At 68.6% G+C, this 55712-nt stretch carries 56 protein-coding genes and 2 pseudogenes (2 of these 58 cut by a window edge); 37 read left to right on the forward strand and 21 right to left on the reverse strand.

All coding sequences use genetic code 11. The features are described from left to right. The 5 genes from AC5592_RS12635 to AC5592_RS12655 form a co-directional block, all read left to right on the forward strand. Positions 1-1410, forward strand: the 3' portion of a protein-coding gene (locus tag AC5592_RS12635) for a type I polyketide synthase (RefSeq protein WP_084506602.1). The gene continues 5034 nt to the left of window position 1, outside the view; 1410 of the gene's 6444 nt are visible here — the last part of the coding sequence; its start codon lies beyond the left edge, outside the window; the stop codon is at positions 1408-1410. Between the two features lie 31 nt (positions 1411-1441). After that, positions 1442-2863: a condensation domain-containing protein gene (locus AC5592_RS12640; protein ID WP_232329328.1), complete on the forward strand. Its 1422-nt coding sequence runs from the start codon at positions 1442-1444 to the stop codon at positions 2861-2863. A 15-nt stretch (positions 2864-2878) separates the two neighbouring features. Continuing rightward, positions 2879-3580 (forward strand): hypothetical protein, encoded by a 702-nt coding sequence (locus AC5592_RS12645; RefSeq protein ID WP_232329329.1) that lies wholly within the window; start codon positions 2879-2881, stop codon positions 3578-3580. Next, positions 3577-5037 (forward strand): MFS transporter, encoded by a 1461-nt coding sequence (locus AC5592_RS12650; RefSeq protein ID WP_084506604.1) that lies wholly within the window; start codon positions 3577-3579, stop codon positions 5035-5037. Before AC5592_RS12645 ends, AC5592_RS12650 begins: the two co-directional genes overlap by 4 nt. Positions 5038-5146: 109 nt before the next feature. Then, positions 5147-6091 (forward strand): ADP-ribosylglycohydrolase family protein, encoded by a 945-nt coding sequence (locus AC5592_RS12655; protein WP_063064278.1) that lies wholly within the window; start codon positions 5147-5149, stop codon positions 6089-6091. Here AC5592_RS12655 and AC5592_RS12660 read toward each other — a convergent pair. Continuing rightward, positions 6026-7366: an MFS transporter gene (locus AC5592_RS12660; protein WP_063920294.1), complete on the reverse strand. Its 1341-nt coding sequence runs from the start codon at positions 7364-7366 to the stop codon at positions 6026-6028. The two genes, AC5592_RS12655 and AC5592_RS12660, sit on opposite strands and share 66 nt — an antisense overlap. A 1472-nt stretch (positions 7367-8838) precedes the next feature. Here AC5592_RS12660 and AC5592_RS12665 point away from each other — a divergent pair. From AC5592_RS12665 to AC5592_RS12685, 5 genes are all read left to right on the forward strand, one after another. Continuing rightward, complete coding sequence (locus AC5592_RS12665; RefSeq protein WP_063064279.1) at positions 8839-10029, forward strand: lipase family protein; 1191 nt, start codon at positions 8839-8841, stop codon at positions 10027-10029. Between the two features lie 98 nt (positions 10030-10127). Further along, complete coding sequence (locus AC5592_RS12670; protein WP_063064280.1) at positions 10128-11312, forward strand: NAD(P)/FAD-dependent oxidoreductase; 1185 nt, start codon at positions 10128-10130, stop codon at positions 11310-11312. Between the two features lie 336 nt (positions 11313-11648). Then, positions 11649-12473 (forward strand): DUF1684 domain-containing protein, encoded by an 825-nt coding sequence (locus tag AC5592_RS12675; protein ID WP_063064281.1) that lies wholly within the window; start codon positions 11649-11651, stop codon positions 12471-12473. After that, complete coding sequence (locus AC5592_RS12680) at positions 12470-13492, forward strand: LLM class flavin-dependent oxidoreductase (protein ID WP_063064282.1); 1023 nt, start codon at positions 12470-12472, stop codon at positions 13490-13492. The genes AC5592_RS12675 and AC5592_RS12680 overlap by 4 nt, the downstream gene beginning before the upstream one ends. A gap of 306 nt (positions 13493-13798) precedes the next feature. Then, a complete protein-coding gene (locus tag AC5592_RS12685; protein ID WP_157121800.1) occupies positions 13799-14209 on the forward strand; it encodes a hypothetical protein in 411 nt (136 codons plus the stop codon). Here AC5592_RS12685 and AC5592_RS12690 read toward each other — a convergent pair. Beyond that, on the reverse strand, positions 14196-15512 hold the full coding sequence (locus AC5592_RS12690; RefSeq protein ID WP_084506608.1) for an MATE family efflux transporter: 1317 nt from the start codon (positions 15510-15512) through the stop codon (positions 14196-14198). The two genes, AC5592_RS12685 and AC5592_RS12690, sit on opposite strands and share 14 nt — an antisense overlap. A 239-nt stretch (positions 15513-15751) precedes the next feature. Between AC5592_RS12690 and AC5592_RS12695 the strand changes: the two genes are divergently transcribed. After that, positions 15752-16180, forward strand: coding sequence for a GtrA family protein (locus AC5592_RS12695; protein WP_051025625.1), 429 nt, complete (start codon positions 15752-15754; stop codon positions 16178-16180). A 59-nt stretch (positions 16181-16239) separates the two neighbouring features. Here AC5592_RS12695 and mug read toward each other — a convergent pair whose 3' ends face one another. Then, a complete protein-coding gene (mug, locus tag AC5592_RS12700; protein WP_063064285.1) occupies positions 16240-16803 on the reverse strand; it encodes a G/U mismatch-specific DNA glycosylase in 564 nt (187 codons plus the stop codon). Positions 16804-17096: 293 nt separating this feature from the next. Here mug and AC5592_RS12705 point away from each other — a divergent pair, with 293 nt between their 5' ends. The 7 genes from AC5592_RS12705 to AC5592_RS12735 all read left to right on the forward strand — a co-directional run bounded on the left by AC5592_RS12705 (position 17097) and on the right by AC5592_RS12735 (position 24307). Further along, positions 17097-18023, forward strand: coding sequence for an alpha/beta hydrolase (locus AC5592_RS12705; protein ID WP_063064286.1), 927 nt, complete (start codon positions 17097-17099; stop codon positions 18021-18023). 161 nt (positions 18024-18184) lie between these two features. Further along, entirely contained in the window at positions 18185-19531 is a 1347-nt protein-coding gene (locus AC5592_RS12710) for a family 1 glycosylhydrolase (RefSeq protein ID WP_063064287.1), read from the forward strand. A 111-nt stretch (positions 19532-19642) separates the two neighbouring features. Next, complete coding sequence (locus AC5592_RS12715) at positions 19643-20212, forward strand: dihydrofolate reductase family protein (protein ID WP_036510691.1); 570 nt, start codon at positions 19643-19645, stop codon at positions 20210-20212. After that, positions 20209-20583 carry a YciI family protein gene (locus AC5592_RS12720; RefSeq protein ID WP_232329331.1) on the forward strand — a complete coding sequence of 125 codons (375 nt, stop codon included), beginning with the start codon at positions 20209-20211 and terminating at the stop codon, positions 20581-20583. Before AC5592_RS12715 ends, AC5592_RS12720 begins: the two co-directional genes overlap by 4 nt. Positions 20584-20587: 4 nt before the next feature. Further along, positions 20588-21886 carry an RNA polymerase sigma factor gene (locus AC5592_RS12725; RefSeq protein WP_063064288.1) on the forward strand — a complete coding sequence of 433 codons (1299 nt, stop codon included), beginning with the start codon at positions 20588-20590 and terminating at the stop codon, positions 21884-21886. A 256-nt stretch (positions 21887-22142) separates the two neighbouring features. Next, the gene (locus tag AC5592_RS12730) at positions 22143-23351 is read left to right on the forward strand and encodes a Cmx/CmrA family chloramphenicol efflux MFS transporter (protein ID WP_063920295.1); all 1209 of its coding nucleotides are present in this window, start codon (positions 22143-22145) and stop codon (positions 23349-23351) included. A gap of 107 nt (positions 23352-23458) precedes the next feature. Then, positions 23459-24307, forward strand: a complete 849-nt coding sequence (locus AC5592_RS12735) for a 3-hydroxybutyryl-CoA dehydrogenase (protein ID WP_036510909.1) — start codon at positions 23459-23461, stop codon at positions 24305-24307. A gap of 143 nt (positions 24308-24450) precedes the next feature. Here the strand turns inward: AC5592_RS12735 and AC5592_RS12740 are convergent, their stop codons facing one another. Continuing rightward, positions 24451-24606 (reverse strand): hypothetical protein, encoded by a 156-nt coding sequence (locus AC5592_RS12740; RefSeq protein WP_157121802.1) that lies wholly within the window; start codon positions 24604-24606, stop codon positions 24451-24453. Positions 24607-24988: 382 nt separating this feature from the next. Here AC5592_RS12740 and AC5592_RS12745 point away from each other — a divergent pair, with 382 nt between their 5' ends. Then, positions 24989-25906, forward strand: a complete 918-nt coding sequence (locus AC5592_RS12745; RefSeq protein WP_036510698.1) for a cutinase family protein — start codon at positions 24989-24991, stop codon at positions 25904-25906. Positions 25907-25913: 7 nt separating this feature from the next. Then, on the forward strand, positions 25914-26348 hold the full coding sequence (locus tag AC5592_RS12750; RefSeq protein ID WP_157121804.1) for a hypothetical protein: 435 nt from the start codon (positions 25914-25916) through the stop codon (positions 26346-26348). Here the strand turns inward: AC5592_RS12750 and AC5592_RS12755 are convergent. Then, on the reverse strand, positions 26345-27991 hold the full coding sequence (locus tag AC5592_RS12755) for an acyl-CoA synthetase (protein ID WP_232329332.1): 1647 nt from the start codon (positions 27989-27991) through the stop codon (positions 26345-26347). The genes AC5592_RS12750 and AC5592_RS12755 overlap by 4 nt on opposite strands. A gap of 177 nt (positions 27992-28168) precedes the next feature. Here AC5592_RS12755 and AC5592_RS12760 point away from each other — a divergent pair, with 177 nt between their 5' ends. Further along, positions 28169-29029, forward strand: a complete 861-nt coding sequence (locus AC5592_RS12760; protein ID WP_084506612.1) for an oxygenase MpaB family protein — start codon at positions 28169-28171, stop codon at positions 29027-29029. 53 nt (positions 29030-29082) lie between these two features. Then, entirely contained in the window at positions 29083-29256 is a 174-nt protein-coding gene (locus AC5592_RS12765) for a hypothetical protein (RefSeq protein WP_157104199.1), read from the forward strand. Between the two features lie 55 nt (positions 29257-29311). Here the strand turns inward: AC5592_RS12765 and AC5592_RS12770 are convergent, their stop codons facing one another. Both AC5592_RS12770 and AC5592_RS12775 read right to left on the reverse strand, forming a co-directional pair. Continuing rightward, positions 29312-29872: an NUDIX hydrolase gene (locus AC5592_RS12770; RefSeq protein ID WP_036510707.1), complete on the reverse strand. Its 561-nt coding sequence runs from the start codon at positions 29870-29872 to the stop codon at positions 29312-29314. 50 nt (positions 29873-29922) lie between these two features. After that, positions 29923-30882: an endonuclease/exonuclease/phosphatase family protein gene (locus AC5592_RS12775; RefSeq protein ID WP_063920302.1), complete on the reverse strand. Its 960-nt coding sequence runs from the start codon at positions 30880-30882 to the stop codon at positions 29923-29925. Between the two features lie 227 nt (positions 30883-31109). Between AC5592_RS12775 and AC5592_RS12780 the strand changes: the two genes are divergently transcribed. The 6 genes and pseudogenes from AC5592_RS12780 to AC5592_RS12805 all read left to right on the forward strand — a co-directional run bounded on the left by AC5592_RS12780 (position 31110) and on the right by AC5592_RS12805 (position 36652). After that, positions 31110-32273 (forward strand): PucR family transcriptional regulator, encoded by a 1164-nt coding sequence (locus AC5592_RS12780; RefSeq protein ID WP_063064289.1) that lies wholly within the window; start codon positions 31110-31112, stop codon positions 32271-32273. A gap of 83 nt (positions 32274-32356) precedes the next feature. Beyond that, positions 32357-32907: pseudogene (locus tag AC5592_RS12785) on the forward strand (nuclear transport factor 2 family protein). Positions 32908-32944: 37 nt separating this feature from the next. Further along, positions 32945-34624: a steroid-22-oyl-CoA synthetase gene (gene casI / locus AC5592_RS12790; RefSeq protein ID WP_063064388.1), complete on the forward strand. Its 1680-nt coding sequence runs from the start codon at positions 32945-32947 to the stop codon at positions 34622-34624. 227 nt (positions 34625-34851) lie between these two features. After that, positions 34852-35466 (forward strand): DUF4203 domain-containing protein, encoded by a 615-nt coding sequence (locus AC5592_RS12795; protein ID WP_063064290.1) that lies wholly within the window; start codon positions 34852-34854, stop codon positions 35464-35466. Between the two features lie 96 nt (positions 35467-35562). Continuing rightward, a complete protein-coding gene (locus AC5592_RS12800; RefSeq protein ID WP_063064291.1) occupies positions 35563-35985 on the forward strand; it encodes a DUF7144 family membrane protein in 423 nt (140 codons plus the stop codon). 7 nt (positions 35986-35992) lie between these two features. Further along, on the forward strand, positions 35993-36652 hold the full coding sequence (locus AC5592_RS12805; protein ID WP_063064292.1) for a GAP family protein: 660 nt from the start codon (positions 35993-35995) through the stop codon (positions 36650-36652). A gap of 4 nt (positions 36653-36656) precedes the next feature. On the opposite strand, the gene AC5592_RS12810 is transcribed toward AC5592_RS12805, so the two are convergent. Next, positions 36657-36881: a lipopolysaccharide assembly protein LapA domain-containing protein gene (locus tag AC5592_RS12810; protein WP_051025629.1), complete on the reverse strand. Its 225-nt coding sequence runs from the start codon at positions 36879-36881 to the stop codon at positions 36657-36659. Between the two features lie 194 nt (positions 36882-37075). On the opposite strand from AC5592_RS12810, the gene AC5592_RS12815 reads away from it, so the two are divergent. Beyond that, positions 37076-38971: an alkyl/aryl-sulfatase gene (locus AC5592_RS12815; RefSeq protein ID WP_084506615.1), complete on the forward strand. Its 1896-nt coding sequence runs from the start codon at positions 37076-37078 to the stop codon at positions 38969-38971. Positions 38972-39004: 33 nt separating this feature from the next. Here AC5592_RS12815 and AC5592_RS12820 read toward each other — a convergent pair whose 3' ends face one another. From AC5592_RS12820 to AC5592_RS12855, 8 genes are all read right to left on the reverse strand, one after another. After that, the gene (locus AC5592_RS12820; RefSeq protein ID WP_063064293.1) at positions 39005-40471 is read right to left on the reverse strand and encodes an FAD-dependent oxidoreductase; all 1467 of its coding nucleotides are present in this window, start codon (positions 40469-40471) and stop codon (positions 39005-39007) included. A 37-nt stretch (positions 40472-40508) separates the two neighbouring features. After that, entirely contained in the window at positions 40509-40631 is a 123-nt protein-coding gene (locus tag AC5592_RS12825) for a hypothetical protein (RefSeq protein ID WP_262985082.1), read from the reverse strand. Between the two features lie 9 nt (positions 40632-40640). Then, entirely contained in the window at positions 40641-40901 is a 261-nt protein-coding gene (locus tag AC5592_RS12830) for a ferredoxin (protein WP_063064294.1), read from the reverse strand. Continuing rightward, positions 40898-42136 carry an NADH-ubiquinone oxidoreductase-F iron-sulfur binding region domain-containing protein gene (locus tag AC5592_RS12835; RefSeq protein WP_084506617.1) on the reverse strand — a complete coding sequence of 413 codons (1239 nt, stop codon included), beginning with the start codon at positions 42134-42136 and terminating at the stop codon, positions 40898-40900. Before AC5592_RS12835 ends, AC5592_RS12830 begins: the two co-directional genes overlap by 4 nt. Then, the gene (locus tag AC5592_RS12840; RefSeq protein ID WP_063064295.1) at positions 42133-42705 is read right to left on the reverse strand and encodes a ferric reductase-like transmembrane domain-containing protein; all 573 of its coding nucleotides are present in this window, start codon (positions 42703-42705) and stop codon (positions 42133-42135) included. Before AC5592_RS12840 ends, AC5592_RS12835 begins: the two co-directional genes overlap by 4 nt. Then, the gene (locus tag AC5592_RS12845; RefSeq protein ID WP_063064296.1) at positions 42702-43628 is read right to left on the reverse strand and encodes an FAD:protein FMN transferase; all 927 of its coding nucleotides are present in this window, start codon (positions 43626-43628) and stop codon (positions 42702-42704) included. Before AC5592_RS12845 ends, AC5592_RS12840 begins: the two co-directional genes overlap by 4 nt. Beyond that, on the reverse strand, positions 43625-43891 hold the full coding sequence (locus AC5592_RS12850) for a hypothetical protein (protein ID WP_157121806.1): 267 nt from the start codon (positions 43889-43891) through the stop codon (positions 43625-43627). The genes AC5592_RS12845 and AC5592_RS12850 overlap by 4 nt, the downstream gene beginning before the upstream one ends. A gap of 132 nt (positions 43892-44023) precedes the next feature. Next, positions 44024-44962, reverse strand: a complete 939-nt coding sequence (locus tag AC5592_RS12855) for a GlxA family transcriptional regulator (RefSeq protein ID WP_063064298.1) — start codon at positions 44960-44962, stop codon at positions 44024-44026. A 201-nt stretch (positions 44963-45163) separates the two neighbouring features. Here AC5592_RS12855 and AC5592_RS12860 point away from each other — a divergent pair, with 201 nt between their 5' ends. The 5 genes from AC5592_RS12860 to AC5592_RS12880 all read left to right on the forward strand — a co-directional run bounded on the left by AC5592_RS12860 (position 45164) and on the right by AC5592_RS12880 (position 49391). Then, positions 45164-45856 carry a DJ-1/PfpI family protein gene (locus AC5592_RS12860; RefSeq protein WP_063064299.1) on the forward strand — a complete coding sequence of 231 codons (693 nt, stop codon included), beginning with the start codon at positions 45164-45166 and terminating at the stop codon, positions 45854-45856. A 61-nt stretch (positions 45857-45917) separates the two neighbouring features. After that, entirely contained in the window at positions 45918-46235 is a 318-nt protein-coding gene (locus AC5592_RS12865; RefSeq protein ID WP_036510741.1) for a hypothetical protein, read from the forward strand. After that, complete coding sequence (locus AC5592_RS12870; RefSeq protein WP_063064300.1) at positions 46232-46681, forward strand: hypothetical protein; 450 nt, start codon at positions 46232-46234, stop codon at positions 46679-46681. Before AC5592_RS12865 ends, AC5592_RS12870 begins: the two co-directional genes overlap by 4 nt. Positions 46682-46763: 82 nt before the next feature. Beyond that, positions 46764-47246, forward strand: a complete 483-nt coding sequence (locus tag AC5592_RS12875; RefSeq protein WP_063064301.1) for a hypothetical protein — start codon at positions 46764-46766, stop codon at positions 47244-47246. A gap of 57 nt (positions 47247-47303) precedes the next feature. Next, positions 47304-49391 carry an ArnT family glycosyltransferase gene (locus tag AC5592_RS12880; protein WP_063064302.1) on the forward strand — a complete coding sequence of 696 codons (2088 nt, stop codon included), beginning with the start codon at positions 47304-47306 and terminating at the stop codon, positions 49389-49391. A gap of 73 nt (positions 49392-49464) precedes the next feature. Here the strand turns inward: AC5592_RS12880 and AC5592_RS12885 are convergent, their stop codons facing one another. Further along, positions 49465-50343 (reverse strand): SAM-dependent methyltransferase, encoded by an 879-nt coding sequence (locus tag AC5592_RS12885; protein WP_063064303.1) that lies wholly within the window; start codon positions 50341-50343, stop codon positions 49465-49467. A 214-nt stretch (positions 50344-50557) separates the two neighbouring features. Further along, positions 50558-51490 carry an SDR family NAD(P)-dependent oxidoreductase gene (locus AC5592_RS12890; protein ID WP_063064304.1) on the reverse strand — a complete coding sequence of 311 codons (933 nt, stop codon included), beginning with the start codon at positions 51488-51490 and terminating at the stop codon, positions 50558-50560. 103 nt (positions 51491-51593) lie between these two features. Between AC5592_RS12890 and AC5592_RS12895 the strand changes: the two genes are divergently transcribed. Beyond that, complete coding sequence (locus AC5592_RS12895; protein WP_036510755.1) at positions 51594-52439, forward strand: helix-turn-helix transcriptional regulator; 846 nt, start codon at positions 51594-51596, stop codon at positions 52437-52439. A gap of 25 nt (positions 52440-52464) precedes the next feature. Here AC5592_RS12895 and arsB read toward each other — a convergent pair. The 3 genes and pseudogenes from arsB to AC5592_RS12910 all read right to left on the reverse strand — a co-directional run bounded on the left by arsB (position 52465) and on the right by AC5592_RS12910 (position 54988). Further along, positions 52465-53981 (reverse strand): annotated as a pseudogene (gene arsB / locus AC5592_RS12900) (ACR3 family arsenite efflux transporter). Beyond that, entirely contained in the window at positions 53978-54358 is a 381-nt protein-coding gene (locus AC5592_RS12905; RefSeq protein ID WP_051025620.1) for an ArsR/SmtB family transcription factor, read from the reverse strand. Before AC5592_RS12905 ends, arsB begins: the two are co-directional and overlap by 4 nt. A 75-nt stretch (positions 54359-54433) precedes the next feature. Next, positions 54434-54988 carry an ArsI/CadI family heavy metal resistance metalloenzyme gene (locus AC5592_RS12910; RefSeq protein ID WP_036510767.1) on the reverse strand — a complete coding sequence of 185 codons (555 nt, stop codon included), beginning with the start codon at positions 54986-54988 and terminating at the stop codon, positions 54434-54436. Between the two features lie 97 nt (positions 54989-55085). Here AC5592_RS12910 and AC5592_RS12915 point away from each other — a divergent pair, with 97 nt between their 5' ends. Both AC5592_RS12915 and AC5592_RS12920 read left to right on the forward strand, forming a co-directional pair. Beyond that, the gene (locus tag AC5592_RS12915) at positions 55086-55445 is read left to right on the forward strand and encodes an Rv2640c family ArsR-like transcriptional regulator (protein ID WP_063064307.1); all 360 of its coding nucleotides are present in this window, start codon (positions 55086-55088) and stop codon (positions 55443-55445) included. 141 nt (positions 55446-55586) lie between these two features. Further along, positions 55587-55712, forward strand: the start of a protein-coding gene (locus AC5592_RS12920; protein ID WP_036510773.1) for a TetR/AcrR family transcriptional regulator. Its footprint extends 468 nt past the window's final position; 126 of the gene's 594 nt are visible here — the first part of the coding sequence; it begins with the start codon at positions 55587-55589; its stop codon lies off the right edge, out of view.

Consider the following 55712-nt stretch of genomic DNA (forward strand, 5'->3'; position numbering starts at 1 on the left):
GCGCTGCTGCAGCGAGTGTTCGAGAAGGTCACCGAGGGCACCTACCGCCCCCTGCCGTACCACATGTTCGACACCGCCGAGGTGAGCAAGGCGTTCGAGGAGACGCTGCGCTCGTCGCGGCCGGCGCGTATCGCGCTGCGCATGGACGCACCCGAACCGCCGGTGCGCCCGTATCTGCCCGATGTCGAAATCAGCGACACCGCAACGTATCTGATCACCGGCGGGTTCGGTGGTTTCGGTCTGGCGATCGGCCGGTGGCTGACCTTGCGCGGTGCGCGGCGGCTGGTGCTGGCCGGGCGGCGGGGTGCGACCACGGAGGAGGCGCGCCGTCAGCTCGAGGCGTGGCGCGCGATCGGGATCGAGATCGTCGAGGAACTGCTCGACGTGACCGACCCCGGCGCGGTCGCCGAGGCCGTCGCCCGCATCCACACCGCGGACCATCCGCTGCGCGGGGTGTTCCACGCCGCGGGCGCGGTCGCGGACAACAACCTCGCCAAGATGGAACTCGGCCAGCTCGAACAGGTCTATCTGCCGAAGGTGCTGGGCGCGCAGATCGTGCACCGGGCCGTCGCCGAGGCGGGCATCGACCTCGACATGTTCGTACTGTGCTCCTCGGGCGGCTCGATGTACGGCATCTACGGCCAATACAGTTACTGCGCGGCCAATGTCGCGGTCGAATCGCTGGCGCTGCGCTGGGCGGCCGCGGGGGAGCGGGCGTTGTGCGTCGGCTGGGGTCACCTCTCCGGTGCCGGCGGTATGGCGGCGAACGAGACCTCCGAGAAATATCTCGACCTGGTCGGATTCGGCCCGATCGATATGGGCGACGCCACCGCCTACCTGGAGCAGACCCTGCGCCTGGGCGCGACGCGGGTCGCGGTCATCCCGACCGACTGGGCCAAGCTCACCGGAACCTTCCCGCAGCTGGCTCGCACCGGCCGCACCGCCGCACTGGCCCGGGCCTCGGCGAAGGACACCTCCGAGCTGGCCCGGCTGCGCGAGGAGCTGGCCGCGATGGAGGAATCCAAGCGCGGACCGCATATCGCGCGGCTGATGGCCGGCGAACTGGCCGTCGTCATGGGCGTGGACGTCGACACCATCGATATGACGATCCCGGTGCCGGAACTGGGCCTGGATTCGCTGATGGCGGTCGAACTCGGCGCCCGGGTCACCAAGACGCTCGGCATCGACCTGATGTCGCTGCAGATGGGCCGCTCGTTCAGCCTCGAACAGGCCGGGCCGAAGGTCGCCGAACTGATCCTGGCGCACGAACCCGGTGGCGCCCAACCGGATCCGGCGGCCCTGGCCGCGGCGGTGGACGGTGCCGTGGCGAACGGTTCTCAGCCCGCGGCCGAGTCGAACGGTCACGACGCGCCGGCCGGCGCGGTCGCGGAGATGGCGGGGGTCAGCTGATGGCCCACCTTTTCGCTACCTGCCGGTGGAAGTGAGTAGTGTAACCGTGGTCGACTTCGGACTCATCGACGAATGGTCACCGCCGCCGGGGCGGATGGTCACCTGGGTCGCGTCACCGGAAGCGGTGGCGCGGGCCCGGGCCGCCCCGGTCCATCCGGCGCCACCGTCGCTGCAACAGGAACAGTATCTGCGCCAAGCGGATCGGCACGCCGCCGCCGACTTCCGGTTCTCCGGACTGTGCCTGGCCACCGCGCGGATCCCGACCGGTGGCCTGGACCGGGAGGCGATGACGCGGATCGTCAACACGTTCCTGTTGCGTCACGACACCTTCCGGACCTGGTTCGACATCGGCACCGACGGCGCCGTGCGGCGGCATCTGGTGCCCGAGGACGTGGTGGACTTCATTCCGGTCGACTACGGGTGGATCGATGATCCGGCCGCGATCCGGCAGCACGTCGAGAAGACGACTCCCGATCCGTTCCAGTGGGATTGCTTCACCTTCGGCGCGATCGAACACGGTGATGCGACCACGGTCTACCTCGCCGTCGACCACCTGCACACCGACGGTCTCGGGCAGTATCTGTCCGCGTCCGATTTCGCACAGCTGTATCTGTCCGAACTGAGCGGCGAGGCCGAACCGCTGCCACCGGCGGCCAGCTATCTGGACTACTGCGTCACCGAGCGTGCCTACAGCGATCTGCTGACGCTGTCGTCGCCGGGCGTGCAGAAGTGGTTACAGTTGTTGCGCGGCAACGACAATCGGCTCCCGTCGTTTCCGCTGGATCTCGGCAAACGCTCCGACGGCTACAACCGCAGCGCCCACCGCACGGTCACCCTCCTCGATGAACATCAGGCATCGGTCTTCGAGGAGATCTGCCGGGCCAACGACGCGGAATTCGTGGGCGGAGTCTTCGCGGCCGCGGCCCTGGCCGAACGCGATCTCACCGATTCCGACTACTACTTCGGAATGACGCCGGTGAGTACCAGAACCTCTGCGGCGGAGGGTAATTCGGTCGGCTGGTACGTGACACTGGTGCCGGTGGCCTTCCCACTCGGCCCCGGCACCCCCGTGACCCGCACCCTGAAACTGGCCCAGCGAGCCTACGAGAACGGGCTCCGCCTGGCGCCCACCTCGTTCCATCGGGTGCTGGAACTGCTGCCCGCCGACTCCGAGATCAAGGCCGAACCCGGCTGGGTCACACCGATGATCTCGTTCATCGACGCCCGCGACTTCCTCGGCCACGAATTCTTCGACGAGGTGACGGCCGGCGTCTACGCCAACCGCGCGGCGTCGGAGGAGGCGCTGATCTGGGTCAACCGGCTGCCGTCGGGGACGACGCTGAGTGTCATCTACCCCGACACCGCGGTCGCCCACGACTCGGTCGAGCGCTACATCGCGGCGATGCGCACGGTTTTCGCGTCGATCATCGATCGCGGCGCGGAAACGAACTGAACTACAGGAGGTTTCGTGGTGTCGGAAGGCCCCGTGCCCATGCTCTTTCGCGACCCCGGCATACCCGACGGTGAAAAATGCCGGTACACGGTCGGAATCGAGGGCCGCAGTTCGGGTTTCGAGCTGACCAGCGTCGTCACCCACGAGAACGGCGGCTACCGGACGCTGCTCGAGGCATCGAGCGGCGACGGCGAACTGGAACTGACCATCGATCAGCGCTTCGGCCGGGTCGACGGATTCCTGCGCGCCGAGGACTACCGCGCCGAAACCCGTTCCCGCGGTGTGGTCGTCTCCCGCGAGGAAGCGCATTTCATCGACACCGTCCACCTCCCGATCGGCGGCGCGCCCGCCCCGTTCCCGACCGACATCATGCCGATCGTCGGTGGAATGACCCTGCTGCGCGGGCTCGACCTCACCGAGGGGGCGGCGCAGTCGATCGATACGTGGCTGGCGTTCTCCGTTCATTGGCCCCTGCTCGCCCGCGTGGACAAACGCACGGTTGTGGTGGCCGGCGCGGGTGAGATCGAATGCCGCCAGGTGCGCCTGCGGCCGAGCTTCGGGCAGGTGAACATGTTGCTGGACAAGATGATCGGCGGATTGCTGCCCCCGTTCGTGGCCCATATCGAGGTGCGACCACCACATCGGCTGGTGCGCTTGAGTTTCCCGACCGAACTGGCGTTGTCGGCGCCGCGCAGCGTGATCGAGTTGGCCGGATGACGAGTGGAACCGGGAGCGGACAGGCCGTGCGCGGCGATGGGGCAGTGGTCGAGGGGCACGTGGTTGTCGGCGAGTCGTCCCCCTCCGAATTGGCGGCATGGCTGGCCTTCGCCGGCTGTTTGATCGCGGTGTTCATGCAGATGATCGATGTGACGATCGTGAACACGGCCCTGCCGAGAATGACCTCCGACCTCGGCGCTTCCCGTTCGGCGGAACTGCTGGTGATTTCGGGCTATTCCCTCGCCTTCGCCTGCACGCTGCTCAGTGCCGCCCGCCTCGGCGCCGTCGTCGGTCGTCGCGCCATGTTCCTCACGTCGGTGGTCGCGTTCACCGCCGCATCGGTGTGGTGCGGATTGTGCACGGGTGCAACCGAATTGGTAGTGGCCCGGGTGGTTCAGGGCGCGGCGGGCGCGGGCATGGCAGCCCAAACCATCGCCATTCTGATCGCCAGCTTCCCTCGTGAACGCCACTCCCTGGTCTTCGCCATGTACGGCGGCGTAGCCGGTTTCGCCGGCATGCTCGGCCCCATCCTCGGCGGCGCCCTGCTGACCCTCGACATCGGCGGCTGGGGTTGGCGCACGGTCTTTTTGATCAACCTTCCCATCGGCATGGTCGCCTTCGCACTCGCCTGGCGATACCTGCGCATAGGCCGCCCGCCGTCGCCCGACCGCCTCGACCTGGGCGGCGCGGCGCTGTCCGGAGTCGGCCTACTCCTGGTCGTCTATGCCCTGGCCCTGGTCCAGCAACACGGCTGGCAAGCCCAGCCGATCGCCCTCGGCCTGGCCGGAGTGGTGGTGTGCGTCCTGTTCGTGGTCCATCAGATCAGGCGTTCGTCCCGCGGAGCCAGCCCTTTGATGCGGCTGGATCTGTTCTCCGACAGAGGCTTCCGCATCGGCTCCATCCTGGTCTGCCTCTTCTTCGGCCTGTTCACCGCGTTCGTCTTCGCTGCCTCCATCACCATGCAGGACGTCCTCGGTTACACGCCGTGGCACACCGCGATCGTCATGACGCTGTTCGCTCTGGGCGCCGGTGCCGGAGCGATCGCCTCGCTGTTCCTGGTCCGCCAGTGGGGAATCCTGATCCTGGCCGCAGGCGTCACCCTCTACGGCGGCTGCATGGGCGGCGGTGCCATCTACCTCCACCTGACCAGCGGCATCGCCAATCCCCTCATCGCCGCCCCCGCCGTCTGCGCAGCCGGCTTCGGAGTAGGGATCTTCGCAGTCCAAATCCAGCCGATCATGCTGTCGGGCCTGAACGCCGACCACATGTCGGAGACGTCCGGTGTGGTCCCGACCATCGAACAGATCGGCAACGCACTGGGTTTGGCGGTCCTGACCACCCTGTTCTTCCGCTCCCACACCCTCGACGGCGCGCTCACCATGATGGTGGCTCTGGCCGTGGTGTCGTTCGGACTGGGGGCGCTGACGTTGGCTTTGCCGCGAGCACAGCACAACTGAGGTTTTCGGCGTGCGTGCCGGCTGCCATTCGGTATCCGGCGGCACACCGTGATGCCGGCTCGAGCGGAGTCTTGCGGTAGTTGCCTTTTGTTGGCACGCTTGTTCGCGCATGCCGAACTCCGAAACCGCATATGACAGCCTCGTGGGCTTGTCCGTGGGCGATGCGCTGGGTGCGCAGTTCTTCGTTCCCGGGCACTCCGTCTCCGATCTTCACGCCGGGCGACCGCCCGCGCCTCCGTGGCAGTGGACCGACGACACCGAGATGGCCTGTTCGGTGTACATGGAGGTCCTCGACCGCGGCCGTATCGACCGCGATGCGCTCGCGGCCGTGTTCGCCCAACGATGTGAGCCCTACCGTGGCTACGGCCCGGGCACAGTCGTTGTGCTGCACGAGATTCGCGACGGCAGGCCCTGGGCCGACGCGGCGGGTGCGGTTTTCGGCGGGAGCGGGTCGTGGGGGAACGGTGCCGCGATGCGGGTCGCTCCGCTCGGGGCCTATTTCGCCGGAGATCCGGACCGGGCGGCGGCGCAGGCAGCGTTGTCCGCCGAGGTCACCCATCGTCATCCGGAAGCGATCGTCGGCGCCATGGCGGTCGCCGTCGCGGCCGGCCACGCCGCTGTGGTTCGTGGAAAGGCCTGTGCGCCCGGCGAATTGCTGGATGCGGTGGAGCCGTACCTGGTCGACGGGCGCACCGCGGACGGTATCCGTCGCGCCCGGAAGTTGATCGGCAGATCCGTGGCCGAAGCGGCCTACGAACTCGGCAACGGCGCCCGGGTCAGCGCGCAGGATACGGTGCCGTTCACCCTGTGGGCGGCCGCGAGCTTCCTCGGCGACTATCCGGCCGCGGTCACCGCCTGCATCGAGGCGGGCGGGGACGCGGACACCACAGCTGCGATCGTCGGCGGAATCGTGGCCGCGTACACGGGCGTCGGCTCCCGGGGTTCGATACGCGGGATCCCTGAGGAGTGGCTGTCGGCCCGCGAGCCGCTACCCGCGTGGGCGCTGGAGCGACGTGGTGTCGGCGAACTTCCGTCGGGCGGGTTCGTGCGCTAGGGCTCCGCGCCTGAAATCCGTTGCAGAGCGGTTCCGTCGGTGTCGCGTGGCGCCGTCGTCCTGGTCTGCCGCCAGGGCAGCAGGGCCGAGCCGGCGAAAAGGACGGCGGCCGCGCACCCGATCGCCACCCGTGGGCTCGTCGCGCCTGCTATCAGACCGCCCAGGGCGATGAACGCGGGCTGGACGCTCTTCGAACTGATCGACCACGCGGTACGGACGCGACTCATGTGATCGTCGGCGGTGCAGTTCATTCGGTAGGTGGCGAACACCGGGTTGAACACTCCGGCGCAGCAACAGGAGAGTTTCGGCGGTCAGGATGACGAGGAGGCCCAGTGCGCTGGGGCCTGCGATCAGGAGCAGTCCCATCCAGCAGGTGCGCAACGTACCGGAGCCGAGGAGAACTGCGCGCTGACCGAATCGCGCCACAAGTCTTGGGCTGCACAAGGATCCGAGAAGGCCACCGAAGCAGGGCAGCCCCAGGGCGAGTCCGTACTGCCACGGTGCGAAGTGCAGTTCGCGCAGCATGAGCAGGGCGAGCAACGGGGTGGTGAGGGTGACCGCTCCGCCGAAGAGCATGCCGTTCCAGAACAGTCGGCGCAGTACGGGGTGATCGAAGATGTAAGTCCATCCGCTGTGGATCTCACGGCGCCACTGGTGGTCGGTGGGCGCGTGCGCCGGTATCGGTTCGATGATTGCGATACTCCGGATCCCGAACGCGGACAGCAGATAACTGACCGCGTCGAGCGCCACGGTGATCGTTGCGCCGAATACCGTGAGGAGAATGCCGCCGATCGGAGCGCCGATGGTGGCTGCGGTCCAGAAGGTCGATTCGAACCGGCTGTTGGCTCGCACGCGGTGCGGCTCGGCGACGATGGCCTTGACATAGGCCCCACTGGCGGCGTTGAACACCATGTCGCAGAGGGTTTGCAGCGTGAGTACGACGCAGAGTTGCCCGTAGGTCAATGCACCGAAGCACGCGGCCAGAGGAACACTGGCTAGGGCCGCGAACGAGACGAGGTCGGCGTGCATCATGATGGGTCGTTTGCGATGGAACTCGATAAACGATCCCATCGGCAAGGCGATTGCCGCACTGGCCAATCCGGCGATCGCCGCCATCAGCGAGACCTGTAGGGCGGAGGCGTGCACGACGAGGATGGCGATCAGTGGGAGAGCACCCGCGCCCAAGGCGCTGCCCAGCTGACTGACGGTCGAGGCCTGCCACAGGCGATAGAAGTCGGGTGAGAGTCGGCCGGTTTCGGTAGCGCCGCAGGTCACCAGGAGGACTCCGATCGATCGATGGTAGGGCCCAGCTTTGCCGAAGCTGTCTGCCTACCGTGATCGGGTGCCGATGCGGTGAGATCGGTGGCCTCGCTGCAGCCATGGTTCCGGCGACCGACTCTCACCACAACAGTCTCGGCCTCCGGTTGATCGTGCGGGCTCCAGTCGTATCAACTCGCGATTCGCCGGGCACGAACCGACGTCGCTACTTCTCGAACACCGGCATCGGCGGAATGCCGCGGGAGGCGGTTCCGGCGGCGAGGTTGCCGCAGCAGAGGCTGGTGCCGGGTACACGCCGCTCGAGACACGAGGTGGTGTGCGGTCGCAGATCCCCCGAAGTCTGCTGGACCAGGAGTATCTTTCGGAAGTCGGTGCGGTGTCGGCCGCTGCCGACGTGCGCCCCTGTGTGCCGGATTTGCCGGGACTGTTCCACTTCTGCACGACCTTCGGTTCGAGTACAACTCTGACAGGGCGGGTGTGTTGTCGTGAAATGTCTGCGGAGCGTCGCGGTTGCGTCGGCGATCGGGTGCGCAGTGGCGTTGGGGCCGGTCGCCGCGCTCGCCGACCCGCCGTCGCCTACCCCGGCACCGTCCACTACCGGCCCGGCAGCTCCGCCGGCATCGAGCCCGGGCGAGCCGTCCACCCCTGAGCGGGCTGTTCCCTCAGCGCCCGGTCCAGCCGAGCCGCCCGCCCCCGATAGTGCCGCGCCTTCCGCGTCGGACCCGGCCGCGCCGCCAACCTCCGACCGGCCCGCGCAGTCCGCGACGAGTCCTGCTGCGCCGTCGGCCGCTGATTCTGCTGCGCCGTCCGGGGCCGTGCCGCCCGCGCCGCCAACCTCCGATGGGCCTGCACAGTCCGGGTCGAGCGCTGCTGCGCCGTCGGCGGCTGATCGTGCCGTGCCGTCCGGGGCCGTCCCGGCCGCGCCGCCAGCTATCGATCGGTCTGTGCAGTCCGGGGCCGGTCCTGCGTCGGCGTCGTCTGCTGATCCCGCTCTTCCATCCGGAGCCGTTCCGGCCGCGCCGCCAACGGCCCCCGGGCCCGTGCAGCCCGGGTCGAGTCCTGCTTCGCAGTCGGCCGCTGATTCTCCTGCGCCGTCCGGAGCCGGTCCGGCTGCGCCGTCGACCTCCGATCGACCTGCGCCGTCGGCGTCCAGCCCCGCTGCGCCGTCGGCGGCTGATCCGGGCGCTACGGCCTCCGAGCCGAATCCTCCAGCCGCCCACAAGGATCCGGGGCCTTCGGCGTTTCAGAAATGGCTCGACGACACCATTCCCGCGCCGACGTCGGTACTGCCCGGGATCGGGTCTGCTGCTGCCGATCCCGGCGGGGCGTCTGATCCGCAGGCGCTGTGGAAGGCGATTCAATCCAGTCCGACCGGGGATCCGTTCTTCGACGAGGCCCCGGCGGATCTCGCGCATTACGCACCCGGAGATGTCATCGAATCGCGGGATGTCAGCTGGCCGGGGGTGCCGATGGTCTTCCTGACGGTGCTCACGCCGGTTCAGCGGGCGGTACAGGTGAAATTCCGGACCACGAACTCCGCCGGTGCGCCCTCCTACGGGACCGCGACGCTGCTGTTGCCCTTCGGCCGGTGGACCGGACCGGGGAGCCGACCGGTGCTGCTGAACGCGCCGCCGATCAACGCGCTCAACCGGCGCTGCACTCCGGGCTACGTGTTCTCCCACGGATTCGACATCACGACCGGCGGCACCGGCAACGATTTCGTCCCGTCACCGACGATGTGGGCGGCGAGCCGGAACTACGCGGTGGTGATCCCGGACCACGAGGGCCCCTTGATGGCCTATGCCGAGCCGACCGTGGCCGGCCACATCATGCTCGACACCGTGCGTGCGGTACGCCACCTGATGCCGGACGACTTCGGCGAGAGCCGTTTCGCGATGACCGGCTATTCCGGCGGTGCCATCGCCAGTTACGCCGCCGCGATGCTCGCACACGAATACGCCCCGGAACTGACACCCCACCTGGCCGGGGCCGCGATGGGCGGCCTGCCCATCGACTACGAATCCTTCGCGAAGACCTTCGACGGCACCTACGCCTCGGGACTGATGCTGACCGTGACGCTCGCGCTGGCCCGCGAACATCCCGAAATCCTGAGCCGCATGAATCATCTGGCGCAGTGGGCGGCCATTTCCCCGCTCAAGGATGTGTGCAGTTCGACCATGGCGGACATCGGAGTGTTCGTACCCTATGCGGCCGTGGCGAATATGGCCGACCCGCTGCACACCGAATTCGCCGACATGATGTTCCGGCGATTGAGCCTGAAGGGCAGGAAGGCCGGCATGCCGATCTATGTCTACAACGGCGTGCACGATCCCTGGATGCCTGTCGCGAAGGCCGAGACGTTCTATGCCGAACAGTGCGCTCAGGGAGTTCCGGCCACGAAGAGCATCGTGGGCGGGGAACATATCCTCGGCTACTTCGACGGCTTTCTCGGATCGACGCAGTGGCTGGGCGAACGGTTGTCCGGTGTCCCGGCGCCGAACGCCTGCGAAGTGGCGCCACGCGCGGATGCCGCATCGGGGCCGAGCACCTCGAACGGTGCGTCCAGCGACGTCGCCGGGGCCGAGGAACCCTCCGCAGCACCCGTGCGGCGAGTGACCGCGCCGCCGAGTCGATCCTCCGGTCCCAAGCAGGATCGCTGATAGTCGGGTGAATGCGACGTGATCCACCTCACGCGCTGTCACAGCCGCGGGGGATGCGGCGTCTTATGCCCGACCCCCTCAGCAAACGGAGGAAGACGATGAAGAACAACGAAGTCCTCGTGATCGGTGGCGGATACGCCGGGGTGATGGCGGCCAACCGCCTGACGCAGCGTGACGATGTGCGGGTGACGGTGATCAACCCCCGCCAGGTCTTCGTTCCGCGGCTGCGGCTGCACCAACTGGTGGGCGCGACGCACGAGGCGGTCGTCGACTACCCGGATGTCCTGGCCGAGAAGGTGCGGCTGGTCGTCGACAGCGTGACGCGGATCGACGCGGCGGGGCGCACGGTGCAACTGGCCGGCGGTGACAGCATCGGCTACGACTATCTGATCTACGCGGTGGGGAGCGGCATCCCCGCACCGCAGGTACCCGGGGCGGCCGAATTCGCCTATCCGATAGCGACTTTGGAGGCGGCGCAGCGACTGCGTTCGGTCCTCTTCGATAGGCCCTCGTCGGCCGCGGTGACGGTGATCGGAGGCGGGCCGACCGGGATCGAGACCGCCGCCGAGCTGGCCGGACAAGGGCGCGCGGTCACCCTGGTGTGCGGCAGCGTTCTCGGGCCGTACCTGCATCCCAAGGCGCGGCGCACGGCGCACAAGTACCTCGCGAAACTCGGAGTGCAGGTCGTCGAAGGTTCCGATGCGACCGTCACCGCGATCGGGCGAGACGCTGTGGTACTCGGCGACGGCCGGACCCTGGCCAGTGCCGTGACGATCTGGGCGGCGGGCTTCGGCGTACCGGACCTGGCCGGTCGCAGCGGATTGAGCGTCGATGCCGCCGGGCGGCTGCTCACCGACGAGACACTGACCAGCGTCGACGACGAACGCATTGTCGCGGCGGGTGATTCGTCGGCACCCTCGGATCTGCCGTTCCGCATGAGCGCCTACACGGCGTACTGCCTGGGCGCGCACGCCGCTGACACGGTCCTGCACCGCATCGCAGGGGAACAGCCCTCGGCGATCGACCTCGCTTTCCCCGCCATGTGCCTCAGCTTCGGCCGGGACGCCGGGATCTATCAGCTCGGTCACAAGGACGAAACCGCCATGCGGCTGTACTTCGCCGGGTTCGCGGGCAAGAAGCTCAAGGAATTCGCGTGCGAGGCGGGGGTCAAGCATCTGGCGACCGAGGCCCGCAAACCCGGCTCGCACCACTGGTTCTCCGACGGCAAGTACCGGCCGGCGCAACTGCGGGCCCGGCACGACGACACTGTTCCGGTTGCCTAGAGGACCGGTGTGACGCGGCTGTGCGCGGCACGGTGCCCACGACCGCACACGGCCGGTGGCTGAAAGTGGTCGGTAGTCGCGGCCGGTGAGTGGCGAGTTGGCCGGCGGGGAGGCTGTACTTTTCGTGCAAACCTGGCCGTTCTTTGCGGTTTTCGCGCAATCTCGCGGAGGTTTGCACGAAAAGTTCACCCGTCCCCGACTGCGCCCCCACGCTCGTAACCGGCTACCGGCTGCGCACATCATCATCCCCCGCCCGTCGCCGACCCCACACTCGAATTGTGTTCGGGCTGAGCGGAAGCCTGTGCGCGGGCCGAGGCATCCGCTTACATCGAAACCATGGCAATATCGGCACCGTCGCCCACCGACGCGGACACTTTCACCACCGAGTGGCAGGAATGGCATCGGCGGCAGGAGGCGCACCTGTCCGACCGGCACGGCTTTCTCGCCATCACGAGTCTGCACTGGCTCACCGAGAACCCGCAGCGCTTCGACGATGCCCCCGGCGCCTGGTCGACCGGGGCCGACGGCGTGGTGGTCGTGCTCGACGAGGACGAAGAGTTGGTCGTCGACGGCGAGCCGGTGCGCGGCCGCTACGGATTCGGCGTCATCCCCGAACGCGGTGGCGTGAACGCGGTCTGGGGAGACGCGGTGATCGAGGTCGCCAAGCGAGGCGGCCGCGACATCGTGCGCCCTCGGCACCCGAACACCCCGCTGCGCACCGCTTTTCGCGGCACTCCGGCGTTCGTGCCGGACCCGAAGTGGGCGGTCACAGGACGCTATGTGGCCTTCGAGGAGCCACGACCGACGACGGTCGGCGCTGCGGTGGAAGGACTCGAGCACGTCTACGACGCGCCGGGGCAGATCGAATTCGAGGTCGACGGTAAACCGTTGCGCCTCACCGCTTTTCCCGGAAAGAGTGCCGGAGATCTGTCGGTGTTGTTCACCGACGCGACGTCCGGAGTCACCACCTACGCGGCGAATCGGGTGCTGCAGGTGCCGGCGCCGGAGGCCGACGGAACGGTGGTGCTCGACTTCAACCGTGCGGTGAACCTGCCGTGCGCGTACACCGATCTGGCGACCTGCCCGCTGCCACCGGCGGAGAACCGGCTGCCGATCGCGGTCGAGGCGGGGGAGAAGACCCCCTACGAGCGTCAGGAATGAGCTCGCCGCGGATCAGTTCGCTGGCGTTTCTCACCCCGGGCAACTACCTCGACGACGATCCGTACACCGGCCTCGAGGACACGCTGCAACTGTTCGAATACGGCGAGCGACTCGGGTTCGACGGCGCGTGGATCCGGCAGCGGCATCTCGAGCACGGAGTCGGTTCGGCAGCGGTCTTCCTGGCCGCGGCTGCCCAGCGGACGAGCCGAGTGGAGCTGGGCGCGGCGGTGATTCCGATCGGGTACGAGAGCCCGTTCCGGCTGGCCGAGGACTTGTCGCTGGCCGACGTGCTGTCCGAGGGGCGTTTGCAGCCGGGGTTCAGCGCGGGGACGCCACCGCACGCCGACCTGATCGGTGATCTGGTCTTCGACGGCGACTGGCGCAGCTTCGACCTGTCCTACGGCCGGGTGGCCCGGCTGATGGACAACCTGCGCGGCCACTACCTGGGCGACGCCGACACCGTCATCCACTCGCCGGGCAACACCCAGCGCCCACGGCTCCAGCCGCACAGCCCCGGCCTGGCCGACCGCGTCTGGTACGGAGGTGGGAGTACCCGCTCGGTGCGCTGGGCGGCGGAGAACGGGCTGAATCTGCTCAGCGGAAATATCGTATTCGGCGACCGCAGTGACGATTTCGTGACCGCTCAGCTGGGGCTCATCGACGACTATCGCGAACGCGTCGATCCGTCGCGCCCGGCGCGCGTCGCGATCGGCCGGGTGATCGTCCCGTTCGACAGCGCCGACCGCGCGACCCGGGAGCGGTACCGGACCTATGCCGCCGGCCGCCACGAACGCACCCTCGGCCCGCAGGGTGAGCGGCGGGTCCTGTTCGCCCCGGATGTCGTCGGCACGGCCGAGCAGATTCTCGAACAGCTGCGCGCCGATCCGGTCCTCGCGCAGACCGCCGAACTGCGTCTGGAGCTGCCCTACGAGTTCCATCGCGCCGACTACGAGCAGATCCTGCACGACACGGTGGAGTTGATCGCTCCCGAGCTGGGGTGGAAACCCGCGCTCGCCTAGGCCGACGCGAGAGGACCCCGCCCGGCGAACCGGCCGGGCTCCACACCCGGACACCGCGCCCAGGCGTGAGCCGTAGGGGTCGGCGATGATCGGACCGTCGATTCCCCACACGGTCCGAGCGCGCCTCTGCCGAACGCGGCGTCGCGCACCGCGACGATCAGTCCGCGAGTTTGAACCTGCGCTTCCGGGTACTCACACCATTGCTCGATAACGGTGTCGGCGCGTCTACCGACCCGCGATACGACACCCGGCGTTCCACCGTATTCGGTATCACCGTTCGTACTACGAGCCAGGAGGACGAGATCGATGATGACCGGCCGGAACTACCGAAGCTCAGCACTTTTCGTCACCGCCCTGGCAGGGATGGGGCTGGCCGCCGTGTCGACGGCCGCTCCAGCGCTCGCCGCCAACACCATCGACATCAAAGGGGTGGGGCCGGCCAATGTCGGGGTCGACTACACCTGTGATGCCAATTCCGGCACGTCCGCGGTCAAGGTCATGGTGGGCGATCCCAACGCCGACGCACCGTCCGCGATGGGTACGCAACCGCAGGTCACCTGCAATGGGCAGCCGCAGAGCACTGTTGTCGAGCTGACCGGCCCCGACGGGTCGCCCGCACAGTTGCAGCAGGGCCAGACCGTGCAGGTCCGGGTGGCGTTGGTGGATCCTCAGGACACCGTGGTCTCCGGAAAGGCCAATGTGTTCAAGCTGGGGTAGCGGCGACCTCTGCCCGCCATCGCCGGCGGGTGGCCGCGGCGCGTGCGGTCCAGCCCGCCACGATGCCGAGATAGACACCCGGCAGCCCCCAGTGCAGCACCGCGGCTGCGATCCACACCGCGGGCAGGGTGACGCAGACGACCGAGAACACGGACGCGGACATGACCGCTTTCGTGTTCCCGGCCGCGCGCAGCTGGGCCGCGTAGACCATGCCGATCGACATGACCGGCGCCAGCACCGGCAACGACCACACCAGCCCGCGCCCGGTCGCGCCCACCGCGGCATCACCGGTGACGAGCCGGAACAACACCGGTGACAGCGCGGTGAGCAGCACCGCGACCGCACCCGAGGTGCCGATCATCAGCACCGCGCCGGCCCGCACGACAGCGCGCCGCCCGCGATCGTCGCCGGCGCCGAGGCACTGGCCCGCCAGAACCGCCACCGCCACACCGATTCCGAACACGAGCATCCACACCAGCGATACCGCCAGGCTCATCACCCGGTGCGCGGCCAGGCTCACCGTCCCCGCTCGCGCCACCACTGCCGTGATCACGGCGTCGCTCCCGTAGCCGACGACTCCGAATACGACATCCGGCATCGCGAGCACTGTCACCGCGTGCCACACCGTGCGATCCGCGCGAGCCCGGACGGTTGCCGGCCCGATGGCCCGGCGAACACGTGGAATCAGCGCCACCGTGCCGGCCGCGACGGCGGCGGTCGAACCGATCGCCGACCCCGCCGGCCCCCACCCCGCACCGAAGATCAGGATCCACGACACCATCACGTTCAGCACGGCCACCGCCACCGCGACCCGGGCTCCGGATCTCGTATCACCGATGCCGGCGAGTACACCACGCAGATGGGCCGTGACGGCCGTGAACGGCAACCCGCACAACAGAATCCACAACATGACCGTCGCCTCACGCCGATCCGCGCCCACCGGCGCGGTCACCGCCACGATCACGGGTGCGGCCGCCGCCGCGACCACCGCGACCGTCACGCCGACCGCGGCGGCGCCCGAAAGCCCCGTCGATACCACCGCCCGGACCGCGTCGATATCCCCGCCGCCGTGCCGGCGCGCGACGAGTATCTGGGTGGCCGATCCCCACGGCACCACCAGCGCGGTACAGCAGATCCATACCGGCACAACCAGTGCGGCGACGCCGAGCGCTTCGATCGAGTGGTGACCCAGCAACGCGGTATCGGTCACGCCCAGCACCAGCGTCGTCGCGGAAGTCAGAACGACGGGCGCCGCCAGTCCGCTCACCTGACGAAGTCGCGCGATCCGCGCTTGCCTCCCCATGCGGGGACTCTAATAGCGTTCCCGCGCAAGCCTCTTCCGGTGGTGCGGAAACCCGACCTACCCGCGCCGGAGCTCGTGTAAGTCCCGTGTCAGCGCTGCGTCAGTCCGGTGCCAGCGGCGTGGAAGACAGTTCTCCCATGAACAGCGGAGCACTCGCCACGGTCGGAGCCCGGAATGCCGTGTGGGACACGACGTTCGTCAGTCGTTTCGATTCGGCTCTCGGAATCGGACTCCCGCCGATGCTGCGCTCACAGTGGCTCGACCGCGGTCGGCGGTATGTGCGCAGTGATCACGCCTTCGCCCAGTTGATCCGTTTCGCGCTGGTCGGCGGCGCAAGCAATATCGCCTACGCCCTGCTGTTCGTGGTCATGAGTGGGGTCGGACCGCTCGTCGCGAATATCGCGGGTTCGCTGGTCAGTACGGCGATCGCGAACGAACTGCACCGCCGCCTCACCTTCCGAGCGGCCGGCCGCATCGGCTGGTTCACCGCGCAATGGGAAGGCGGCGGCCTCGCGCTCCTCGGTGTGGTGATCAGTACGGCCGCGCTGGCCGGCCTCCGTTTCTGGGCGCCCGGCCTCGGCGACCTCGTACAGGCGAGCGCCGTCCTTGCCGTCACGGGCACGGTCGGCGGTCTGCGGTTCCTGGCTCTGCGTGGCTTCGTCTTCTGAGAGGCCGCCCGAATGGGCACGGGTCGTTCGGATCGGATGACGGCGGTGTTCGTCGGCCGTCAGTCGGGTTCCGTCGCTTCGCGCAGGATGCGGAATTCGGCGGCCAGGGCGTCGAGGGTGTAGTGGGCGTTGAGGCCGCTCGGGTTGGGCAGCACCCAGATTTCGGTGGTGCCGAGGGTTTCGGCCTGGCGTCCGACGGTGGTTTTCGGTCGGCCGAAGGCGGTGCGGTAGGCGCCCAGACCGAGGACGGCCAGGGCCCGGGGCCGGTAGTGCCGGACTCGCTCGGCGAGCGCCCGGCCGCCGTCGCGCAATTCCACCGCGGTCAGCTCGTCGGCCTTCGCCGTCGTTCGCGCGGCGACGTTGGTGATGCCGATCCCGAGGGCGAGCAGTTCCTGCTGCTCATCGGGACGGAACAGCCGGGGCGTGAAGCCGGACCGGAACAGCGCGGGCCAGAAGCGGTTTCCGGGCCGCGCGAAATGGTGGCCGGTCGCGCCCGACCACAGGCCCGGATTGATACCGCAGAACAGCACCCGCAGATCGGGTGCCACCAGATCGGGAATGGTCCGGTCCTTCGCGGCGGCCAGATCCGCCGGGGTGGGGTGGTACGCGGCGGAATGTGCCATCCGCCCAGTCTGCCGGACGGGGCGCCGCGCCCGCCCACGGCGGTGATCGCCGGCGGCGCGGAGTGCCCGCAGGTTCACCGGTGTGTGCCGGCACAGCGGGAATGTGCCGCGAGAAGTCGCCGTCACCCTGGGTGTTCAACCAATGGTTGTGCGTACCGGCGTATCCGGTTGTTTGATACAGGTCACCGCACCTGGTTGCATCCGAGTGAACAACGTGGGGTTGTCCGGCGCTGACGTGCCGAGCGCAGTCGCCATTTCGGTGCCGCAGGGCATGCGGCGTAATCAGGAGGATCATGGAAATCGGGCTGAATCGGCTGATCGACGCAGCACACGATGCGCACGTCGAGGAGACCCGGCGATTCGATGCCGCCTCGAAACCCGTTGCGGGTCCCCGTGATTTCGAGGAATTGCGGCGGGTCCGGGCGAGGCAGGACGCGTCCCGGCCGCCGTCGGGTTCCCGGGCCGCCCAGCAGACAGCCGAAGTCGGCGGTCGTCGAGTTCCGGTGCGGGTCACCGTTCCCCGGGAGACCGCAATACGGGGTGTCTATCTCGATATCCACGCGGGTGGCTTCTATATCGGCTCGGCAGCCGGCGGTGATGCGCGCAACGCGGTGCTGGCCGACACTCTCGCAGTGGCGGTGGTGAGCGTCGACTATCGACTGGCGCCCGAACATCCCTGGCCCGCCGCGCCCGACGATTGCGAAACCGCGGCGCTGTGGCTGGTGGAGCGTGCGAAATCGTTGTTCGGCACATCGGCATTCGTGGTGGGTGGGGCATCGGCGGGAGCCACCCTGGCCGTGACCACCCTGCTGCGTCTGCGAGATCGAGGACTGGCCGATCGGTTCGCCGGTGCCGTCCTGCAGTACGGCGCCTACGACCTGAGCGGGCGTTCTCCCGGCGGCCGGCTGTACGCCGACGACTACTTCATCGAGGCCTACGCCGGTCACGTCGCGGACCGCACCGATCCCGACATATCTCCCCTCTACGGCAACCTCGGCGACCTACCGCCGGCACTGCTGGTGGTGGGGCAACGCGACATCCTCCTCGAAGACAATCTGGCGCTGGCCGCCCGGCTCGCCGCCGCGGGGAACGATGTCGACGTCCGCGTCTATCCCGAATCCGCCCACGCCTTCACCTTCCGCCCGACCGGTATGGCCGCCGCCGCTCTCCGCGAGATCGACGCGTGGGTCGCGAAGAGGCTGCACGAGAAAACGATCTGACCAGCGCGGAGCCGGGCGGCTGTGCGTCGCCCGGTGCGCTGCGCCGCGCAAGAGGCTGCGATGCTCGCGGATCGCTGGTGGCGCGCCGGATCCCATTGCGACGGTGACGTAGTGGTGACCGATCACCAGCGCGGACCGGGTCCATTCGTTACCCTGGCTTGATGCGATCCCGGTTTCTGCGCAATGTCTCGGCCGTGTTCGTCGCTGTTGCGTCGGTGTTGCTGAGCGGCACTCCGGCCCTGGCCGGCCCACCGATGCGGGCGGCAGCGCTCGCATCGCTGGACTCCGGATTTCTCTGGGGTGTGGCGAGTTCGGGCTTCCAGTCCGAAGGCCGTTCGCCCGACAGCAATTGGACTCGTTACATCGCGCGCAACCCCGGGTACGAACCACTGCAGAATTCGGTCGACTTCGCCGATCGCTACGACTCCGACATCCGGCTGGCCGCCGATATGGGAATGCGGGTGTTCCGGGTCGGGATCGAGTGGGCGCGGCTGCAACCCGAGCCCGGGAAGTGGGACGACAACGCGTTCCGCTTCTACGATTCGGTGGTCGACAGCATCGTGCGCGCCGGGATGCGGCCGATGATCACCCTCGACCACTGGGTGTATCCGGGCTGGGAGGCCGACCGGGGCGGCTGGCGCAATCCGGGCATGGTGGGCGACTGGCTGGCAAACATGCGTGCCGTTGTGGATCGTTATTCCTCGCGGAACCCGTTGTGGGTCACCGTGAACGAACCTGTCGCCTACATCCAGAACGAGGTTCGCGAGGCGGGCGCCGATGCCAACGCCATGCTGACCGGGGTGGTCGACGTGCACAACGCCAGCTACGACTACATCCATCAGAAGCAGCCCGGAGCTCAGGTCACCGCCAACGTCGGATACGTCGCGGGTGCGGAGGATCAGGTCAACGGTGAGTTGGTGGACCGGATCGGCGCCCGGCTCGACTACGTGGGCGTCGACTACTACTTCGGATTCGACCCGGCGCAGTCGCTGTACAGTGCGATCGGACGGGCCACCGGTTCGTCGCTGCCGAATCTGCCCGGCCCGCGCATCTGGGACATGCCGCTGCGCACCGAGGGCATCTACTATGCGCTGCAGCACTATTCGCGCCGGTTCCCTGGTAAGCCGCTGTATATCGTCGAGAACGGCATGCCCACCGAGAACGGCCTGCCCCGCGGTGACGGCTACACCCGCAGCGACCACCTCCGCGACACCGTCTACTGGCTGCAACGCGCCAAGGCCGACGGGATGAACGTGATGGGCTACAACTACTGGAGCCTCACGGACAACTACGAATGGGGTAGTTACACACCGCGTTTCGGCCTGTACACCGTCGACGTCCGCACCGATCCGTCGCTCACCCGCCGGCCCACCGACGCCGTCGGCACCTACGCGCAGATCGTCGCCGCCGGTGGCGTCCCCGGCGACTACCGCCCCACCCGCGCCCCGGCCCTCTGCATCTTCGTCGACCCGCCCGCCAGCTGCCTGAGCCCGGTCGCGGGGCCGTAGGCGTTCTCCTGACCAGAAAAATAGTTTTGCGGTGATGTCGATTCCGGGGGTGCCTCGTTCGAGGGGTAGGTGAGGGGCTGAGAGGCAGCCCACCCCTGGAAGGACACAACCATGCGCACACTGGTGGCTTTCGAGCACATGACCCTGGACGGTTATGCCTCGTCCGGCGAAAATCTGGGATTCGAGTTCACGTTCCGCGCCTACGACGACGAATTGCAGGCCTACGCCGAGCACATCCAGGCCGACTTCGACACCGCGATCTACGGCCGCGAAACCTACCTGGGGATGTTCGGGTACTGGTCGCAGCAGCCGAACGCCGAGAGTTCCCCGGGCGAGCGCCGGCACGCCGAATGGGTCAACGCCGTGGACAAGATCGTCTGCTCCACCACGCTGGAGTCGGCCGAGTGGAACAACACCCGGCTGATCAGCAGCGACGTCGCCGCGCAGATCGAGGCGCTGAAGCGCCAGGACGGCGGCGTGCTCGCGATCTACGCCAGTCCGAAGCTGGTGCATTCGTTCATCGATATGGGGCTGGTCGACGAGTTCCGCATCGTCGTCCATCCGGTCACGCTCGGTTCGGGCACCCCGGTGTTCCACGACAAGGCGAAACTGGATCTCGACCTGCTGGAGTCGAAGGCATTCGGTTCGGGCGCGGTGTATCTCCGCTACCAGGTGCGATGAGGAAGGATGCCGATATGCGTTATCTGATGCTGATCCGGCTCGACCCCGCGGCCGCGCCGGTGCACGGGCCCGATCCCGCCATGGCCGAGGATATGGGCAAGCTGCTCGAGGAGATGACCAAGGCCGGCGTGCTGCTCGACACCGCCGGCCTGCGACCGGTCGACGAAGGCGTCCGAGTTCGCCAGACCGGCGGGAAGCAGACCGTGCTCGACGGCCCGTTCAGCGAGTCCAAGGAGGTCATCGGCGGATACTGCCTGCTGCAGACCCGCTCGCAGGACGAGGCCATGGAATGGGGTTCGCGGTTTCTGCGGGTGCACGGGCCGGAATGGGATGTGGAACTGGAGATTCGCCAGCTCGACGACCAGGCTTGACGCTATGTCGTTACCCGAGGTGAGTGGCCGTCCGCACGCAGGTGCCGACGGCCGCTCACCGGCGGCTCGCGCCGTGGAGGCGGCGTGGCGCATCGAATGGCCGAAACTGGTGGCCGGACTCACCCGGCTGGTCGGTGATATCGCCACCGCCGAGGAGTTCGCACAGGACGCGCACCTGGCCGCCCTGGAACAGTGGCCGCGCGACGGGATTCCGCCGAATCCGGGTGGCTGGCTGATGCTCACCGCGAAACACCGTGCCATCGACCGGATCCGGCGTGACGCCACCTTCGCCCGGAAACTGCCGATGCTCGGGCACGACCTGCTCACCGAACACACCGGCGCGCAACCGGATACGGACGATATCGAGGACGACCTGCTGCGCATGGTGTTCACCGCCTGCCATCCGGTGCTGTCGCAGCCCGCTCGGGTGGCATTGACGTTGCGCATGGTCGGCGGACTCACGACCGACGAGATCGCCCGCGCCTATCTCGTGCCGGAAACCACGGTGGCCCAACGGATCGTGCGCGCCAAACGGACCATCGCCGAGAAGAATCTGCCCTACGAGGTTCCGTCGGGTCCGCAGCTGGCCGAGCGACTGGAGTCCGTGCTGGAGGTCGTCTATCTGATCTTCAACGAGGGGTATGCGGCCACCTCCGGCGAGAACTGGGTGCGCGCCGAACTGTGCGACGACGCATTGCGGTTGGCGCGGATCCTCACCGGGCTGATGCCGCTGGAACCGGAAGCGTTCGGCCTCGCGGCCCTGCTGGAATTGCAGGGCTCCCGCACCGGCGCGCGCAGTGACGCGACGAAACAGCTCGTGCTGCTTCCCGATCAGGACCGGAGCCGCTGGGATCAGCTGTCCATCCGCCGCGGCTTCGCCGCCCTCGGCCGGGCGCACAATCTGGCCGTGCGTCGCGGTGTCCCACCCGGTCGCTACGCCCTGCAGGGGGCCATCGCCGCCGCGCATGCCATGGCCGCCACCTCGGACGATACCGATTGGCGACGCATCGCCGGCCTGTATGCCGTTCTCGCCGAACGCTTTCCGTCGCCGGTCGTCGAGGTGAATCGCGCCGTCGCGGTGGCGATGGTGCACGGCCCCGCCGCGGGACTGGACCTCGCCGACGCGGTGGCCGCGACCGGCACGCTCGATTCCTATCACCTGCTGCACGCCGTCCGCGCCCACTTTCTCGCGCAGCTGGACCGCCCGGCCGACGCTCGCGCCGCCTATCTGCGCGCCGCCGATCTCACCGCCAATGCCGCCGAACAAGCGTTGTTGCGCGACCGTGCGGCCCGGCTGGATTAGGCCGAGTGTGGCCAGGGCACTTCGGCTTTCGGTGGCGCGGTCGTCCCCGCCGATACGTGTTGTTAGGGTGATGGGGTGAGTTCTCCGGAGGCATCCGAACGGTAGCCGCTCGGCCTGTGGGCCGGGCGGCGTTGTGAGTGGATTCCCGCCGATCGCTGAGCGACCGGTGCGGTTGGCGTATCTCGCAGCGCCGGATGATGCCGGTTTCGTTCCCTGGGCGCCGTAGGCGGCGCCCTGTCTCCTGGAGTACTTTCTCATGCCCCTTGTGGTTGTCGTGCTGGCTGTCGCGGTTTTCGCGCAGGGCACATCGGAGTTCATGGTGTCGGGACTGCTGCGGCAGATCGCCGACGATCTCGGCGTCTCGCTCGGCGCCGCCGGTTTGCTGACCTCGCTGTTCGCGGCCGGAATGGTGGTGGGAGCCCCGACGATGGCGATGGCGGCGGGCCGTGTGCCGGTCCGGTATTCGGCCACGGCGTTTCTCGGGTTGTTCTGTGTCGCACACGTGATCGGCGCTACCGCAACCGGTTTCGGGCCGTTGCTGGCGACGCGGGGTGTCGCGGCGATCGCCGATGCCGGGTTTCTCGCGGTGGCGCTGGCCGCGCTTCCGCGGCTGGTCGGTCCGGCGATGATCGGCCGCGCGACCGCCGTCGTGGTCTCCGGGGTGACGGTGGCCTGCATCGCCGGGGTGCCCGCGGGTACGGTGCTGGGACAGCTCTGGGGCTGGCGTTCGGCGTTCTGGGCTGTCGCTGTCCTCGGCGCGGTGGCGCTCGTGCCGGTGTGGGTGATGCTCGGCCGCCAGGTACGGGAGGGCGATGTGCCGAGTGGGCCCGCTCCGTCGATGCGGCGCGAATGGTCGGTGCTGAAGCAGTGGCCGGTCCGGATCGCCGTCGTGGCCGCAATCCTGGTCAACGCCGCGACCTTCGCCGCATTCACCTATCTGGGCACCATCACCGCCGCCGTCGCCGGAAATGGGTGGGTTCCCGTGGTGCTGGCCCTCTTCGGTGCCGGCTCGTTTCTCGGCGTGACGGTCATCGGTCGCTACAGCGACCGCCATCCGCGGCGGATCGTCCTCGTCGGAACGGCTCTGCTCGGGGGAGTCTGGCTGGTCGCCGCGGTGGCCGCGCACGCGCTGATCGGGGTGGTGGTCATGTCGGTGGTGGCGGGTGCGGTCGCGTTCGGCGTCGGTTCGACGCTGATCGCGACGATCGTGCGGACCGCGACACCGGCTGCTCCCCGCATCGCCGGCGCGTTGGCGACCACCGCGTTGAATATCGGCGCCGTGTTCGGCCCGGTCGCCGCCGGTCCGGTGGTCGACCTCAGCGGTCACCCGGCCACCGCGTTGTGGTGCAGCGCCGCCTTCACCGCCGCCGCGGTGGGTGTCGTCGTGCTGGATCGGCATCGGTCCGCCACGAGCCGGTCGAGCAGCGGAATCGCCGATCGCCCGGCAGTGCGGCGCGGCCGGTGAGGACGCGGCCGGCGGGGACCGGAGTTTGCCCGCAACCTGTTCCAACTACCCGAACAGCGATAATGGGCGCGGAAGTGTTCGGAACCGAGATGGTGGGAGAGACGACTGTGAAGCTGATCGGTGTGATCGGTGGCGGAACCATGGGTGCGGGAATCGCCGAGGTATGCGCGAAGGCCGGGAGCGAGGTTCTCGTACTGGAGACGACGCCGGAGTTCGCCGAGGCGGCGCACAAGCGGATCGAATCGTCGATCTCGCGGGGCGTGACGAAGGGCAAGATCACCCAGGACGAGGCCGACGCCGTGCTCGCCCGGGTGCGGGTGACCCTCGACATCGAGGAGTTCGCCGACCGCGACCTGGTCATCGAGGCCGCGCCGGAAATCGAATCGCTGAAGTATGAGATCTTCGGCAAGCTGGACAAGATCGTGAAGCCGACCGGCATCCTCGCCACCAACACCTCCTCGATCCCGGTGATCAAGGTGGCCGGTGCCACGCAGCGCCCCGAGCAGGTCGTCGGCCTGCACTTCTTCAACCCGGTGCCGGTAATGCCCCTGGTGGAGGTGATCTCGACGCTGGTCACCTCTCCGGAGACCGCCGCCGCCGTGACCGACTACGCGAAGAACACCCTGCACAAGACGACCGTGCAGGCCGGTGACCGCTCCGGATTCATCGTCAACGCGCTGCTGATCCCGTATCTGTGCCAGGCGGTGCGGATGCTGGAGTCGGGCTACGCCAGCGCCGAGGACATCGACGCCGCGATGAAGGGCGGCTGCGGTTACCCGATGGGCCCGCTCACCCTGCTCGACACCGTCGGCCTCGACGTCGCTCTCGCCGCCGCCGAATCGCTGTACGGCGAATTCGCCGAGCCGCACTACGCGCCCCCGGCGCTGCTGCGTCGCATGGTCGACGCGGGCCGCCTGGGCCGCAAGACCGGTCGTGGATTCTACGAGTACAGCTGATCGCGGCGCCCCGCGTTCCCGGACGGATATCGCCGTTCGCGCATCACCGGGAATGCGGGGCGGACCCGTCCTTCGGCGACCGCTCGCCGCGCCGGCGCACCGTCGAAACGGCTGACCATCACCGGGTTTCGCGCCGGCACCGGTCAGGTGTCGGGGTCTTCTTTCTGGTCGCGGGCGGGCCCGGGTCCGGCGAGTTTGCCGGAGGTCTCCGGTGGCGCGTCGACTGTGCGCTTGCCCTGGGTTTCCTGGTCGTCCTGTTCGGCGTCCGTGTGCGCGTCGGTGTGCTCGGGGTGGTTCATGCCGTGCGCGTACCCGTTCGGCGGCTGTCGAATCGCCGGCACGCCTGCTCGGTGGTGGTCCCGGCGGAAACCGGCACGTGCGTCGGACGGACCGTCAAGTTACTAACAGTTCTTACCCGCCGTCACATGTCGCGCAGGGTGTGCCCACGAACTGCGCATAGGCCAGGGCGGCGGTCTATGCCGCCATCGGCGATTCACCTCCAATTCCACTGTCGTGGAGACCTTTCCAGTTTCGGATGTTCGGATCTCGATGCCGGCCAATTCGCGCCAATCCGGCGACACCCGGCCAGCGAGAGTGATAAGTTATCTATCATTCTCTCAACTACGACACCGCTCGCGCGGATGTCGCGGCAAAGCTGCCGAGTGATTCGGAGGTGTCACCGTGTCTCCGTATACACGCTGGAAATCCCTCGCGGCCGCCGGTCTGGTGGCGGTGACGTACGGCCTGGCGCAGCTCGGCGGGAGCCCGCCCGCGCATGCGATGCCCGCCTGTCCCGGCCTGTATGTGCTCGCCGTACCCGGCACCTGGGAAACCTCCGACGACGACCCGCGCACAGGGATGCTCGCGGCGAGTGTGGACGCACTCCCGGGCGACGTCGGTGTCGGCTATGTCGCCTACACCGCGACGGCGTTCCCGTGGGAGGGCGAGGTGTACGGCCGCTCCAAGCGCGAAGCCGTCGACAAGGCCCGCGCCGCGGTCGCCGCGGTGGCACAGTCGTGCGCCACGACCCGCATCGCGATCCTCGGCTACAGCCAGGGCGCCGACGCCGCGGGTGACCTCGCGGCCGAGATCGGCACCGGCCACGGTGTAGTGGCGCCCGACCGAATCGCGTTGGTGGGCTTGGTATCCGATCCCCGCCGCGCACCCACCGACACGCTGATCGGCCCGCCGGTCGCCGGTGCCGGCGCGGGCGGACCGCGCCCCGGCGGGTTCGGCCTGCTCGCTGCGCGCACCTACACGTTCTGTGCCGCCGGAGACCTGTACTGCGCGATGCCCGACGGAGACTTCGCGGGCCGCATCGCGGGATTCTTCGTGGAGATCTCGAACCCCGATCCGGCGCTGTTCGACCGGTACTCCCGGGACGCGACCGAGCTTCTCGATTCGGCGCTGGCCGCGGGAGGTCTCGGGTTGCTGGCCGGTCAGCTCGACGCGAGCGCCGTGGACGAGCGCAAGGCCCAGATCGCGGAGTTCGTGAATTCCGGTGTCCACCAGAGCTATCCGTTCTACATCATCGGGCCGGGCGGTGAGACGGCCCTGTCCTGGCTGCGCCGGCAACTGGTGGATCTGATAGGCAAGTGAGGTGGGTATGCGGGAAACGGCCGATCGTGGCGCGGTGGCGATCGTCGGTGCGGACGGGCCGCTCGGAAGTGTGATCGACCGCGTCTGTGAGCAGCAATCGGTGGCGGTGGTCGGCCGGGTGACCCGCAGAGGCTGGGTGATCGACGGGCCGCCCACCGTGGTCATCGATGTCGGCTCGGCCGAAAACCTCTGGGACAGTGCCGAATTCTGTCAGCGATGGGGCAGCGCCCTGCTGTACTGCGCGGCGAACCGGGATCCCGACGGCTTCACCCGGTTGCGCGAGTTGAGTACCGCCGTGCCGGTGGGGCTGGTCACGACCCTCTCCCGGCCGCAGCCGCGGCTCGAGTTGGTGGCCGCGCAATTGCTCGGTGTCGCCGGGGAACTCGCGTCGGCGGCCCCCGGCTGGTATCCGATGGCGGATCGGTTCCGCGACGCGAACTAGTCTGCGGGCGCGACGCGTTCGGTTTCCAGCTGCCGCCGCAGCAACTTCCCGGTCGCGTTGCGCGGCAGTTCGTCGACGAAGACGACATCGCGCGGAACCTTGTGGCGAGCGAGATTCGCTTTGACGTAGTCGCGGATCTCCTCGGCGTCGACAGCAGCCCCAGCGGTGCGAACCACGAAGGCGCGCAGCCGCTTTCCGAAATCGCGGTCGTCCACCCCGACCACCGCGGCCTCCGCGACGTCGGCCCGGTTCACCAGGAGGTTCTCGACCTCCAGCGGGTAGACGTTCTCACCGCCGGAGACGATCATGTCGTCGTCGCGGCCGTCGACGAACAACCGGCCGTCGGCGTCGAAATGCCCGACGTCGCCGCTACACAACAACCCGTCCACGATCTCCTTGTGCTGCCCGTCGGTGTATCCGGTGAAGCTGAGGCCACTGGAGACGAAGATCGTGCCCACCACGCCGGGGCTGGTCACCGGATTGCGGTCGGAGTCGTAGATCGCGACCCGGCATCCGACCGGGGGACGGCCGACCGTACCCGGCGCCTCGCGCATGTCCTGCGGAGTCGCCACCGCCGCCACCGCGACCTCGGTGGAGGCGTACAGGTTGTAGAGCACCTCGCCGAAAACGTCCGCGGTGCGGCGGCTCAGATCCGGTGAGATGGACGAGCCGGCGGCGAAGATCACCTCCAGCGACGACGTGTCGTACTGCCGCAACACCGATTCGTCGAGATCGACGATGCGCTGCAACATCGTCGGCACCAGCACGAGGGTCGCGGCGCGGTATCGCGCCACCGCGGCGAGCGTGCGAGCCGGATCGAATTTGCGCTGCCGGAAGACGATTCGATTGCCCAGCGCCCAGCCCAGCGTGCACTGGGACAGTCCGGTGCCGTGGAAGATCGGGGCGGCCATCACCATCGTCTTCTCGCGCGGCAGCGGGATCCGGTCGAGGAACTGCGCCGACTGCAGTGGGGAAACCTTGTCTCGCGGAGCGCCTTTCGGAGTTCCGGTGGTGCCGCTGGTGAGAATCACGAGTCCGCCGGGGCGCGGGGGCGGCGCCACGGGGTCGGTGGAGTGCGGCTCGGCCTGCGCGTAGATGGTGGTGATGCCGGCGGTGCCCTCGTCGTCCCAGGTGAGCAGCCGGGGGATGTCGGCGGGGACGGCGCGGGCACGGTCGGCGAATTCGCTGTCCAGCAGCAGCGCGTCGACCTTCTCGCGAGCGGCGACCTCGGCGAGCTGCGGGCCGGCGGATCCGGTATTGAGCAGCACCACGCGGGCACCCAGCTTGCCCGCGGCCAGCAGGCTCAGAACCATGCCGCGGTGATCGCGGCACAACACGGCGAGGACGGATCCCGGCCCGAAACCATGGGCGGCGAGCCCGCGGGTGAGTGCGTTGGATTCGCGGTCGAGCTCGTCGAAGGTGAGGGTGCCGCGTTCGTCGACCAGCGCCGGCGCGGTCGGAGTGCGGCGCGCGGCGTGGGCGAGCACCGTGACGAACGGGCCGTAGACTCCCGCGTCGCGCGCGGTCCGGACGATATCGAGCGGATGCCACGGGTCGAACATGCCGCGCCGACGCAACACCGATGCCGCGGCGAACGCGTCACCGACGGACCGGACCAGCTCGCCCGCAGAACTCGACAGCACCACACAGACCTCGATCCACCTCGGCCGGCGAGCCCTTCGGTATCGCTTCGCCGGATCACTGTCAGAATACATATTCACATATTTGGTGGTGTGCCGTTCGGTGAAGCATTGCTGCCGACACCCAAGTGGTGAGAAGATGATACATCGAACACCTCATTGACCCTCGGAGTGATACCCATGAATCGAGCCGCCCGAACCGTTGCCGCGGCCCCCGCGCCGGACGCCGGACTCGCCCGCCGGCGGCAGTACATGGCCGGCCCCGCGGCATTGCTGGGCGGCCCGGCGAATGTCGTGATGCAGCTCGGTCTGCCGCCCGTCGGTCGCGGAGTCGTCGAAAGTACCGTGGAAAGCGGTCAATACGCACGGCATCCGCGTAAGCGTGGCCGCACGACGCTGACCTATCTGGCGGTGGCGATGCTCGGGACCGAGGAGGACCGCGTCGCCTACCGTGCCGCCGTCGATACCTCGCATCGGCAGGTGCGGTCGCGCCCCGGCAGCCCGGTCCGCTACAACGCCTTCGATCCGCAACTTCAACTCTGGGTGGCCGCCTGTATCTATCGCGGCGTGGATGATTCGACCAGGCTCTTCTATGGCAGAATTGACGATAACTTAGCTGACGAGTTCTATCGTGAGTCCGCGCGTTTCGGCACGACTTTGCAGATGCCGGAGCGGCTGTGGCCGGCGGATCGGGCAGCATTCGACGAGTACTGGAACGCCAAGTTGGGCGAGATCTCGTTCGACGACGAGGTTCGCCGCTATCTGCTGGACCAGGTCATCGGCCTGGGGCCGTACAGCCGCGCCCAGCGAATCGCCTTCGCCCGGGTCAATCGCTTCTTCACCACCGGATTCCTCCCCCAGCAGTTCCGCGACGCACTGGGCCTCGGATGGGGCCCGCGCCGGCAGCGCACCTTCGAGATCGTGATGCGAACGATCGGAACGGTGCTGAAGCGCCTGCCCGAACACTGGCGCAGCTACCCGTTCGACGGGTATATCGACGATATGCGGCGGCGACAGGCACTCGGAAAGTCGTTGGTGTAAACGGCGGTCAGCTCGCTTTCCGCTCCTCGCCGACGAGGGATACCGTGGATGTCATGCCTTTCCGCGTATACACGACAGCGAGTGGGCCGGACCATGAACAGTCTTTCCCCGACCCGGAGGACAATTTCAAGTTCCTCGAGGGGGGAGTGCTGGCGGTGTACACCGCGACGAAGTACACGTATTACGCCCCCGGCTTCTGGACCCACCTCGAGGAACACAAACCCTGATCGTTTCCGGTCGACGACTCGGGGGTCGGCCTCAGCGTCCAGGGGCGCCGCGACGCTACGAGGTCAGCGCGGTGCGCAGTTTGGTGAGGAATCGGCTCATGTGCGGGTCGGATTCGGGGAGGGCGTCGGAATCGATCTCCCACCAGCGGCCGGCGGCGAATTCTCGTGGGTCGAGGGTGAAGGGGTGGTCGCGGTGGCCGCGGATCACGTACCAGAGGGAGACGTCGCGGTGGGGGTGAGTTCCGACGGTTCGGGTGCTGGTGAGGAACAGGGGGCTTTCGCCGACGACGGTGAAATCGGCATCCGCTCCGAGCTCTTCGGCGGCTTCTCGTCGGGCGGTGTGCAGAGGGTCTTCCCCCGGGTCGACGTGACCGCCCATGGGCAGGTGTAGTCCGGACTTGCGGTGGGCGCCCAGCAGTACGACGCGGGCATCCGGATCGACGACCACCACATACGACACCAGGTGCTGTGGCGGCGTGGCCGGAGGTTCCCGGCGGAAGATGTCGTCGGTGCCGGCGAGCCAGGACAATGTCTCCCGGATGTGCTCCTGCTCGAGGGTGTCCAGCGGGGTGATCGCTGCGACGATGTCCGCGACGACCGCGGTGGCGGGGTGCATGGGCCGACGATAGCGCCGGGTACCGACAATCGATCCGGACTACCACGGGGCTATTGCGGGTGGGTGAGGCGCAGTTGCGCGATCAGCGCCTTGTGATCGGCGCCGGGCAGGCGGACCGTGTAGACGGTGTCCGCGTGGCCGTCGGCGACCAGGATGTGGTCGATGCCGACCAGCGGTGGCCAGCGCTTGTCGGTGGGATAGGTGACGAGGTGGCCGGCGCCCTCCTGTTCGGCCGCGTCGTGGAACCGGCCCGAGAGCATCGCGCGGAATTGGGCATGGTCGAAGGTCGCGTTGAAATCGCCACCTACGATCACCGGCCGATCCGCGGGCGAACGGTCGAGAATGGCTCGTAGCCGGGATAATTCGTCGGCCCACAGGTGTGTTCCGGAGATCGGGGGCACCGGGTGGAAGGCATAGACGCCGACCGGTCCGACCCCCGGGACGGTGGCGGTCGCGCAGAGCTGGTTCAGGACGAATCCGTCGTATTCGACAGTGTCCGAGAGGGGATAGGCGCTCCAGATTCCGGTACCGGTGGCGGTGCGCCCGGGCGACAGATATCGATGCGGCAGCAACCGGTCCAGGCCCACGTCCTCGAGGGCGTGCACCGCGGCCGGAGTCAGTTCCTCGACGGTCAGAATGCCGACCTTGCGTTCGCGCACCTGCTCGATCAGCGCGTGCGGATCGGCGCCGTCGAAGAGCAGATTGGCCTGCATCACCGTCACCGGTGTGCCGTGATCGCCGGGGGAGCGGCCGACATACAGCGGCGCCTGCGTCCAGATCGCCACGCCCACAACGGCAATGGCCACCGCGACCCCGGCCCACCGCTTCGCGGCGGCGAACAGCGCCACCCCGACAACGGCGGCACACATCAGATACGGCGCGCCCGCCGTTGCCAGAACCAGCCACCGTGACTCGGTCCGATTGAAGTGCAGCGCCACACCGCCGGCGCCCACCAGGGTCGCGGCCACGGCGAGCGATTCGAGCGTGATCCGCCCCCACGCCGCCTTCACGCGCCCCACCTCCGCATCCCGAATCCGGCGATCGTCAGCCGCACGGCTTCGCAGGGGGAACGGCACAGGACTCCCATCGGTCGATCGGCTCGCGGACGTGGTGAGTGTATGCACGCGGCACCATCGCCCGACCGCCCACCCAGCGGGAGTATTCGCCGGATTCGTCCGGAGAGTGGTCACACTCTTGCCATTCTGAGCGGATATCTCGCCGGAGTGGAGGTGGGCGAATGGACGAGCCGGGTGCCGAGGCGCCGCGACTGCGCGAACTCGGTGCGGACCCGGACGCCGTGTTGCGGCTGATCCGATATTTCGACGGTTTCGACGAATCCGACACCAACGCGGATACGGTGGTCCGCGCCGCGGCGTTGCTGGCCGAATGCCCGGTGGCCGCGAGCTGGCCGTCCGGCACGGTGATCCGCTACGACGCGGCGGGTCGTCCGTTGCCGACGGTGATGCCGCCGGCGGAGACGACCGGCGAGCCGGCCGTATGGCTGGAGCGGACCGGCGCCGCGCATGCCCTCGATGGCGTCCTGGTGGATCGGCTGCGGCACTGTCTGCGGGTGGTGGCGGTGCGCGGTTCGGCGGCGGGGCCGACGGGTCTGGACGACCCCGCGCTGCTCGAGGTCGTGCTGTCGGAGAAGCAACGCCGCGAGGATCGGGTGCGGGCCATGCGCCTGCTCGGGATCGATCCGGCGCAGCCGATGCGGGTGCTCGCCGTGTCGGGACCCGGTGCGGCGGGAGCGGTCCGGATCATCGCGGCCCGGGGCCGAGTGGTGCGTTCGGCCGTGATCGGCGCGACCACCGCCGTGCTGATCCAGGACCGGGAAACCTGCCGGGAGCTGTCGGATGTGCTGAATTCCGCTGTGGTACAGGAATTTCCGGCATCGCGCCGGGGTGCGGGCGGGCCATGGGTGGGGATGGGGGAGCGGCTGCCGGCCTACGCGGCCGCCACGTCGTGGGAGCAGGCGCTGCGGGCGTTGCGTTTCGCCTCCTCGACCTGGCACGGGCGCCGGGTGGTCGCCTACGAGCGACTCGGATCGCTGGCCTTGCTCGGCGAGCTGCCCGTGCAGCGACTGCTGCGCACCTCGGATGTGTTGCGGGTCAACGAATTCGCCGCCACGGAGGCCGGTGCGCTCGCCGTCGACACGCTCGAGGCGTTCTGCGTCTTCGGATCGCTGCGGCGCACCGCCGCGGAACTGCATCTGCATCACAGCACCGTGGCCGCGCGCATCGCGCAGGTCGAGGCGGTGATGGGCTGGGATGTCGACGAGGCGCTCGACCGCTTCATGGCCACGCTCGCACTGATGGTGCGGCGCATCGCGCTGTCCTCGGCCGAACTCGCCGCGGATCCGGGAGCAGCCGGGCGCGCCGATCCGACGGGTGTCGGATGAATCCGGCCCTTCCGGCGACACGCGGCGGGTGATCCGGATCACTCGACTCGGTCATGATCGGCAGCGACAGAAGGAGTTTCGACATGGCAGTCATCGATCCGAACCGCACCTGGGCCCCGCTGGAAGAGCGGCTCGCCATCACCACGAACGCACGGCACCGGCAGGTGCTCGAGATCGTCATCGAACATATGAAGGCCGAGGCGAAGCCGGATCTGGACGGCCTCATGCGGACGCTGGTGCCCGAACCGGCCTACCACTTCTGGAACGGCGGACAGGATGTCGGCCGAAGGGATGGGACGGCGTGCACACCTACTATTCGGATTTCGTCGCGAGCCGCAGCAATATCCTCGAATACGCCCTCGACCGATTGGTCGTCGACGATCACTGTGTGGTGACCGAGGGCTTCCTGAAACAGATCTATCCGGGCGCATATGCCGCACAGATCGGCATTCCCGTCGACGACACCGCGGCCGACTATCTGGTCGTATTCCGGCAATTGCTGTTGTGGCCCGTCGACGCGGAGGGCCGGATCGTCGGTGAGGACTCCTATCACTCCGGACCGGTGGAGATCCGCAAATTGAGTGTCGACGAATTGCCCGGCGAATACGTCGAACTCGTGCACTCGAAGGCGTGAGAACGGCCAGACTCGGCTGATGGAAGGCGATACGGAAATGACCGAACTATCCCCTGCGACCGCGGATGTGCGCCGGGCGGATGTCGCGACCCTGCTGCTCGACCGGCTCGGTGACGAGCGGCTCGGACTGCGCGCCCGTGATCGGGATTGGACCTGGGACGCGGTGGTCCGGGAATCGGCCGCCCGTGCGGATCTGGCGCACTCGCTGCGCCGCGAGGGGCCCTTCCATATCGGGGTCCTGCTGGACAATGTTCCCGACTTCGTCTTCTGGCTGGGGGCGGCGGCCTTGGCGGGTGCCACGGTCGCCGGCCTGAATCCCACTCGCGGTGACGCTCAGCTGGCGGCGGACATCCGATATGTCGACTGCCAGCTGATCGTCACCGACGCGGCCGGGATGGCGCGCCTGCGCGACCTGGATCTCGACCTTCCCGACGACCGGTACCTGCTGGTCGACGCCCCCGGCTATGCCGCGCTCGTCGAATCCCATCGGGTCGAACCGGCGGCCGCCGGCGGCGGCCCGGACGCGCTGATGCTGTTGCTGTTCACCTCCGGCACCACCGGAACCTCGAAAGCGGTGAAATGCAGTCAGCGCCGCCTGGCGATGGTCGCGTACGCGGCGCGGGACAAATACGGTCATGTGCGCGACGATGTCGACTACTGCTGTATGCCGCTGTTCCACGGCAATGCCATCATGGCGTTGTGGGCGCCGGCACTGACGGTCGGCGCGACGGTTTGCCTGACACCGAAATTCTCTGCCTCCCAATTTCTTCCGGACATCCGCTATTTCGGCGCGACCTTCTTCACCTATGTCGGCAAGGCGCTGGGATATCTGCTCGCCACACCCGAAACACCGCGCGACGGTGACAACGACCTGGTGCGCGGTTTCGGCACCGAGGCTTCGGTGGCCGATCAGGCGGAATTCCGGCGTCGCTTCGGCGCCGAATTGTTCGAGGGTTACGGTTCCAGCGAGGGCGCGACCCTGGCGGCGCTGGATCCGAACGCCCCACCCGCGGCCCTCGGCCGTCCCGCGCACGCCGGCGTCACGGTGGTGAATCCGGATACCCTGCGCGAATGTGCGCGCGCCGAACTCGACGAGTTCGGCCGCGTCCGCAATTCCGACGAGGCGATCGGCGAGATGATCGACAAGGCCGGCGCGCTGGCCTTCGAGGGCTACTACAAGAACGACGCCGCCGATGCCGAACGCATTCGCAACGGCTGGTACTGGACCGGAGACCTCGGCTACATCGATACCGAAGGTTTCCTGTATTTCGCAGGGCGCAAGGGAGATTGGATTCGCGTCGACGGGGAGAACACCTCCGCCCTGATGATCGAACAGGTCCTGCGCCGCCACCATGCGGTCATCGCCGCGGCCGCGTTCGGCGTCCCCGACCCGCGATCCGGTGACCAGGTGATGGCCGCCGTGGAGGTCGCCGACCCGGACTCGTTCGATGTGCGCGAATTCGCCGAATTCCTCACCGCGCAGCGGGATCTCGGTACGAAGGGTACGCCGCGACTGCTTCGGGTGTCGGCGAATCTGCCGGTCACCGGCTCCAACAAGGTGCTCAAACGCCAACTCCAGGAGCAGGCGTGGCGCACCGAGGAGGCCGTCTATCGCTGGATCGGACGCGGCGAACCCGAATACGAACCCATGACTGCGGCGGACAAGCAGGCATGGGAGGCCGAATTCGCGACCTACGGCCGGGAGCGCCTGTTGTAACCGCACGCCACGGTGCGCCGGGTCGTGTTCACCCGGGCGGATCCACCGCGGCGGTGCGGGACGGGATATTCGGCGGTCGGATGAGCCGTAGGGGATGACGCCCGGGAATCGCCCGATACGGGTGAGGAAACTTCGGCGCACATTCCCTACTCTCCCGGGTAGCTGCGCGATTACTGTGGCAGGTGCGGCACCCTCGGAAATGCGGTTCACGGTCGAAAGGGGTTCTGATGAACGGCATTGTGGTTGCGCTCATCGGGGCTCTGCTCTGCTTCTACGGAATCAGATCGGTCCACCTGGGCATCCTGGCGATCGGTTTCGGCATCGGGTGGCTGATCGCGGATCTGTTCAACCCGTCGTTCCTGTGGTTGCTCCTGGCCGGATTGATCGGCGCGCTCTCCGCGTGGGTAGTGACGTCGCTGATCTTCCGTTTCGCGTCGTATGTCATCGGCGGGCTGACCGGCGCGATGGTCGGCGCCAAGCTGGCATCGGTGCTGCAACCGGGAGACAAGAACTGGGCGCTCAGCATGATCGTGATCCTGGCGGTCGCAGTCGCCGGCGGCTTCCTCGCCGACCGCTTCCGGGCCCGGGCACTGCTCTGGCTGACTTCGATCGGCGGCGCGAGCATGGTGCTGAGCGGCGTCGGTCGTATGAACGATCACCTGTCGTTCCTGCGGGCGCCGGATTCCACGTGGGAGCAGATCTTCTCGGCGCTGGCCTGGATCGCGCTCTCGGCGGCGGGCTGGATCGTGCAACGCCATCTGTTCGCCGAGAAACTCGGTATCGACCATCTCGCCGGACGGGACAAGCACGGCGGCGGCGGCGCCGTCGCCACCGGGCACTGATACCGGCATGGCGGTCACCTCATCCGATTCGGGTGAGGTGGGCCGGCCTCACCTGCGGCAGAGTCGTCGGGAACCCCCGCTCGGAAGGAGTCGGAGATGACAACCTCGTCGCAGCACCGCGCGCCGGCCAACAGCCACCCCGTGCGGCAGGGTTTCGCCGCCGGGACCTCGATCGGCGCCGCGGTCCTGCTCGTCACGGTCGGCATTCTGTCTATCCTGCAAGGGATTTCGGCCGTGGCCGACGACACCCTGTTCGTGGCCGGGCCCGATTACGTCTACAAGGTCGACCTGACCACGTGGGGCTGGGTCCACATCGGACTCGGGATCGTGCTCGTGCTGTGCGCGCTGGGTCTGATGGCCGGAACCGCGTGGGGTCGCGGTGCGGCGATCGGCATCGCGGCGCTGTCGATCATCGCGAATTTCCTCTGGTTGCCGTGGTATCCCTGGTGGTCGCTGATCGTGATCGCCCTCGACGTCGTGGTCATCTGGGCCGTCGCCACCTGGCGCCCGCAGATGTGATGCGGACATGGGTGCTGTCCTCGGTGATCTGCTGCCCCTGGCGGTCGGTGTCGCGATCTCACCGATACCGATCGTGGCCGCCATCCTGATCATTCTCTCGGCGAACGCCGCCCACGCGGGAACCGGCTTCGCGATCGGCTGGGTGCTCGGAATCGTCGGCGTCACAACGATTTTCGTGGTGCTGTCCGGAACGCTGTCGGATTCGCAGGACAAGCATTCGTCGACGGTGACCGCGTGGGTGAAGATCGTGCTGGGCGTCGTGCTGCTGGGATTGGCCGCGATGCAGTGGCGGTCGCGCTCCGACACCGGTGTACCCGGGTGGATGCGCGCGATCGACACGTTGAGCGCGGTGGGCGCGGTTGGCCTGGGGGCGCTGCTCTCGGCAGTGAATCCGAAGAATCTGCTGCTGTGCGTCTCGGCCGGGGTGGCCATCGGCACCAGTGGGATCGGTGGCGGGCAGGAGGTGATCGCCGTGCTGGTGTTCACGGTGATCGCGGCCGCCAGTGTGCTGGTGGTGGTGATCGGATATCTGGTGGCCGCCGAACGGCTGCGGGAACCGCTCGATCGCGCCCGGCGGTGGTTGCAGGCGAACAATCACGTCGTGATGGCGATCGTGCTGCTGGTGATGGGCGCCGTCGTCCTGGGAAAGGGAATCGGCGGACTGTGACCGGTCAGCGCCGGCCGCGGTGGGTGAACAGGCCCACGATCCAGCCGACGACGAACATGATCAACAGCACCAGCCACAGTGGCGAACTGATGGTCACGGTGAGGATGTTGATGTCGACGCGATGATGATTCTGCGCGACGAAGATGACGGCCAGAATCGCCAGCACGATCGCCACCCACTGCCGCGGCGAGATGCGCGACAGCAGGGAAGGTTTAGCGGCCCGATCCATGGTCTCCTCCTGTGGCTCGCTCGTCGGTGACACGGGCATCGCCGACCGGCAGCGCCGAATGCCGTCCAACCGATGATCCGTCGGGCGAGCCGTGCCCACTTCACCCGTCTCGGGTGAGGTCGTCACCCCACCGAGCTGGGAATGTCGCGGGCGAGTCGACACAACCAGCCTTCGTGCAGATTGGGGTGCGTGCTATGACCGGCCAGGGCGACGTTTCCGGGAGCGTGCGGACACAGAACGAGGAGGCGACCCGGGCCCTGCCCTTCGGGGACGATCAGGATTTCGCGGACGCGCGACGTGGATTCATCGCGGCGCTGGAACCCGGCGTGGTCGAGAATGCGGCCGGCGATGTGGTGTGGGACAGCGACGGTTACGCCTTCCTCGACGGGGAATGCCCGCCCACCGTGCATCCCAGCCTGTGGCGGCAGTCGAAATTGTGTGCCATCCAAGGGTTGTTCGAGGTGACCGAGGGGATTTATCAGATTCGCGGGCTCGATCTGTCGAATATGACCGTGGTCGAGGGCGATACCGGCGTGATCGTGATCGATCCGCTGATCTCCCGGGAAACCGCCGCGGCGGGACTCGCGCTGTATCGCACCCACCGCGGTGACCGGCCGGTGACCGGGGTGATCTATTCGCATTCACATATCGACCATTTCGGCGGCGTGAAAGGTGTGACCACGCCGGAGGATGTCGCGGCGGGCCGCTGCCCGATTCTCGCGCCCGCCGGATTCGTCGAACATGCCGTCGAGGAGAACGTCTACGCCGGCACCGCCATGGCCCGCCGCGCCGCCTACATGTACGGCGCCGCCCTGGGGCGGGGGCCGCAGGGCGCGGTCGGCGCCGGATTGGGGCCGACGACCTCGACCGGAACCCCGACCCTCATCACGTCCACGACCGACATCACCCACACCGGGCAGACGGAGATCGTCGACGGTGTGCGCATCGAATTCCAGATGACTCCGGGCACCGAGGCGCCGTCGGAGATGAATTTCTATTTTCCCGACCGGCGCGCACTGTGTATGGCGGAGAACGCGACGCACACCCTGCACAATCTGCTGACACTTCGCGGCGCCCTGGTGCGCGACCCGCATGTGTGGTCGAAATATCTGACCGAATCGATCAATCGTTATGCCGCACAGGCGGATGTGCTGTTCGCCTCGCACCACTGGCCCACCTGGGGAACCGAGAATCTCACGGAATTCCTCGCGCTGCAACGCGATCTGTACGGGTATCTGCACGACCAGACGGTGCGCGCGCTGAACAAGGGCGCCGTCGGCATCGAAATCGCCGAGACCATCGAACTGCCACCGGCCCTCGCCGCGGCCTGGCACACGCACGGCTATTACGGTTCGGTCAGCCACAATGTGAAGGCGATCTATCAGCGCTACATGGGCTGGTTCGAAGGGAACCCGGCCACCCTGTGGGAGCATCCGCCCACCGAATCGGCGAAGCGGCACGTCGACTTCATGGGCGGCGCCGAGCAGGTGCTGAAGAAGGCGCGCGACTCGTTCGCCGCCGGCGATTTCCGGTGGGTGGCACAGGTTCTCAACTACGTGATATTCGCCGACCCCGGCAGTCGCGAGGCGCGGGCGCTGCAGGCCGACACCTTCGAACAACTCGGCTACGGTTCGGAGAACGGCACCTGGCGCAACTTCTTCCTGATGGGCGCCTACGAGTTGCGCAACGGATCCGTCGGCACGCCGACCGCCACGGACGCACCCGATATCGCCGCGGCGCTCACGGTGGAACAGCTCTTCGACGCCATCGCGCTCCGGATCGACGGTCCCAAGGCCTGGTCGGCCGATATCACCATCGACTGGACGATTTCCGACCTGGATCTCGTGCATCGCACCCAGCTGCGCAACGGCGTCCTCGTCCACTACGACGTGAGCGCCGGTATGCCCGCTCCGGACGTCACGTTCACCCTGTCCGACGGCGATCTGCACGCGGCGCTGCTCGGCGCGAAGGATATGCAGCAGCTGATCGCCGACGGCGCGGTCACCGTCGACGGCGATGTGTCGAAGCTGATCGAACTGGTCGGCTACCTGGACGCGCCCGACCCCGACTTCGCGATCGTGACGCCTTAGCGGGCGTCGGAGACTGCCGCCGTCACCGGCCGGTCACAGCTGTTCCAGATCGCGAGTCGCCGGCCCCTCCAACAGTTTTCCGTCGTGGGTGAAGCGCGAGCCGTGCAGCGGGCAATCCCACGAACGCTCGGCGTCGTTCCAGTTCAGGATGCCGTACAGGTGTGGGCAGATCGGCGAGACGGTCGAGGTGGTGCCGTCGACGGTGCAGACCCCGACGGGGCGGATGCCGCGACGCTCCACCCGGCCCTCGCCCTCGGCGGGGGTGCCACCGCCACCGAACGCCGCGCTCAGCCAGCCGGTCGTCAGATGCCGTGCGACTTGGATATTCATCGACGCGGCCTTCGCCAGACCGGTCACTTCGCTGCCGCGCCAGGTGCGATACGCCTGCGCCCACGGCTGATGGCCGCCCAGTGCGATGCCGGCCAGCGCGAGACCCGCCGCCACCGCGTTGGTCATCCCCCATTTCGCGTAGCCGGTGGCGACGAGAATGTGATCGCTGCCCGGAAGCAGCGGCCCGACGTAGGGCAGTTGGTCGATGGCCGAATAGTCCTGGGCCGACCAGCGATGGGTCAGCTCGGCATCGGGGAAGTGCGTGCGCGTCCAGTTGTACATGTCCGCGACGTGGGCCATCGCCGATCGGGTTCGGCCCACCACATGCCCGCTGCCGCCGACGAGCAGCAGATCCTCGCCGCCGTGCGGGGCGTAGCGCAGTGACCGGGTGGGCTGGTCGGCGGACAGATACATGTCGCGCGGGAATTCGCCGGGCACCCGGAACGCGGCCGCGTAGGAGCGGTGGGGCTCGAGCCGCGCGAAGTATCCGCCGCGGTCGAGAATCGGTGTGCCGGTGGCCAATACGACGGTCTTCGCGCGGATATCGCCGCGGTCGGTCGACACCGTATCGCCGTGGACGGCGTGGACGCGGGTGCGTTCGAAGATCGTCGCACCGTGGCGGCAGGCCTGCAGGGTCAACCCCTCGAGGACGTCCATCGGGTCGAACTGCGCCTGCTCCGCCAGGCGCACGGCGCCGTGGGTGTGGAACGGCAGCGCGGTCTCCTCGGACCACGCGACGTCGAGTCCGGCCTGTTCGCAGGCACGAAATTCCTTGCGCACCAAGTCGGTTGCGTCCTCGGTGCCGGCGTAGGTGACCGCGTCCGCGTGCTGGGTGGCGATGTCGTTCTCGGCGCAGAACCGCAGGAGCCATTGCTGGCCCTCCAGGTTCGCGTCGACGTATTTGCGCACCGTGCTCGCCGAATGCTTCGCGGTGATCGCCGAGAGGTGCGTGCCCTGCAGCATGCTGAGCTTGCCGGTGGTGTTGCCGGTCGTGACCGCGCCGATCGTGCGGCCCTCGAGCACAGCGACCGTGCGCCCGGCGCGGGCGAAGAGCAGGGCGGTCACCAGGCCGGTGAGCCCGGCGCCGACGACGACGCAGTCGTACTCCCCGTCGGGTTCCGGGGTCACCGGGACCGAGACGGGCGCTCGATCGAGCCACAGAGATGTCACCGAACCAGCCTCCTGTCGTTGCGCGTGTTCCGCCTCGTCACCGCAGGTTGCCCTCTTTGTCCGGCGGTTCCGTCCGGCCCGACCGGTGATTGTGGATCGTGCGGTACAGCAGCACCGCGGCGACCAGGACGACCAAGCCGACGATCACCAGTAGCTCCATATCGAGCCCTTACCCTGGATGGTCGCCTTCAACCCCGTGTCCTCGGATCCGCCGCAGCGACAGCGCCAGGCGCGGGCACAGGCTCACCGCATCCCGGGCGGCGGCGGCCGACTCGCCGTCGAGGACCGGGTCCCGGTGGTTGCGGGTGAGCGGAAAGCCCCAGTCGTCGCGAGCGATGGCATGGGGGAGCAATTCGCTGCACAGGCCGCGGCCGTCGCAGCGAGTCCAGTCGATGTGCAGGCGCCACGCGGGGCGGTCGGGTGCGGTCACCGGGCGGCTCCCTGGGAACGGGCACGGCAGGAACCGTGCCGGTGTCGGTCGATTTCCCCGGCGAAGACGGTCAGGGCGGAACGCGCCAGCCGCGCGGTCCCGTCGGGGTGGTGGCAGGCGCCGCGGCCGTCGACCAGATCGGCGATGCGGGCGATGTCCTGCGGCCGGGCGGGCCCGCCCGCCGCAAGATCGCCGACGGTGCGGGCCAGCTGCGGTAAGCCGTTGCGGCACGGACCGCACTGCCCGGCGCTCTGGGCGGCGAGGTAAGCGGTGAAATCGGCGGTGACCCGCAGCCCGCACTCGTCGTGGCGGAGGACACGCACGACGCCGGCGCCGGGTGTCGCGTGCCAGTGCCGCAACGCTGTCCGGGACAACGCCGCGCCGGTAAGGGCGGCGCCGGGCAGCCAGGCGCCGTGGTATCCGCCGACCAGAACCGCTTGGACCTCGGCCGGATCGGTGCGTCCGAACCGCTGGATCACCTCGGTGAGAGCGGTGCCGAGTGGAATCTCGACGACACCGGCGGCGGTGGTTCCGGACAGGGTGACCAGCATGGTGCCGGGTTCGTCGGGGGTTCCGGCGGCACGGAACCACGACGGCCCGAATCGGGCCAGCAGCGCCAGATGGGCGAGGGTCTCCACGTTCTGCACCAGTGCCGGGCGGCCGTTCAGCCCGGAGCGGGAGGTGCTGACCGGCTTGTCTCGCGGGATCGGCGCGCGACCGGCCAGTCGCTCGAGGACCGCGCTCTTCTCCCCGGCCAGGAAGGTGTCGGCGGCGGGCGTGAGATCCACCCGCCTCGTGTCGTAGCCCGTGGACTGCCGCTCGGCGAGGGCGTGACGAATCGGGTCGAGCAGCCGTTGCGGGGCGTACAGGTGGCAGCGCTGCGCCCCCACGGCGGCGGCCGCCACGGACAGGCCGTCGAGTACGAGATGCGGTGCGCGCCAAAGCAATACGGCATCCTTGTCGCTGTCGGGTTCACCTTCGGCGCCGTTGGCGACCACGATCGCGCGTCGTCCACCAGCCACGGCGGCGAGCTTGCGCGCCACCGGGAAGCCCGCGCCTCCGCGACCGGTGAGACCCGCGGCCGACACCACGTCGATGAACTCGCGTCCGACGGCGCGTGCGGGGCCGTATCGCGCCACGTGCGCGGAGAGCTCGGGTCCGGTGGCCGCCAGCAGCCGGTCGGTGCCCGTCGGGGCGGGTGGAGTCGTGGGGGTTCCGGTCAGTGTCGTCGTCATCGCCGGCTCCTCTCGGGGGCTGTGCTGAATTCGGTGAAGCCGCGGCTGAACCGCCAGACGCCGGCGGTGGCGACGGCGAGGATGCACCCGCCGACGAGGGTGAGCAGCCAGACCCGGTCGACGTCACTTCCCGCCCCGAGCGTGTGGATCAGAGCCACCGGCCACAGGGCGTAGACCGACCAGTGCACCAGGCGAAAGAGGCGGGGGCCCAGGCGATGTCGCAACAGGGCGGTGGTCACGACCACCGCCAGCAGGTCGACGGCCAGGGTGCCGAAACCCACCCACAGCGGCCGATAGCCGCCGGTGAACGGCACCACGACGGTCAGCAGCCGCAACTGGGCGTACGGATCGAAGAACAGGGTCAGCACATGCAGGGCGACGAACGCCGTCGCCGCCAGTGCCGCGCCGCGGTGGAATTCGGCCAGCCCCGCGCGGGGGAGGACTATGGCCCGCCCCGAGCGGGCGGCGATTCCGGCGACGGCCGCGACGGTCAGCAAGATCAGTGCCGTGATGCCGCTGCCCCGGCCGAACGCCCACAGTGCCTGGTCGAACGCGGAGTTGCTCATCATCGAATTCCTTCCGGCTCGTCGGGCCAGCCGCCGAGGGTGAGCACCCGCCCGTCCCGGTCGACCAGCCGGGCCGGGAGCCCGGCGGACCGCAGCCACGGCAGTGCCGCGCGGCCACGCACCACGGCGGCGGTGGCCGCGGCATTGGCCGCGAGGCAGGATTCAGCGGCCACCGACACCGTGCGCCAGACGGGGTCCGCGGCGCATCCGGTGCGGGGGTCGAGAATGTGATGCAGCGAGCCTCCCCCGCGAATCCAGCGGCGCCGCACCGTACTCGAGGTGGCGATCGCCGCGCCCGCGGGCAAGCGGACGAGGGCGGCCGGCTGGGTCGCACCGTCCTGGACGAGTACCTGCCAGTGCTTGCCGGGTGCGGGTCCGGCGGTGGCGATGTCGCCGCCCAGGCTCACCAGGGCACCGCAGCCGAGCTCGTCGGCGACCGTGCGCGCACAGCGGTCGGCGGCCAGGGCCTTCGCCGTCGCACCGAAGTCGAGGCGCATGCCGGCGGGCAGCGTCACCGCACGCGGGGATCGGATCACCTGCGACCAGTCGGGGCGCGGGGTGACGCGCAGCGCGACGACCGCCGGTCCGGTGGTGATCTGCGTGAAATCGCGGTCGTAGCCGAGGTTTTCGAGGTCGGCGCCGATCGTCGGATCGACGTCGCCGTCGGTGTCGCGGGCGACGGTCAGGGCCGCGTCGAGATATTCGTCGAACAAAGCGCTGACCCTGACCGGGCGGCCGGGTGCCAGCGTGCTGATTTCGGAATCGGCGCGAAACCGGTTGCAGGCGTGGTCGACCCGATCCAGGTGGGCGTCGACGAGGCGGCGCGCGTCGGCCAGCGCGGCCGGGTCGGTGACGACGAGGCGGGCGGTGGTGCTCCACAGCTCCCATTCGGCCGCGGCCGTCTCCGCCGCGGGTACCGAGGTCATGAGCCGCTCGAGTGTGCGTGTGCGGTGCCCTGGCCGGGGCTCAGCTGGGGAACGCTGCCCGAGGTGCCGGACGACTGATCGGTGTTGCCGGTGCCGGTGTTGTTGCTGCCGGTGTTGTCGGTGACGGTGGTGCCGGTCGTCGCGGCGGGCTGGTTGTCGGCGTACGCGACGACCGCCGCCGTCGTGGTGCCGACGGCGCCGACGGCTACGAGTATCCCGGCCGCGGTCCGGCCCAGGCGGCGGTTCGGATGTGACGTTCCCATATCGGTCACCTGCTCGTTCGGTGCTGCGCCGACGCGTGTCGGCTCTCTCTGGAAGGCCAGCATGCGGACCGAGGCTGGGTGCCGGCTGTGCGCAGGCAATGAGTTGCCGAGGCGGCGACCGTGAGCTGAGGATCAGCTGAAATTCCGGCGATAGCTGTGCGGGCTGACGCCGGTGGTGCGTTTGAAACGCTCGCGGAAGGCGGTGGGCGATCCGAAGCCGACCTGGGCGCCGATGCGTTCGACGGAATGGGCGGTGGATTCCAGCAGGTGCTGGGCGCGGCGGATGCGGGCGCGATGCAGCCACTGCAGCGGCGTGGTGCCGGTGTGCTCGCGGAAGCGGCGGATGAGGGTGCGGGTACTGACGGCGGCGCGTGCGGCGATCTCGTCGAGGGACAGGTCGGCGGCCAGGTTGGTCTCCAGCCAGTTCAGCAGCGGCTCGAGGTCGGATCCACGGGGCGTGGGCGCGAAGCCGTGGACGATGAATTGTGCTTGTCCGCCTTCGCGTTCCAGCGGCATCACCGAGAGCCGGGCGGTGTCGGCGGCCACCGCGGAACCGTAGTCGCGGCGGACCATGTGCAGGCACAGGTCCAGCGCCGCGGCGGCACCGGCCGAGGTGAGGATCTGGCCGTTGTCGACATAGAGCACATCCGGGTCGACCTCGACGGCCGGATACGCGGCCGCCAGCTCGGCGGCGGCGATCCAGTGCGTGGTGGCGCGCAGCCCGTCGAGCAGTCCGGTGGCGGCCAGCGGGAAGGTGCCCGAGCAGATGGAGGCGATGCGTGTTCCGTTCGCCGCGGCGGTGCGCAGCGCGTCGCGGACGGCCGGTGAAATCGGCGCGGTCGGGTCGGCGGTGCCGGGCACGACGATCGTGTCGGCGTCCGAGAGTCCGGTCAGTCCCCAGGGCGCGCGCAGGGTGAATGCTCCGGCATCGACCTCCGGGTGTTCGGCGCAGACGCGGACCTGATAACCGGGGCGGCCGTCGGGCAGCCGCGTCCGGCTGAAGGCCTCGATCGGGGCGGCGAGGTCGAAGGAGACCACTCCTTCCAGGGCGAGAACGGCGACGGTGTGCATGGCTGGAACATACCCTGTCGCCTGCTGTGACATCCGCCATTCCGCCCCCGAAAGCGCTCTGTTCTAGCAGTTCAAAGCCGCTTTCCTCGGATATGTCACTTTCCCGTCGAAACCTGTCGAAAATGCCACTGGGATCCGCGGGAGTGCCCGCATACCGTCGGGCCGTGCCCGGGCCGGCCGGGCGGATGCGAAGGGATTCCCATGCATACTCAGATCGTCCTGTTCGACGGGTTCGATCCGCTCGACGTCATCGCCCCGTACGAGGTGCTCTATGCCGGCGGGACCGCATCCGAGGGCGCGGTGAGCGTCGAACTGGTTTCGGCGGAAGGGCCGCGAGAGGTGGTGAGCGGCACCGACGGGCTGGAGTTGCGCGCCACCGCGGCACTCGATCCGGCGCGACCCGGTGTGGTGCTGATCCCCGGCGCCTCGGGCCGGATCGGCGAGCTGGGGGAGGTGCCGGATCAGGATGCCGGGACCGCCGGCGAGTGGCGCCGCGACGAATTCATCCCGGTTCTCCTCGGCCGCACCCTGACCACCGGCCTGCCCGACCTGCTCCGCGCGGCGATGGCCAACCCGCGGATCACGGTCGCCGCCGTGTGCGGTGGGTCGCTGATTCTCGCCATGGCGGGACTGCTGGAGGGGCGCCCGGCGACCACTCATCACCTGGGACTGGATCTGCTCGATGCCACAGGCGTGCAGGCCGTGGACGCGCGCGTGGTCGACGACGGCGATCTCGTCACCGGCGCGGGCGTCACCTCCGGTCTCGACCTCGGTCTGTATCTGCTCGAACGCGAGATCGGGCCACGCATCGCCCATGCGGTCGAGCGGCTGTTCGCGCACGAACGCCGTGGCACCGTCTGGCGCCGTCAGGGGCCCGCTCCCGCCACCGTCTGACCCGGCTTGCTCGATCCACGACACATCACTCGATCCACGACATATGAGGAGTAATTGCGTCATGTCCGCCGAAGGCATGTGGGATCTGTCCATCTCCACCCCGATCGGCAGGATTGCCGTCGAACTCGAGCTCCATCGCGTGGACGGCACTCTCGTCGGCACGGCAAGCGGTGCGGGCGAACGGGTTTCGCTACGCGACGTCGTGCTCGACGGTGATCGGCTCACCTGGAATCAGGCCGTCACGTCACCGATGCGATTGAATCTCGCCTTCGCGGTCACGGTGGCGGGCGACACTCTCACCGGCACCGCCAAGGCAGGCCGCCTGCCCGCGTCGAAGGTCACCGGCGTGCGCCGTGGCGGAGCGGGGCGTGCCCGGTGACGAAAGTGCTGCTGTCGCTGCATGTTCTGGCTGCGGTGATCGCGATCGGCCCGGTCGCCGTCGCTGCGAGTATGTTTCCCCCGGCCCTGCGCCGCGCCGCCGGATCGGCGGCCGACACCGCGAATCTGCGCGTGCTGCACCGTATTTGCCGGGGCTACGCCGCCGTCGGCCTCGCGGTCCCGATCTTCGGGCTGGCCACCGGCGCCGCCCTGGGCGTACTCGGGACCGGATGGTTGATCACATCGATCGCCCTCACCGCCGTGGCCGCGGCGATCCTGGCCACGATGATCCTGCCCGACCAGCGCACCGCACTCACATCCCTCGCACCCGGTCGCGTCGATGCCACGGCCGCACGCCTGGCCATGTCGGCGGGCATCTTCAACCTGCTGTGGGCGACCGTCGCGGTGCTGATGGTGGTGCGCCCCGGATCGACCACCGGCGCCTGAACTCTCGGCGTGTCCGGTCGCGACACGACGAGGATTCCGGCGGGTCGGTGCATTGCGGCGCCGGCCGGAATACCGTGGACGTATGCGCGCTGTCGTCCATCTGGTGCTGTTCGCCTGTGGGGTCGTGATGGCGGTCGGAGCGTTCGGGCCGTTCGTCGGGGTCGTGCAGGCCCGCCACATCCGGCTCGTCGATATCCGCGACGGCTTCGCGACCCCAATTCCGCTGGACGGGGTGCAGGCCCAGTCGCCGCAGCTGCGCGCGTCCTACACGGTGGTGTTGTTGCTCGTCGCCCTGGTGATGCTGCTGGCCGGGCTGTTCGGCTCGCGGATTCTGGGATGGCTCGCGGTGCTGGCCGGCATCGCGGCGCTCGTGGTGCCGGCCTGGCGATTGAATCAGCGGTTCGACAGCCAGTTGCGCGACGACTATCAGCATCTGCTCACCGGTACCTGGGGGCTGTATCTGTTCGGCGGCGCGGTGGTGGTCGCCATCCTCGCGCTGCTCGTGCCGGGTGAGCGGCCCCGGCGCCGGGCTGCAGTAGGTGCGGGGGAGAAGCAGGCCCGCTAGGCGTTCATCGCAACCTCACTGCTCGCTCACAGGTAGCTGTGGAGCTGCACGGGCTGAATAGTCACCGTGACTACATCACTCCTCGAGAATTCGCCGGTGGTGCCGCCCGAGCCAGCGAAGTCCGGCGCCGCCCGCGCATTCGGCGGCGGCGCCGTCGAGCGGGCCGGTCTGGCGGCGCTCCTGATCGCGACGGCGGTGATGTACCTGTGGAACATCACCGTCAACGGGATGGGCAACCAGTTCTACGCCGGCGCGGCCTGGGCCGGATCGAAGAACTGGGAGGCGCTGCTGTTCGGCTCTCTGGATCCGGCCAACTTCATCACCGTCGACAAGCCGCCCGTATCTCAGTGGGTGATGGGGCTGTCCGGCCGCATCTTCGGCTTCTCGAGCGCGAGCATGCTCGTTCCGCAGGCATTGATGGCCGTGGCCGCGGTCGCGCTGCTCTACGGCGCGGTCCGGCGGATCACGGCGAATCACTGGATGGCGCTGCTGGCGGGTGCCGCGCTGGCGATGACGCCGGTGGCGGCGCTGATGTTCCGGTTCGACAATCCCGACGCGGTCATGGTGCTGCTCATGACGGCCGCCGCCTACGCCACCGTGCGGGCACTGGACCGCGCCTCCACGACCTGGCTGATGCTGGCCGGGGCGGCGCTGGGCTTCGCATTCCTGGCGAAGATGCTCGAGGGACTGATGGTGCTGCCCGCGCTCGGGGTGGCCTATTTGTTGGCCGCTCCGACTTCGCTGCGCAGACGCCTGCTGCAACTGGTCGGCGGACTCGTCGCGCTGCTGGTGTCCAGCGGCTGGTATGTGCTGCTCACGCTGTGGTGGCCGGCCTCGAGCCGCCCGTACCTGGCCGGGTCGACCGACGACAACTTCATGAATCTGGTGCTCGGATACAACGGTTTCGCCCGCGTGCTCGGCCGCAATCACGGTGGCGGGGCAGCCCCGGCCCACGATCCCGCGGCGACGGCCCAGGCGGCGGCGCATGCCGCCCCGCCCGCGGGCGCGCACAACGGATTCGGCGGATTCGGCGGGCAGGTGCACGGTGTGCAGCGGCTGTTCACCGGTGAATTCGGGTTCGAGATCGGCTGGCTGCTGCCGGCCGCCCTGCTGGCGATGGTGCTGGTGCTCGTCTCACGCGGTCGCGCGCCGCGCACCGACCGGATGCGTGCGGCCGCCATCGCCTTCGGTGGCTGGATCGTGATCGACGGCGGTGTGCTCAGCTACATGAACGGCATGGTGCATCCGTACTACTGCCTCTCGATCGCCCCCGCAATCGCCGGAATGTTCGCCATCGGTGTCGCCGAACTGTGGAACCGGCGCCACACCGCGTTCGGCCGATTCGGTACGGCCGCACTGCTCGTGGTGACGGGCGTGTGGAGTGCCGTTCTGCTGCACCGCAACAGCGGCTGGTATCCGGAGCTGCGCTGGACGATTCTGGTCGTGACGCTGATCGCCGCGGTGCTGCTGGCCGTGCCCTGGACCTATGAGGCGCATCGCCGCCTCGCGGCCGTCGTCCTGACGGCCGGCCTGATCGGTGGTCTGGCGGGCGGTGCGGCCTACTCGTTCGCGACCGTCGCGACCGCGCACTCCGGTGGTGGGCCGACGGTCGGCCCGGCGCAGGCGAACGCGCGCGGCGGCTTCGGTCAGAGCAGTCCGGATCCGCAGCTCTCGGCGATGTTGCGGGCGACGACTGCGACCTGGGCGGCGGCGACCAACGGTTCGTCCGCGGCCGCCGCACTCGAATTGGACAGCGACAGGCCGGTGATGGCGATCGGTGGGTTCTCCGGCAGCGACCCGGTGCCGACGCTGGCACAGTTCCAGACCGACGTGAAGGACGGCAAGATCGCCTACTACGTCGTACAGGCCGACGGCCGCAATCAGGGCCCGGCGGATGCGCGCGAGCAGGGCGTGACCGGAAACCGGAATCCGGGCACCACCACGGGCCGGGGTGCGGGCCGGGAGCAGGCGGTACCCGGAAACGCGCCGGGGCAGCCGCAGCCGGATACCACCGAGAATGCCGGCGGGCCGGGCGGTTTCGGCCGCAATCAGCACGCCGATATCACCACGTGGGTCACCGCCACCTTCCCCGCGCAGCACATCGGCAACGCCACGGTGTACAACCTGAGCGGCTACCGAGGCTAGGAATGAGTCGAAAGGGATTGGGGGGCAGCGTATCCCGTTGCCCGCCGAGACCCGTTCTCGTCGCGCACGCGCGTCACGGGCGGGTGACGGTCACCAGACTTATCAGTGACTGCTGGCGCCCCTCGGGACCCTCGGGTGTGTGGCCGAGGCTGCGGATGTAGTCCGGAAGGTAGATGCGTTCGCCGGTCCATTCGTGGTCGGTGAACCAGGCGGTGGTGTCGCTGCGCGGCTCGTTGTAGATCAGCTTCACCCATTCCGAGCCGGATTCTCCGTCGGCTGCCAGGGCTTCGGCCTCCTCGGTGGGCAGGGGATCCATCTGTTCGACGGCGGCTCGGCTGCCGGGGGCGCTGAGCGAGTGCACGGTGTCGAACAGCTGGTCCTGGGCCGCGGGTGTCAGATAGATCAGCAGCCCCTCGATCAGCCACGCGGTCGGCCGATCGGCATCGAAGCCGCTGTCGCGCAAGGCTTTCGCCCAGTCGCCCCGCAGATCGACCGCCACCTCCCGGCGATCCGCGATCGGTTCGCGCCCGGCTTGCGCGAGGGTCTCGCGCTTGTAGTCGAGGACCGGTGGCCGATCCAGTTCGTAGACGGTGCAGCCCGCCAACGACGGCAGTCGATAGGCCCGCGCGTCCAGGCCCGCCGCGAGCACGACCACCTGCCGGATTCCCGATGCGACGGCGGCATCCAGATAGTCGTCGAAATACCGGGTCCGGAACAGTTGGTGCTGCTGAAACGGGATGCCGAAATCCGTTGTCAGCAAAGGGTGTTCGGGCAGCCGCCCGGCCATCAGATCGGCCCATTCACCGCCGGCGGCCGAGACGAACAGCTCGGCGAGCGGGTCCCGAGCCGGGGCGTCGCCCGCGCGTCCGCCCAGTGCGCGAGCTGCCGCGACGAACAATGCCGTGGATCCGACACCGGTGTTGATATCCCAGGAATCCTCGTCGGTACGCATGATCGCCAACCTACCCACCGGGCCGGGCGCGGCCGGGACCCCGCGCCGCACCCGCGCGAATCCGCCACGAAACCCCTGTCACCACGTATTTCCCGCCATCCGACGGGGGTTCCGGGCGGAGAATGCTCTCGTACTTCGCGCGCTGAGGTGCTTACCGGCGGCGCATCGGTGCGGTCCGGCGGCGAGGCCCTCCGATCGGACATCGCGGTGAGCGTTACGCCCGTATCCGCTCCAGCAGCTCGGTGGTCGCCTCCCACAGGCGGCGCTCCCGGTCGCGATCGTGGGCGACGGGATGCACCTCGGTGAGCCGGGTCTTCACCACGAACGCGCCGTCGCGCAGGTGTGCCCATGTGTCGTCGAGAGCGACCGAGGCCAGCAGCGGTCCTGAGCGTTGCGGTGTCGATACGCCGGGCAGCCGGCCCAGAACGCGGCCGATCGCTCGCACGGGTGCGGGGGCGCCGCGGCCGAGCGCGGTACCGGGCATCCATCCCGGTTCGAAGACCGAGACGTTGATCCCGGGCCCGGCGTGGCGCTGTAGTTCGTGGGCGTAGTAGAGGATCGCCAGCTTGGCATTGGAATAGGCGACACCCGAGGCGGTCATGCCGGGGGCGTGGTCGCCGGTGGCAGGGCGAGCGAGGTCGAGTGGATCGGCCCAGTCGGCCTCGGCGACGTTGAGCATTCGGCGCCAGAAGTTGGCGTGATAGGTGTTCGATCCGAGCAGCACCACCCGTGCCGGGGCGGTGAAGGCGTCGAGAAGGTCGCCGATGAGCTGGGCGTGGGCCAGGTGGTTGACGGCGAAGGTCGTCTCGTAACCGTCGCGGGTGGCCTGCCGGGTGTCGGCGGACATGGTGCCGGCATTGGCGATCAGCGCCCGAAGCGGTCGCACGGCATCGGCGGTGAGGAGTTCGCGCACGGTGGTCGCGGCGGCGCGCACATCGGCCAGATCCGCCAGGTCGCAACCGATTTCGCGGACGCGAGCACCCCGCGCGCGGGCCTCCTCGGCTACCTCGGTGAGATCCCGCCCGGCGCGGCCGACCAGGAGGAGATCGGGGCGCTGCCCCTCGGGGCGGGCGGCCAGGGCGAGCGCGGTGGCGCGGCCCAGATTGCGGGTCGGGCCGGTGATGAGAACGGTTCCGGTTTCGGTCATGTCCCCAGCCTGCGAGCCGGGCCGGACCATAGGCAGTCGTCCGGTTGTCGTAGGACTGTCAGGGCCAGGACACACCGGCGGCGGTTCGCGCAGACTGGAGTGCGTGGAAACGTGGGAGTTCGGCCGGACGGTGCGCCGGTGGCGCGACCGGGTGGCGCCCGAGGCCGTCGGTGTGCCGGTGGGTCCCCGCCGCCGGGCCGCGGGATTGCGCCGGGAGGAGTTGGCCGCGCTCGCCGGCATCTCCGCCGATTACCTCACCCGACTCGAACAGGGGCGCGCGACCGCGCCGTCGGCGCAGGTGGTGGAGGCACTGGCCCGCGCCCTGCGCGTGTCGGACAGCGAACGCGATCTGCTCTACCGGCTGGCCGGGCACGCCGCCCCCGGCTCGGACGTGGTGCCCTCGCGCGTCACCGCGAGTGTGCACCGGGTGCTCGACCGGTTGTCGCACACGCCGGTCGTCGTCTACGACGCGAGCTGGACGCTCGTACTGGCCAACGCGCCCTACAACGCGCTGATGGGTGACACCACCTCCTGGCGCGGCCTGGAGCGCAATGCGGTGTGGCGCAACATCACTCGCATGCCGACCCGGGTCGTGCACTCCGAGCGGGAACAGGCCGAACACGAGGCCAGGCTGGTGGCCGATCTGCGCTTGACCGCCTCGCGCTATCCCGCCGACCGCGCGCTGCGACGCCTGATCGCCGACCTGGGCTCAGCGGGCGCACGCTTCACCGACCTCTGGAACGCCGAAACGCCACCGCCCGCACCGGACCCGTCGAGGCGCAAGACGATCGACCACCCGGCGGTCGGCCTGATCACCCTCGACTGCGACACCCTGCTCGTCACTCTCGACGATCTGCGGATTTCGGTCTACACCGCCGAACCCGGCAGCGAGGACGCCGCCCGGCTCGACCTGGCGGTCGTGCTGGGCACGCAATCGCTGACGCCATGAGTGCCACGGCCGCGGGCGGCAGGATTCACGACGTCGGCGGCAGGAGTTCGGCGATGAGATCCTCTATGCGAGAACGGATGTCGTCGCGGATCCGCCGCACGGCGTCGATGTCTCGCCCGGCCGGGTCGTCCAGTTGCCAGTCGCGGTAGTCGACGCCGGGGAAGTACGGGCAGGTGTCGCCGCAGCCCATGGTGATGACGACGTCGCTGACGCGGACGGCGCCGGGCGTCAGCACGGCCGGGGCGCCGGCGGTGATGTCGATGCCGGCTTCGCGCATGGCCTGCACGGCTACCGGGTTGATGCGGTCGGCGGGTTCGGTGCCGGCGGAGCGGACGTCGATGCGGTCACCGGCGAGGTGGGTGAGAAAGCCCTGGGCCATCTGCGATCGTCCGGCGTTGTGCACGCAGACGAACAGGACGCTGGGTTTCATTGGTGTGCAGAGCCTTTCGCCGGTGCCGGAACATCGGCGTCGGTCGGGACATCGGGGGTGGCCGGGAACCGGTTGCGCAGGGCGAGGGACACGTAGACCAGGCCCACGAGGACCGGCACTTCGATCAGCGGGCCGACGACGCCGGCGAGGGCCTGTCCGGAAGCGGCGCCGTAGGTGGCGATCGCGACCGCGATGGCGAGTTCGAAGTTGTTGCCCGCGGCGGTGAAGGCGAGGGTGGTGGTCCGTGCGTAGCCGAGGCGGGCCACCCACCCGTAGAGGTAGCCCCCGCCCCACATGATCGCGAAGTACGCCAGCAGTGGTACGGCGATGCGTGCGACATCCCAGGGGTGGGCGGTGATGTTGTTGCCCTGCAGGGCGAACAGGATCACGATCGTGAACAGCAACCCGTACAGCGCCCACGGTCCGATGCGCGGCAGCAACCGCCCCTCGTACCACTGCCGGCCGCGGGCCCGCTCGCACAGCTGCCGCGTGAGAAAGCCCGCGACCAGCGGAATGCCGAGGAAGATCAGCACCGATTTCGCGATCTGCCACGGTGAGGTGTCGATCGTGGTTCGTTCGAGTCCGAGCCATCCGGGCAGAACCGAGAGATAGAACCAGCCGAGTACGGCGAACATGACGACCTGGAAGATCGAATTCAACACCACCAGAACGGCGGCCGCTTCGCGGTCTCCGCAGGCCAGGTCGTTCCAGATGATCACCATCGCAATACATCTGGCGAGACCGACGATGATCAGGCCGGTCCGGTATTCGGGCAGATCCGGTAGAAGCAGCCACGCGAGGGCGAACATCAGCGCGGGCCCTGCGACCCAGTTCAGCACCAGCGAGGCGAGCAGCAGACGCCGGTCGCCGGTGACGGTGTCCAGCCGGTCGTAGCGGACCTTCGCCAGCACCGGGTACATCATGATCAGCAGGCCGAGGGCGATGGGCAGCGAGATGCCGTCGACCTGCACCGCCGACAGGGTGCCGCCCAGTCCGGGGACGAGTCGCCCGAGCAGCAGACCCGCGGCCATGGCCACGCCGATCCAGACCGGCAGGAAGCGGTCGAGAGTGGACAGTCTGCCGGCGACCGCGGTGTCGCCGGTGGTGCTCACGTGTGCACCCCGAGCCCGGCCTGTTCGGCGAGCAGATCCGAAAGACGTTGCAGTGCTTCGGGAATCACCCGGTAGTACACCCAGGAGGCGCGACGCTCACCGGTGACCAACCCGGCCTCGCGCAACACCTTCAGGTGATGGGAGATGGTCGGCTGAGTGACGTCGAGCCCGTCGGAGATGTCGCAGACACAGGCTTCGCCACCGGCGCGCGCCGCGATGGCCGACAGCACCCGCAACCGGACGGGATCGCCGAGGGCCTTGAACATCGCCGCGAGGTCCTGGGCCGCCTCGGCGCCCACGACCGGCCGCACCCGCGGCGTGGTCACACACCCTGCCGGTGCGGCCATGGCCGCCGAAGGCAACTCCTGTTTAGACATCCGTCGATATTGACAGGCATCGATATGAGTAGTCAAACGAAGTCCGGGTGAACAAGCGCGCCCGCGGGCTGGTGGTCAGCTGCAGCAGGTGGCTCCGCCACCGACGGCGTCGCGCTGTGCTTCGGCGGCGCAGCAGGCGCCTTCGGTGGCGGCGTCGGCGGCACTGCCGCAGCAGGGTTCCGCGGCCGAGGTATCGGTGTCCGACCCGCAGCACGCCTGCACGGCCTTGGTGTCGTCGGCGAATTCCGGTGCGTCGCCGAATGTCTCGGTGTCTGCCAGTACGGTGTAGACCTCCCATTTCTCACCGTGCGGTCCGGTGACCCACACCTTGTCCTGCCGGGCGAAACAGCAGGTCGTGCCGATCTGCTCCGCGGTGAACAATCCGGCTCGTGACAGGCGCGCGATCTCGTCGTGGACCTGTTCGGACGTCTCCACCTCGACGCCGAGGTGGTTGATCGTCCCACCGGCGCCGGTGTTCTCCAGCAGTACCAGCTTCAACGGCGGCTGCTCGACGGCGAAATTGGCGTAGCCGGGCTCGAGCTTGGCCGGTTCGGTGTCGAACAGGGTGGAGTAGAACGCGACCGCTCGATCGAGGTCGTCGACATTGAGGGCCAGCTGTATGCGGGACATGAGAACCTCCGTGGTCCGATATATGTCGAAAAGGTTGGCGGTTTCGAGTCTGCTCCACCTTTTCGACATATGTCAATCCCGCCGGTAGCATGGTTTCATGCCCAAAGCGCTTCCCGTGATCGATATGTCCGCTCCGGTGTGCTGCGCGCCGGTGGCGGCCGGGCCGGTCGACGATGTCGCGGCCCTGGAGGTGGCGTTGCGGCTCAAAGCGCTCGCCGACCCGGTGCGGGTGAAGCTGATGTCGCTGCTGCTGGCGAGTCCGGATTCCGGCGAGAACGGTGGTGACCTCGCCGCCGCGGTGGGGCTAGCGGAATCGACGGTCAGCCATCATCTCGGTCAGCTCCGCAAGGCCGGGCTGGTCGAATCCGAACGTGCCGGCATGAATGTCGTCCACCGCGCCAAACGTGATGCGCTGGCGGCGTTGTGCGTAGTGCTGGACCCCAACTGCTGCCGGTGAATACCTCCGTCCGGTGACCTCTCCGAGGTCTCCGCAAGGTCGCCGTCCGGCCCTATTCATATCCCGGGCGGAATATCGCTGGGCGCACCGAACCTAATACGTTTAGGATGATTCCTAAGTAGATTAGGTTAGGAGCCGTGGATGTCGCCCCGTGCCGGATTGTCCCGAGAGCGAATCGCCCGTGCCGCAGCGGAATTGGCCGATGAGGTCGGATTCGCCCATGTCACCCTGTCCGCGGTGGCCCGCCGGTTCGGGGTGAAGGATCCC

The organism is Nocardia violaceofusca NBRC 14427 (genome assembly GCF_963869435.1).
Lineage (GTDB): Bacteria > Actinomycetota > Actinomycetes > Mycobacteriales > Mycobacteriaceae > Nocardia > Nocardia aobensis.

Bases quoted from the DNA above. Each gene is read 5' to 3' on its own strand.
- AC5592_RS12650 (WP_084506604.1), top strand. From the start codon at position 3,577: ATGACGAGTGGAACCGGGAGCGGACAGGCCGTGCGCGGCGATGGGGCA.
- AC5592_RS12655 (WP_063064278.1), top strand. From the start codon at position 5,147: ATGCCGAACTCCGAAACCGCATATGACAGCCTCGTGGGCTTGTCCGTG.
- AC5592_RS12665 (WP_063064279.1), top strand. From the start codon at position 8,839: ATGGTCTTCCTGACGGTGCTCACGCCGGTTCAGCGGGCGGTACAGGTG.
- AC5592_RS12670 (WP_063064280.1), top strand. From the start codon at position 10,128: ATGAAGAACAACGAAGTCCTCGTGATCGGTGGCGGATACGCCGGGGTG.
- AC5592_RS12675 (WP_063064281.1), top strand. From the start codon at position 11,649: ATGGCAATATCGGCACCGTCGCCCACCGACGCGGACACTTTCACCACC.
- AC5592_RS12680 (WP_063064282.1), top strand. From the start codon at position 12,470: ATGAGCTCGCCGCGGATCAGTTCGCTGGCGTTTCTCACCCCGGGCAAC.
- AC5592_RS12685 (WP_157121800.1), top strand. From the start codon at position 13,799: ATGATGACCGGCCGGAACTACCGAAGCTCAGCACTTTTCGTCACCGCC.
- AC5592_RS12690 (WP_084506608.1), bottom strand. From the start codon at position 15,512: ATGGGGAGGCAAGCGCGGATCGCGCGACTTCGTCAGGTGAGCGGACTG.
- AC5592_RS12695 (WP_051025625.1), top strand. From the start codon at position 15,752: ATGCTGCGCTCACAGTGGCTCGACCGCGGTCGGCGGTATGTGCGCAGT.
- mug (WP_063064285.1), bottom strand. From the start codon at position 16,803: ATGGCACATTCCGCCGCGTACCACCCCACCCCGGCGGATCTGGCCGCC.
- AC5592_RS12705 (WP_063064286.1), top strand. From the start codon at position 17,097: ATGGAAATCGGGCTGAATCGGCTGATCGACGCAGCACACGATGCGCAC.
- AC5592_RS12710 (WP_063064287.1), top strand. From the start codon at position 18,185: ATGCGATCCCGGTTTCTGCGCAATGTCTCGGCCGTGTTCGTCGCTGTT.
- AC5592_RS12715 (WP_036510691.1), top strand. From the start codon at position 19,643: ATGCGCACACTGGTGGCTTTCGAGCACATGACCCTGGACGGTTATGCC.
- AC5592_RS12720 (WP_232329331.1), top strand. From the start codon at position 20,209: ATGAGGAAGGATGCCGATATGCGTTATCTGATGCTGATCCGGCTCGAC.
- AC5592_RS12725 (WP_063064288.1), top strand. From the start codon at position 20,588: ATGTCGTTACCCGAGGTGAGTGGCCGTCCGCACGCAGGTGCCGACGGC.
- AC5592_RS12730 (WP_063920295.1), top strand. From the start codon at position 22,143: ATGCCCCTTGTGGTTGTCGTGCTGGCTGTCGCGGTTTTCGCGCAGGGC.
- AC5592_RS12740 (WP_157121802.1), bottom strand. From the start codon at position 24,606: ATGAACCACCCCGAGCACACCGACGCGCACACGGACGCCGAACAGGAC.
- AC5592_RS12750 (WP_157121804.1), top strand. From the start codon at position 25,914: ATGCGGGAAACGGCCGATCGTGGCGCGGTGGCGATCGTCGGTGCGGAC.
- AC5592_RS12760 (WP_084506612.1), top strand. From the start codon at position 28,169: ATGAATCGAGCCGCCCGAACCGTTGCCGCGGCCCCCGCGCCGGACGCC.
- AC5592_RS12765 (WP_157104199.1), top strand. From the start codon at position 29,083: ATGCCTTTCCGCGTATACACGACAGCGAGTGGGCCGGACCATGAACAG.
- AC5592_RS12770 (WP_036510707.1), bottom strand. From the start codon at position 29,872: ATGCACCCCGCCACCGCGGTCGTCGCGGACATCGTCGCAGCGATCACC.
- AC5592_RS12780 (WP_063064289.1), top strand. From the start codon at position 31,110: ATGGACGAGCCGGGTGCCGAGGCGCCGCGACTGCGCGAACTCGGTGCG.
- casI (WP_063064388.1), top strand. From the start codon at position 32,945: ATGACCGAACTATCCCCTGCGACCGCGGATGTGCGCCGGGCGGATGTC.
- AC5592_RS12795 (WP_063064290.1), top strand. From the start codon at position 34,852: ATGAACGGCATTGTGGTTGCGCTCATCGGGGCTCTGCTCTGCTTCTAC.
- AC5592_RS12800 (WP_063064291.1), top strand. From the start codon at position 35,563: ATGACAACCTCGTCGCAGCACCGCGCGCCGGCCAACAGCCACCCCGTG.
- AC5592_RS12805 (WP_063064292.1), top strand. From the start codon at position 35,993: ATGGGTGCTGTCCTCGGTGATCTGCTGCCCCTGGCGGTCGGTGTCGCG.
- AC5592_RS12810 (WP_051025629.1), bottom strand. From the start codon at position 36,881: ATGGATCGGGCCGCTAAACCTTCCCTGCTGTCGCGCATCTCGCCGCGG.
- AC5592_RS12815 (WP_084506615.1), top strand. From the start codon at position 37,076: ATGACCGGCCAGGGCGACGTTTCCGGGAGCGTGCGGACACAGAACGAG.
- AC5592_RS12825 (WP_262985082.1), bottom strand. From the start codon at position 40,631: ATGGAGCTACTGGTGATCGTCGGCTTGGTCGTCCTGGTCGCCGCGGTG.
- AC5592_RS12835 (WP_084506617.1), bottom strand. From the start codon at position 42,136: ATGACGACGACACTGACCGGAACCCCCACGACTCCACCCGCCCCGACG.
- AC5592_RS12840 (WP_063064295.1), bottom strand. From the start codon at position 42,705: ATGATGAGCAACTCCGCGTTCGACCAGGCACTGTGGGCGTTCGGCCGG.
- AC5592_RS12845 (WP_063064296.1), bottom strand. From the start codon at position 43,628: ATGACCTCGGTACCCGCGGCGGAGACGGCCGCGGCCGAATGGGAGCTG.
- AC5592_RS12850 (WP_157121806.1), bottom strand. From the start codon at position 43,891: ATGGGAACGTCACATCCGAACCGCCGCCTGGGCCGGACCGCGGCCGGG.
- AC5592_RS12855 (WP_063064298.1), bottom strand. From the start codon at position 44,962: ATGCACACCGTCGCCGTTCTCGCCCTGGAAGGAGTGGTCTCCTTCGAC.
- AC5592_RS12860 (WP_063064299.1), top strand. From the start codon at position 45,164: ATGCATACTCAGATCGTCCTGTTCGACGGGTTCGATCCGCTCGACGTC.
- AC5592_RS12865 (WP_036510741.1), top strand. From the start codon at position 45,918: ATGTCCGCCGAAGGCATGTGGGATCTGTCCATCTCCACCCCGATCGGC.
- AC5592_RS12875 (WP_063064301.1), top strand. From the start codon at position 46,764: ATGCGCGCTGTCGTCCATCTGGTGCTGTTCGCCTGTGGGGTCGTGATG.
- AC5592_RS12885 (WP_063064303.1), bottom strand. From the start codon at position 50,343: ATGCGTACCGACGAGGATTCCTGGGATATCAACACCGGTGTCGGATCC.
- AC5592_RS12890 (WP_063064304.1), bottom strand. From the start codon at position 51,490: ATGACCGAAACCGGAACCGTTCTCATCACCGGCCCGACCCGCAATCTG.
- AC5592_RS12905 (WP_051025620.1), bottom strand. From the start codon at position 54,358: ATGTCTAAACAGGAGTTGCCTTCGGCGGCCATGGCCGCACCGGCAGGG.
- AC5592_RS12910 (WP_036510767.1), bottom strand. From the start codon at position 54,988: ATGTCCCGCATACAGCTGGCCCTCAATGTCGACGACCTCGATCGAGCG.
- AC5592_RS12915 (WP_063064307.1), top strand. From the start codon at position 55,086: ATGCCCAAAGCGCTTCCCGTGATCGATATGTCCGCTCCGGTGTGCTGC.